At 57.1% G+C, this 57,671-nt stretch carries 47 protein-coding genes, 1 other RNA gene and 2 other annotated features (2 of these 50 running past the window's edge); of the genes, 24 read left to right on the plus strand and 24 right to left on the minus strand.

The window, feature by feature from the left end; translation table 11 throughout:
• Window positions 1–429 (minus strand) — a sequence feature (16S ribosomal RNA rRNA prediction is too short); it reaches 403 nt to the left of the window's first position.
• 230 nt (window positions 430–659) lie between these two features.
• The 3 genes from clpB to rluD all read right to left on the minus strand — a co-directional run bounded on the left by clpB (window position 660) and on the right by rluD (window position 5,071).
• Entirely contained in the window at window positions 660–3,233 is a 2,574-nt protein-coding gene (gene clpB / locus FHC51_RS22105; RefSeq protein WP_220436609.1) for an ATP-dependent chaperone ClpB, read from the minus strand.
• A 129-nt stretch (window positions 3,234–3,362) separates the two neighbouring features.
• Complete coding sequence (yfiH, locus tag FHC51_RS22110; RefSeq protein ID WP_220436610.1) at window positions 3,363–4,094, minus strand: purine nucleoside phosphorylase YfiH; 732 nt, start codon at window positions 4,092–4,094, stop codon at window positions 3,363–3,365.
• The gene (gene rluD / locus FHC51_RS22115) at window positions 4,091–5,071 is read right to left on the minus strand and encodes a 23S rRNA pseudouridine(1911/1915/1917) synthase RluD (RefSeq protein WP_114314193.1); all 981 of its coding nucleotides are present in this window, start codon (window positions 5,069–5,071) and stop codon (window positions 4,091–4,093) included. Before rluD ends, yfiH begins: the two co-directional genes overlap by 4 nt.
• A 130-nt stretch (window positions 5,072–5,201) precedes the next feature.
• Between rluD and bamD the strand changes: the two genes are divergently transcribed.
• From bamD to pheA, 4 genes are all read left to right on the plus strand, one after another.
• Window positions 5,202–5,939 (plus strand): outer membrane protein assembly factor BamD, encoded by a 738-nt coding sequence (gene bamD / locus FHC51_RS22120; protein ID WP_103822524.1) that lies wholly within the window; start codon window positions 5,202–5,204, stop codon window positions 5,937–5,939.
• Window positions 5,940–6,210: 271 nt separating this feature from the next.
• Entirely contained in the window at window positions 6,211–6,552 is a 342-nt protein-coding gene (gene raiA, locus FHC51_RS22125; protein WP_220436611.1) for a ribosome-associated translation inhibitor RaiA, read from the plus strand.
• 103 nt (window positions 6,553–6,655) lie between these two features.
• Window positions 6,656–6,781: a sequence feature (Phe leader region), on the plus strand.
• Window positions 6,657–6,704 carry a hypothetical protein gene (locus tag FHC51_RS22130; protein WP_193767862.1) on the plus strand — a complete coding sequence of 16 codons (48 nt, stop codon included), beginning with the start codon at window positions 6,657–6,659 and terminating at the stop codon, window positions 6,702–6,704. It overlaps the preceding feature by 48 nt.
• A gap of 29 nt (window positions 6,782–6,810) precedes the next feature.
• Window positions 6,811–7,971 carry a bifunctional chorismate mutase/prephenate dehydratase gene (gene pheA / locus FHC51_RS22135; protein WP_103180776.1) on the plus strand — a complete coding sequence of 387 codons (1,161 nt, stop codon included), beginning with the start codon at window positions 6,811–6,813 and terminating at the stop codon, window positions 7,969–7,971.
• On the opposite strand, the gene FHC51_RS22140 is transcribed toward pheA, so the two are convergent.
• The 3 genes from FHC51_RS22140 to aroF are packed head-to-tail and all read right to left on the minus strand — an operon-like array spanning window position 7,968 to window position 11,103.
• Window positions 7,968–8,840, minus strand: coding sequence for an SMP-30/gluconolactonase/LRE family protein (locus tag FHC51_RS22140; protein ID WP_220436612.1), 873 nt, complete (start codon window positions 8,838–8,840; stop codon window positions 7,968–7,970). The genes pheA and FHC51_RS22140 overlap by 4 nt on opposite strands.
• A 60-nt stretch (window positions 8,841–8,900) precedes the next feature.
• Window positions 8,901–10,022: a bifunctional chorismate mutase/prephenate dehydrogenase gene (gene tyrA, locus FHC51_RS22145; protein ID WP_220436613.1), complete on the minus strand. Its 1,122-nt coding sequence runs from the start codon at window positions 10,020–10,022 to the stop codon at window positions 8,901–8,903.
• Window positions 10,023–10,032: 10 nt separating this feature from the next.
• Window positions 10,033–11,103, minus strand: a complete 1,071-nt coding sequence (gene aroF, locus FHC51_RS22150; RefSeq protein WP_220436614.1) for a 3-deoxy-7-phosphoheptulonate synthase AroF — start codon at window positions 11,101–11,103, stop codon at window positions 10,033–10,035.
• Between the two features lie 214 nt (window positions 11,104–11,317).
• Here aroF and FHC51_RS22155 point away from each other — a divergent pair, with 214 nt between their 5' ends.
• From FHC51_RS22155 to dgcN, 3 genes are all read left to right on the plus strand, one after another.
• On the plus strand, window positions 11,318–11,692 hold the full coding sequence (locus tag FHC51_RS22155; protein WP_103822527.1) for a DUF2799 domain-containing protein: 375 nt from the start codon (window positions 11,318–11,320) through the stop codon (window positions 11,690–11,692).
• Window positions 11,693–11,891: 199 nt separating this feature from the next.
• Window positions 11,892–12,377, plus strand: coding sequence for a YfiR family protein (locus tag FHC51_RS22160; protein ID WP_220436745.1), 486 nt, complete (start codon window positions 11,892–11,894; stop codon window positions 12,375–12,377).
• Window positions 12,370–13,590, plus strand: coding sequence for a diguanylate cyclase DgcN (dgcN, locus tag FHC51_RS22165; RefSeq protein WP_220436615.1), 1,221 nt, complete (start codon window positions 12,370–12,372; stop codon window positions 13,588–13,590). The genes FHC51_RS22160 and dgcN overlap by 8 nt, the downstream gene beginning before the upstream one ends.
• Here dgcN and FHC51_RS22170 read toward each other — a convergent pair.
• The 7 genes from FHC51_RS22170 to ffh form a co-directional block, all read right to left on the minus strand.
• A complete protein-coding gene (locus tag FHC51_RS22170; RefSeq protein ID WP_220436616.1) occupies window positions 13,574–14,941 on the minus strand; it encodes a PepSY domain-containing protein in 1,368 nt (455 codons plus the stop codon). The genes dgcN and FHC51_RS22170 overlap by 17 nt on opposite strands.
• A 52-nt stretch (window positions 14,942–14,993) precedes the next feature.
• A complete protein-coding gene (locus FHC51_RS22175; protein ID WP_255410157.1) occupies window positions 14,994–15,389 on the minus strand; it encodes a DUF2946 domain-containing protein in 396 nt (131 codons plus the stop codon).
• Window positions 15,390–15,519: 130 nt separating this feature from the next.
• Window positions 15,520–15,867 (minus strand): 50S ribosomal protein L19, encoded by a 348-nt coding sequence (gene rplS, locus FHC51_RS22180; protein ID WP_002914145.1) that lies wholly within the window; start codon window positions 15,865–15,867, stop codon window positions 15,520–15,522.
• A gap of 41 nt (window positions 15,868–15,908) precedes the next feature.
• Window positions 15,909–16,676: a tRNA (guanosine(37)-N1)-methyltransferase TrmD gene (trmD, locus tag FHC51_RS22185; RefSeq protein WP_103822530.1), complete on the minus strand. Its 768-nt coding sequence runs from the start codon at window positions 16,674–16,676 to the stop codon at window positions 15,909–15,911.
• Between the two features lie 30 nt (window positions 16,677–16,706).
• Window positions 16,707–17,246 (minus strand): ribosome maturation factor RimM, encoded by a 540-nt coding sequence (rimM, locus tag FHC51_RS22190; protein WP_301564410.1) that lies wholly within the window; start codon window positions 17,244–17,246, stop codon window positions 16,707–16,709.
• Between the two features lie 15 nt (window positions 17,247–17,261).
• Complete coding sequence (gene rpsP, locus FHC51_RS22195; protein WP_003863133.1) at window positions 17,262–17,510, minus strand: 30S ribosomal protein S16; 249 nt, start codon at window positions 17,508–17,510, stop codon at window positions 17,262–17,264.
• A gap of 246 nt (window positions 17,511–17,756) precedes the next feature.
• Window positions 17,757–19,118, minus strand: a complete 1,362-nt coding sequence (gene ffh, locus FHC51_RS22200; RefSeq protein WP_103180786.1) for a signal recognition particle protein — start codon at window positions 19,116–19,118, stop codon at window positions 17,757–17,759.
• Between the two features lie 166 nt (window positions 19,119–19,284).
• Here ffh and FHC51_RS22205 point away from each other — a divergent pair, with 166 nt between their 5' ends.
• Together FHC51_RS22205 and FHC51_RS22210 are read left to right on the plus strand one after the other, a co-directional pair.
• A complete protein-coding gene (locus FHC51_RS22205; protein WP_103822531.1) occupies window positions 19,285–20,076 on the plus strand; it encodes an inner membrane protein YpjD in 792 nt (263 codons plus the stop codon).
• An 18-nt stretch (window positions 20,077–20,094) separates the two neighbouring features.
• Entirely contained in the window at window positions 20,095–21,381 is a 1,287-nt protein-coding gene (locus FHC51_RS22210; RefSeq protein WP_114385930.1) for an HlyC/CorC family transporter, read from the plus strand.
• A 53-nt stretch (window positions 21,382–21,434) separates the two neighbouring features.
• On the opposite strand, the gene grpE is transcribed toward FHC51_RS22210, so the two are convergent.
• Complete coding sequence (gene grpE / locus FHC51_RS22215) at window positions 21,435–22,028, minus strand: nucleotide exchange factor GrpE (protein WP_139156362.1); 594 nt, start codon at window positions 22,026–22,028, stop codon at window positions 21,435–21,437.
• A 121-nt stretch (window positions 22,029–22,149) separates the two neighbouring features.
• On the opposite strand from grpE, the gene nadK reads away from it, so the two are divergent.
• The 3 genes from nadK (at window position 22,150) to bamE (ending at window position 25,268) form a co-directional block, all read left to right on the plus strand.
• On the plus strand, window positions 22,150–23,028 hold the full coding sequence (nadK, locus tag FHC51_RS22220; RefSeq protein ID WP_103180790.1) for an NAD(+) kinase: 879 nt from the start codon (window positions 22,150–22,152) through the stop codon (window positions 23,026–23,028).
• An 85-nt stretch (window positions 23,029–23,113) separates the two neighbouring features.
• Window positions 23,114–24,775, plus strand: a complete 1,662-nt coding sequence (gene recN / locus FHC51_RS22225) for a DNA repair protein RecN (protein ID WP_220436617.1) — start codon at window positions 23,114–23,116, stop codon at window positions 24,773–24,775.
• Window positions 24,776–24,926: 151 nt separating this feature from the next.
• The gene (bamE, locus tag FHC51_RS22230) at window positions 24,927–25,268 is read left to right on the plus strand and encodes an outer membrane protein assembly factor BamE (RefSeq protein ID WP_114317035.1); all 342 of its coding nucleotides are present in this window, start codon (window positions 24,927–24,929) and stop codon (window positions 25,266–25,268) included.
• Window positions 25,269–25,362: 94 nt separating this feature from the next.
• On the opposite strand, the gene FHC51_RS22235 is transcribed toward bamE, so the two are convergent.
• Together FHC51_RS22235 and FHC51_RS22240 are read right to left on the minus strand one after the other, a co-directional pair.
• Complete coding sequence (locus FHC51_RS22235; RefSeq protein ID WP_168194457.1) at window positions 25,363–25,650, minus strand: RnfH family protein; 288 nt, start codon at window positions 25,648–25,650, stop codon at window positions 25,363–25,365.
• On the minus strand, window positions 25,640–26,077 hold the full coding sequence (locus FHC51_RS22240; RefSeq protein ID WP_197080107.1) for a type II toxin-antitoxin system RatA family toxin: 438 nt from the start codon (window positions 26,075–26,077) through the stop codon (window positions 25,640–25,642). Before FHC51_RS22240 ends, FHC51_RS22235 begins: the two co-directional genes overlap by 11 nt.
• A 156-nt stretch (window positions 26,078–26,233) precedes the next feature.
• Between FHC51_RS22240 and smpB the strand changes: the two genes are divergently transcribed.
• Together smpB and ssrA are read left to right on the plus strand one after the other, a co-directional pair.
• Entirely contained in the window at window positions 26,234–26,716 is a 483-nt protein-coding gene (gene smpB / locus FHC51_RS22245; protein WP_103180795.1) for an SsrA-binding protein SmpB, read from the plus strand.
• Between the two features lie 90 nt (window positions 26,717–26,806).
• Window positions 26,807–27,170, plus strand: a transfer-messenger RNA (tmRNA) gene (ssrA, locus tag FHC51_RS22250).
• Window positions 27,171–27,296: 126 nt separating this feature from the next.
• Here ssrA and FHC51_RS22255 read toward each other — a convergent pair.
• The 3 genes from FHC51_RS22255 to FHC51_RS22265 form a co-directional block, all read right to left on the minus strand.
• Window positions 27,297–27,587, minus strand: a complete 291-nt coding sequence (locus FHC51_RS22255) for a putative quinol monooxygenase (protein WP_220436746.1) — start codon at window positions 27,585–27,587, stop codon at window positions 27,297–27,299.
• A gap of 16 nt (window positions 27,588–27,603) precedes the next feature.
• The gene (locus FHC51_RS22260) at window positions 27,604–28,605 is read right to left on the minus strand and encodes a zinc-binding alcohol dehydrogenase family protein (protein WP_220436618.1); all 1,002 of its coding nucleotides are present in this window, start codon (window positions 28,603–28,605) and stop codon (window positions 27,604–27,606) included.
• 215 nt (window positions 28,606–28,820) lie between these two features.
• Complete coding sequence (locus tag FHC51_RS22265; protein ID WP_114316980.1) at window positions 28,821–29,510, minus strand: N-acetylmannosamine-6-phosphate 2-epimerase; 690 nt, start codon at window positions 29,508–29,510, stop codon at window positions 28,821–28,823.
• Window positions 29,511–29,720: 210 nt separating this feature from the next.
• Here FHC51_RS22265 and FHC51_RS22270 point away from each other — a divergent pair, with 210 nt between their 5' ends.
• From FHC51_RS22270 to FHC51_RS22295, 6 genes are all read left to right on the plus strand, one after another.
• Window positions 29,721–30,269, plus strand: coding sequence for a YceI family protein (locus FHC51_RS22270; RefSeq protein WP_220436619.1), 549 nt, complete (start codon window positions 29,721–29,723; stop codon window positions 30,267–30,269).
• Between the two features lie 687 nt (window positions 30,270–30,956).
• Window positions 30,957–33,761 (plus strand): Ig-like domain-containing protein, encoded by a 2,805-nt coding sequence (locus FHC51_RS22275; protein WP_220436620.1) that lies wholly within the window; start codon window positions 30,957–30,959, stop codon window positions 33,759–33,761.
• A gap of 1,068 nt (window positions 33,762–34,829) precedes the next feature.
• Entirely contained in the window at window positions 34,830–45,689 is a 10,860-nt protein-coding gene (locus tag FHC51_RS22280) for a BapA/Bap/LapF family large adhesin (protein ID WP_220436621.1), read from the plus strand.
• Between the two features lie 77 nt (window positions 45,690–45,766).
• On the plus strand, window positions 45,767–47,167 hold the full coding sequence (locus tag FHC51_RS22285; RefSeq protein ID WP_114316975.1) for a TolC family outer membrane protein: 1,401 nt from the start codon (window positions 45,767–45,769) through the stop codon (window positions 47,165–47,167).
• The gene (locus FHC51_RS22290) at window positions 47,164–49,356 is read left to right on the plus strand and encodes a type I secretion system permease/ATPase (RefSeq protein ID WP_114316974.1); all 2,193 of its coding nucleotides are present in this window, start codon (window positions 47,164–47,166) and stop codon (window positions 49,354–49,356) included. The genes FHC51_RS22285 and FHC51_RS22290 overlap by 4 nt, the downstream gene beginning before the upstream one ends.
• 10 nt (window positions 49,357–49,366) lie before the next feature.
• Window positions 49,367–50,536 carry an HlyD family efflux transporter periplasmic adaptor subunit gene (locus FHC51_RS22295; RefSeq protein WP_114317191.1) on the plus strand — a complete coding sequence of 390 codons (1,170 nt, stop codon included), beginning with the start codon at window positions 49,367–49,369 and terminating at the stop codon, window positions 50,534–50,536.
• An 88-nt stretch (window positions 50,537–50,624) separates the two neighbouring features.
• Here FHC51_RS22295 and FHC51_RS22300 read toward each other — a convergent pair whose 3' ends face one another.
• Both FHC51_RS22300 and FHC51_RS22305 read right to left on the minus strand, forming a co-directional pair.
• On the minus strand, window positions 50,625–51,413 hold the full coding sequence (locus FHC51_RS22300) for a class II aldolase/adducin family protein (RefSeq protein WP_220436622.1): 789 nt from the start codon (window positions 51,411–51,413) through the stop codon (window positions 50,625–50,627).
• 13 nt (window positions 51,414–51,426) lie between these two features.
• Complete coding sequence (locus FHC51_RS22305; RefSeq protein ID WP_255585116.1) at window positions 51,427–52,728, minus strand: MFS transporter; 1,302 nt, start codon at window positions 52,726–52,728, stop codon at window positions 51,427–51,429.
• Window positions 52,729–52,941: 213 nt separating this feature from the next.
• Between FHC51_RS22305 and FHC51_RS22310 the strand changes: the two genes are divergently transcribed.
• Window positions 52,942–53,724 carry a LysR family transcriptional regulator gene (locus FHC51_RS22310; protein WP_220436624.1) on the plus strand — a complete coding sequence of 261 codons (783 nt, stop codon included), beginning with the start codon at window positions 52,942–52,944 and terminating at the stop codon, window positions 53,722–53,724.
• 421 nt (window positions 53,725–54,145) lie between these two features.
• Here the strand turns inward: FHC51_RS22310 and FHC51_RS22315 are convergent, their stop codons facing one another.
• From FHC51_RS22315 to FHC51_RS22325, 3 genes are all read right to left on the minus strand, one after another.
• Window positions 54,146–54,331 carry a hypothetical protein gene (locus FHC51_RS22315; RefSeq protein ID WP_114316971.1) on the minus strand — a complete coding sequence of 62 codons (186 nt, stop codon included), beginning with the start codon at window positions 54,329–54,331 and terminating at the stop codon, window positions 54,146–54,148.
• Between the two features lie 214 nt (window positions 54,332–54,545).
• Complete coding sequence (locus tag FHC51_RS22320; protein WP_114316970.1) at window positions 54,546–55,130, minus strand: hypothetical protein; 585 nt, start codon at window positions 55,128–55,130, stop codon at window positions 54,546–54,548.
• Window positions 55,130–56,074, minus strand: coding sequence for a LysR family transcriptional regulator (locus tag FHC51_RS22325; RefSeq protein ID WP_220436625.1), 945 nt, complete (start codon window positions 56,072–56,074; stop codon window positions 55,130–55,132). The genes FHC51_RS22320 and FHC51_RS22325 overlap by 1 nt, the downstream gene beginning before the upstream one ends.
• Window positions 56,075–56,172: 98 nt before the next feature.
• Here FHC51_RS22325 and FHC51_RS22330 point away from each other — a divergent pair, with 98 nt between their 5' ends.
• The 3 genes from FHC51_RS22330 to FHC51_RS22340 all read left to right on the plus strand — a co-directional run.
• Window positions 56,173–56,607: a DMT family transporter gene (locus FHC51_RS22330; RefSeq protein WP_103180810.1), complete on the plus strand. Its 435-nt coding sequence runs from the start codon at window positions 56,173–56,175 to the stop codon at window positions 56,605–56,607.
• Window positions 56,608–56,611: 4 nt separating this feature from the next.
• Entirely contained in the window at window positions 56,612–57,091 is a 480-nt protein-coding gene (locus FHC51_RS22335) for a DMT family transporter (protein WP_103822598.1), read from the plus strand.
• Between the two features lie 89 nt (window positions 57,092–57,180).
• A protein-coding gene (locus FHC51_RS22340) for an MFS transporter (RefSeq protein ID WP_220436626.1) crosses the window boundary here: on the plus strand, window positions 57,181–57,671 show its beginning. It continues 745 nt past the right edge of the window; the window shows 491 of its 1,236 coding nt (coding positions 1–491); the start codon lies at window positions 57,181–57,183; the stop codon falls past the right edge of the window.

Below are 57,671 nucleotides of genomic sequence, written 5' to 3' on the forward strand. Positions count from 1 at the left end.
GCGCTTTACGCCCAGTAATTCCGATTAACGCTTGCACCCTCCGTATTACCGCGGCTGCTGGCACGGAGTTAGCCGGTGCTTCTTCTGCGAGTAACGTCAATCACTGCGGTTATTAGCCGCAATGCCTTCCTCCTCGCTGAAAGTACTTTACAACCCGAAGGCCTTCTTCATACACGCGGCATGGCTGCATCAGGCTTGCGCCCATTGTGCAATATTCCCCACTGCTGCCTCCCGTAGTGAATTACGTGTTCACTCAGAGACTTGGTATTCATTTATTGTCCGAGGACATTAAGAATCCATGTCACTTTGAGTGCCCACACAGATTGTCTGATAAATTGTTAAAGAGCAGTGCCGCTTCGCTTTTTCGCTGCGGCGCGGGGTGTGCATATTACGCTTCCCCGCCTCAGAGTCAAGCGATTATTTCGTGCTTTTCTCTGCCGGGTATTCATCGCTGAACCCCGCTGACCCGGCGGCGTGTTTGCCGTTGTTCCGTGTCAGTGGTGGCGCATTATAGGCGCTTATTCCGGGCTGGCAAGTATAAAGTGAAAATTATTTATCAACCGCTCACTTTCCAGGCAACCCCGCTTCAGAAAGCCCATTCTTGCCTGGTTTTTAAACAAAAACGAGCCCCCTAGGGCTCGTTTTCATCGTTTTGTGACTTACTGCACTGCCACGATCTGGTCGTCTTTCTTCACAAGCTGGATGGTTTTACCCGGGAGCAGCTTCCCGGAAAGGATTTGCTGCGCCAGCGGGTTTTCTATCTGCTGCTGGATAGCACGTTTGAGAGGACGTGCACCGTACACCGGATCGTACCCATTTGCGCTCAGCAATTGCAGCGCGTCATCCGCAATCTGCAGTTCATATCCACGCTCTTCCAGACGTTTATACAAACGCTGCAGCTGAATACGGGCAATAGAAGCAATGTGTTTTTCACCCAGTGGATGGAAGACCACGACTTCATCGATACGGTTGATGAACTCAGGACGGAAGCTGTGGCTGACCACGCCCATCACCAGATCCTTCATATGGCTGTAATCCAGTTCACCAAAACGCTCCTGAATCAGATCGGAACCCAGGTTCGAAGTCATGATGACCACCGTATTACGGAAATCGACCGTTCTCCCCTGCCCGTCGGTCAGGCGCCCGTCATCCAGGACCTGCAGCAGAATGTTGAACACATCCGGGTGCGCCTTTTCCACTTCATCCAGCAGGATGACGGAGTACGGACGACGGCGAACCGCTTCTGTCAGATAGCCACCCTCTTCATAACCGACATATCCCGGAGGTGCACCCACCAGACGTGAAACGGAGTGTTTCTCCATAAACTCGGACATGTCGATACGTACCATCGCATCGTCACTGTCGAACATGAAGTTTGCCAGCGACTTACACAGTTCCGTTTTACCGACACCGGTCGGCCCCAGGAACAGGAAGGAGCCAATCGGACGGTTAGGATCGGACAAACCGGCACGGCTACGACGGATCGCGTTCGATACCGCCTCAACCGCTTCATCCTGACCGATGACGCGATGATGAAGATCTTCCTCCATGCGCAATAATTTGTCGCGCTCGCTCTCCATCATTCTGGCTACCGGGATCCCGGTCCAGCGCGCCAGTACCTCGGCAATTTCTGCATCCGTCACTTTATTACGTAACAGACGCATGGTTTTGCCTTCAGCCTGGGTTGCCGCCGCCAGCTGTTTTTCCAGTTCCGGAATTTTGCCGTACTGCAGCTCAGACATTTGCGCCAGATCGCCCACGCGACGTGCCTGCTCGATGGCGATCTTCGCCTGTTCCAGCTCGGCTTTAATCGTCTGGGTGCCGGAAAGGGATGCTTTTTCTGCTTTCCACTCCTCTTCTAAGCCAGAATATTGCCGTTCTTTATCCTGGAGCTCTTCATTAAGCATATCCAGACGCTTTTTACTCGCTTCATCAGACTCTTTTTTCAGCGCCTGCTGCTCGAGCTTGAGCTGAATAATCCGGCGATCGAGTCGGTCCAGCTCTTCTGGCTTGGAGTCAATCTGCATACGAATACTGGAGGCCGCTTCATCGATAAGGTCGATCGCTTTGTCAGGCAGCTGTCGGTCGGCAATATAGCGATGCGACAAGGTTGCAGCCGCCACGATGGCCGGGTCAGTAATCTGCACATGGTGGTGCAGCTCATAACGCTCTTTCAGGCCACGCAGGATTGCGATGGTATCTTCCACTGACGGTTCAGCCACAAATACTTTCTGGAATCGACGTTCCAGGGCAGCATCTTTTTCAATGTACTGACGATATTCATCAAGCGTGGTGGCGCCCACGCAGTGCAGCTCGCCGCGAGCAAGGGCCGGTTTGAGCATGTTCCCGGCATCCATGGCACCATCGGCTTTACCTGCCCCCACCATCGTGTGCAATTCGTCGATAAACAGAATGACGTTGCCTTCCTGTTTTGCCAGATCGTTAAGCACCCCTTTCAGGCGCTCTTCAAATTCACCGCGGTATTTGGCCCCCGCCACCAGCGCGCCCATATCCAGCGCGAGTACACGACGGCCTTTCAGACCTTCCGGCACTTCACCATTGACGATACGCTGGGCCAGCCCTTCTACAATGGCCGTTTTACCAACACCAGGCTCACCGATCAGTACCGGGTTATTTTTGGTGCGGCGTTGCAGAACCTGAATCGTACGGCGGATCTCTTCGTCACGGCCAATGACCGGGTCAAGCTTGCCCTGTTCTGCACGCTCAGTCAGGTCGACCGTATATTTTTTCAATGCCTGACGCTGATCTTCAGCACCCTGATCGTTCACGCTCTCACCTCCGCGCATTTGTGCAATTGCCTGCGTCACGTTGGCGGTGGTTGCGCCGGCCGTTTTCAGCAGGTCGGTCAAGGTGCCACGTGATTCAAGCGCCGCCAGAACAAAGAGTTCTGACGAAATAAAGTTGTCGCCGCGTTTCTGCGCCAGTTTGTCGCACAGGTTTAATACGCGAACCAGATCCTGAGACGGCTGTACATCTCCGCCAGTGCCCTCTACCTGCGGTAAACGGCTCAGCGCCTGATCGATGGCTGTGCGTAACTGGCCCGCATTAATGCCGGCAGATGTCAATAAAGGACGTACCGATCCCCCTTCCTGATTCAGTAAGGCGCTCATTAAATGAAGAGGTTCGATAAACTGATTGTCGTGCCCCAGTGCGAGAGACTGGGCATCGGCGAGAGCAAGCTGGAATTTATTAGTAAGACGATCCAGACGCATAACTCCTCCCATAACAGGTCAAAATTGCTACTGGAGATTAAATGAGGTCATCCCTCAATTATTCAAGGTGAATGACCTGAATTATGCGAAAAGAAAACGACGCGTGCCGGATCGTCTTGATTCTATAGGTTATATCAGCCAAATGAAACTTGCCATACGTCCTGTCGTCTTGTCGCGGCGATAGGAAAAGAAATCACCGTTTTCGGTGAAGGTGCAGCGATCGCCGCCGTAGATCTGGCTGATACCGACGCGGGTCAGGCGCTGGCGGGCAAGCTGATAAATGTCCGCCATGTACTTATCTCCTGCCGGAAGAAAAGCGCTCTGCGCCTGCGCATCGTGCGCCATAAAAGCGTCGCGCACCTCCGGCCCCACTTCAAAAGCCTGTGGGCCAATGGCCGGGCCAAGCCAGGCGATGATGTTATCCGCGCTGTCGGCAAAACAGGCGATGGTCTCTTCCAGTACACCGGCGCATAATCCGCGCCAACCGGCATGGGCGGCGGCCACTTCCGTGCCCGCACGGTTGCAGAAAAGCACCGGCAGACAGTCAGCAGTCATGACGGCACAAACCGTGCCCGGAGTATTGCTGTAAGACGCATCGGCACGTTTCGAGGCGTACGGCTCACCGGTGAGACGAAGCACAGCGGTACCATGTACCTGTTCAAGCCAGACCGGCTTCGACGGCAACTGGCCTGCCGCAAACAACCGCTTACGATTCTCTTCAACGTGATCGAGGTTATCACCACAGTGAGCGCCCAGGTTTAATGATTCCCAGGCCCCCTCACTCACGCCGCCGATACGGGTTGAACTGCAGGCCGCTACGCCTTCAGGCGCAGGCCACTCCGGGACAATCAGTTTGGTCATAACCAGTCCACGTCATCCTTATGTTCTTCAAAATCGGCACGCATCGCGTCGATAAGATCCACCATATCCTGTGGAATTGGCGCATGCCATTCCATCTCAATGCCGGTGATCGGATGGTAGAGACGCAGCATGGTGGCGTGCAGGGCCTGGCGGTCGAATTTACGCAGCATCGCGATAAATTCTTCAGACGCCCCTTTCGGCGGACGCGGACGACCACCGTACAGCTGATCGCCCACCAGCGGATGGGTGATATGGGACATATGCACACGGATCTGGTGCGTACGGCCCGTTTCCAGACGCAGACGCAGACGCGTATGGATGCGGAAATGCTCCATGATGCGGTAGTGCGTGACGGCCGGTTTACCCATCGGGTGAACGGACATATGGGTACGCTTGGTCGGATGGCGACTGATAGGTTGCTCTACCGTACCGCCGGAGGTCATATGCCCAATAGCAACCGCTTCGTATTCACGGGTGATTTCACGCAGCTGCAGGGACTCAACCAGACGCGTCTGCGCCGGAATGGTCTTGGCAACGACCATCAGGCCGGTGGTGTCTTTATCCAGACGGTGAACGATCCCCGCACGCGGTACGTCCACAATAGGAGGATAGTAGTGCAGCAGGGCGTTCAGTACAGTGCCGTCAGGGTTACCTGCGCCAGGGTGTACAACCAGATCGCGCGGCTTGTTAATAACCAGGATGTCATCATCTTCATAGACGATATTCAGCGGGATATCCTGAGGCTCAAAACGGACTTCTTCTTCGATGTCAGCATTGATGGCGACCACTTCCCCACCCAACACTTTCTCTTTTGGCTTGTCCCAGATCTTGCCATTTACCAGCACGCGCTGGTCAAGGATCCATTCTTTTATGCGTGAACGCGAATAATCAGGGAACATTTCGGCCAAAGCCTGATCTAAGCGTTGTCCGAGCTGATTTTCGGAGACTGTCGCGGTGAGTTCTACTCGTTGTGCCATAGACTGCTTCTTCGTTTAACGTTGGGTTTTACGGCTTTGCCGTTTAATATAGTGTGCTATTGTAGCTGGTCTTAATCGGGAGCAGGAAAGAGATTCTCCCGGACAAACATTTGAGGAAAGTCAAAACGTCATGACGCGCATGAAATATCTGGTGGCAGCGGCCACGTTGAGCCTGGCTTTGGTAGGCTGCTCCGGTTCGAATGAACAGGTCCCTGACAATCCGCCGAATGAAATCTATGCGACTGCTCAGCAAAAGCTGCAGGACGGTAACTGGAAACAGGCGATAACGCAACTGGAAGCGCTGGATAATCGCTATCCATTTGGCCCGTACTCCCAGCAGGTACAGTTGGATCTGATCTACGCCTACTATAAAAATGCCGATCTGCCACTGGCCCAGGCGACGATCGATCGCTTCATGCGTCTGAATCCGACCCATCCGAATATTGACTACGTGATGTATATGCGCGGCCTGACCAATATGGCGCTGGATGACAGTGCGCTGCAGGGCTTCTTTGGTGTGGATCGCTCCGACCGCGACCCGCAGCACGCCCGCGATGCGTTTAATGACTTCTCTAAACTGGTTCGCGGCTACCCGAACAGCCAGTACGTAACGGATGCCAGCAAACGTCTGGTGTTCCTGAAAGACCGTCTGGCGAAATACGAATACTCTGTGGCGGAATATTATACCCGTCGTGGTGCGTACGTTGCCGTCGTGAACCGCGTCGAAGGCATGCTGCGCGATTATCCGGATACCCAGGCAACGCGTGATGGTCTGAAGCTGATGGAAAACGCCTATCGCCAGCTGCAGATGACCTCCCAGGCTGACAAAGTGGCGAAGATCATCGCCGCGAACAGCAGCAACTCCTGATTGTACAGTAGAATGCAAAACGGCAGCCTCAGGGCTGCCGTTTTTTTATCCATTTTCGCATCAAGCTGAAGCGGTTTAGCCTGCACGAATCCTATCAACTATGGCCGCAATTTGTCGCTTCGACAAGGTAAATGTTACATGTTCCTGTCCTGCCTCACAAAAAGAATCCGTTGACAAAAAGTGACATAAAAATGTGATTTACATCACACATTTTGACATTAGGAACGGTATGCTGGACTCACCAAGACGGGAAAGACAAGAGGTAAAATTTATGACAATGAACATTACCAGTAAACAAATGGAAATTACTCCGGCAATCCGCCAGCACGTCGCAGACCGTCTCGCCAAACTGGATAAATGGCAAACACACTTGATTAACCCACATATCATTCTCTCTAAGGAGCCACAGGGTTTCATCGCTGACGCAACTATCAATACTCCAAACGGCCATCTGGTCGCCAGCGCGAAACATGAGGATATGTACACCGCCATCAACGATTTGATTAACAAGCTGGAACGGCAGCTCAATAAAGTGCAACACAAAGGTGAAGCCCGTCGCGCCACAACATCGTTGAAAGACGCCAGCTTCGCAGAAGAAGTTGAAGATGAGTAATCCCTTACATTGAGTCTATCGCCAACGCGCCTTCGGGCGCGTTTTTTATTGACAGGGTGAAAACAGTACGGGTACTTTAAGTCTGTCTTCTGAAGGAATCATCCATGACCGTTAAGCCGTTTTTCTTCGCATTCTTTTTTACCTTCCCCTGATTGGGAGGCGTTTCGTCGTGTGATAAAGAATGCGAAGACGAACAATAAGGCCTCCCACACCGGGGGGCCTTTTTTATTGATAACGATAAATGACAAAGGCAACGCTATGACACCGGAAAACCCGTTACTGGATCTGCGAGATAAGATCAGCGCTCTGGATGAAAAATTGCTTTCACTACTGGCCGAACGCCGTGCGCTTGCCGTTGAGGTCGGAAAAGCAAAGCTGGCATCACACCGTCCGGTACGCGATATCGATCGGGAGCGCGACCTGCTGGAACGCCTGATTAACCTTGGCAAAACGCACCATCTGGATGCGCACTACATCACCCGCCTGTTCCAGCTGATTATCGAAGATTCCGTCCTGACGCAGCAGGCATTACTGCAACAGCATCTGAACAAGACCAACCCGCACTCGGCGCGTATTGCCTTCCTGGGACCAAAAGGTTCCTATTCCCACCTCGCCGCACGTCAGTACGCAGCCCGTCACTTCGAAGAGTTTATTGAAAGCGGCTGTGCGAAGTTCGCCGATATTTTCAATCAGGTAGAAACCGGCCAGGCGGATTATGCTGTCGTGCCAATCGAGAACACCAGTTCCGGTGCCATCAACGACGTTTACGATTTACTCCAGCACACTACGCTGTCGCTGGTCGGGGAGATGACGATCCCGATTGACCACTGCGTACTGGTTTCCGGAACGACTGACCTCGACAAAATCGAGACGGTCTATAGCCATCCGCAACCCTTCCAGCAGTGCAGCCAGTTCCTGAACCGCTATCCGGGCTGGAAAATTGAATATACCGAAAGCACGTCAGCCGCGATGGAGAAGGTCGCACAGGCCAACTCCCCCACCGTTGCCGCGCTCGGCAGCGAAGCGGGCGGGGCGCTGTATGGCTTACAGGTGCTGGAGCGCAACCTGGCGAACCAGACGCAAAACATCACCCGTTTCATCGTGCTGGCGCGTAAGGCGATCAACGTATCCGATCAGGTACCGGCCAAAACCACCCTGCTGATGGCGACGGGCCAGCAGGCTGGTGCGCTGGTAGAAGCCCTGCTGGTGCTGCGCAATCACAATCTGATTATGACCAAACTGGAATCGCGCCCTATTCATGGCAACCCGTGGGAAGAGATGTTCTATCTCGATATCCAGGCCAACCTGGAATCTGCATCCCTGCAGAAAGCCCTGCGTGAACTGGGTGAGATCACCCGGTCCATGAAGGTGCTGGGATGCTATCCGAGCGAAAACGTGGTCCCGGTCGATCCGGCTTAACGCGCAATAAATGGGCCTTTCTTCACCCCTGCCACGCTGACGGGCAGGGTGAAAATGGCGCCGGACAGAGGATATGCCGCCACCTCCTGCGCGTCCATGTTCTCACGGGTGGTGGTGATAAACAGCGTCTGCATATCATCGCCACCGAAACAGACCATCGTCGGGCAGCGCACCGGCAACCGGTACTCTTCCAGCTGTTCGCCCTGCGGTGAAAAACGGGCGATCCGCCAGCCGTCAAACAGCGCGCTCCAGTAACAGCCCTCCACATCCACCGCCGCACCATCCGGAATCCCCTCCCCCGGCTGGAACCGGCGAAAGACCTCCCGTTTACCCGGCTCACCCTGCTCATCCAGCGGCGTACGGTAGATCACCGCATTGGGCGTATCTGAGGTGTACATCCAGCGCCTGTCGTCACTAAATGCCAGACCATTATGACCATGGATATCACACTGGATTACCTCCGGCGTCAGGTCGTTATCGATCCGCATCAGCAGGGCGCCGTTATAGTCCCCCGGTGCCCAGAATGTGCCCGCGTAAAAGCGGCCGAAATGATCAGTTCCCCCGTCATTAAAGCGTGCCAGCTGCGGGTTCGACGGATTATCACAAACTTTTCGTTGTGGCAGCCCATGCTTATCCGCCAGCCAGATGCCCGTGCGCATGGCGACAATAAAGCCCCCATCCTTACGCAGCGCGAAGCACCCCACCTCTTCATGGAAGGATAAAACGCTGTGTTCACCCGTCGGCAGATGGTAGCGGTGGATCTCGCCTTCCAGAATATCCGCCCAGTAGAGCGCGCTTTCTGCTGCGCTCCAGGTGGGGCACTCTGGTAAGTGCCCCGTATAGTCAAACAAAACGCGTGGTTCAGCCATGACAGTTCCCCAAAATAAAAAAAGCCAGCAGTGCTGGCTTTCAGTATATACATCATCAGATTACTGGCGACTGTCATTCGCCTGTCTGAGCAAGATGCGGCTCTCGCTCTGGAAACGCTGGGCGTAATCGCCAAACCAGTGCTCGACCTTACGGAAGCTGTCGATAAACGCCTGCTTATCGCCCTGCTCCAGCAGCGTAATCGCCTCACCAAAACGCTGGTAGTAACGCTTGATCAGCGCCAGGTTATTGCCCGAGGACATAATGATATCCGCATAGAGCTGCGGATCCTGGGCAAACAGCCGTCCGACCATCGCCAGTTCAAGGCGATAGATAGGCGATGACAGCGACAGCAGCTGCTCAAGCTGAACGTTCTCTTCCGCCAGATGCAGGCCATACGCGAAGGTTGCGAAGTGGCGCAACGCCTGGATAAAGGCCATGTTCTGGTCATGCTCGACGGCACTGATCCGGTGCAGCCGCGCGCCCCATACCTGAATCTGCTCCAGGAACCACTGGTACGCTTCTGGCTGTCGGCCATCACAATAGACGACTACCTGCTTTGCCAGGCTGCCGCTGTCCGGGCCGAACATCGGGTGCAGCCCCAGCACCGGACCACGGTGCGCGGCAAGCATCGCCTGCAATGGACCATTTTTTACCGAGGCCAGATCGACCAGAATACAGTCATCCGGCAACGGTGGCAGTTGGGCAATAATCTCTTCAGTGATGTGGATCGGTACGCTGACAATGACCATGCCCGCATCGGCCACCATCGCCTGCGCCCGGGCCCAGTCCTCTTTTTCAAGGATACGTACCTGGTAGCCAGAAAGCGTGAGCATCTTTTCGAAGAGACGCCCCATCTGCCCGCCGCCACCGACAATGACCACCGGGCGCAGCGTCGGACAAAGGGTTTTAAATCCCTTGTCGTTTTCGCTGGAATACGACTCGCGCATCACCCGGCGCAGTACATCTTCAATCAGATCCGGCGAGACGCCCAGCGCCTGCGCCTCTTTGCGCCGGGAGGCCAGCATGGAGGCTTCGCGCTCCGGCACGTAAATCGGCAAGCCATATTTACTTTTGACTTCACCTACCTCGGCGACCAGCGCCATGCGGCGCGCCAGCAAATCCAGCAGCGCCTTATCTACCTCATCAATTTGATCGCGCAGGGCGGTCAATTCAGCAACCATAACAAACCTCTTAAGCCAGACGCGTCGCCAGCTGGCCGTTCAAATCTTTGTGGATCTCACGCAGCAGCGCATCGGTGGTTTCCCAGCTGATGCAAGCATCCGTAACAGATACCCCGTATTTCATGGCGCTGCACGGCTGCTCAGATGACTGATTGCCTTCATGGATGTGGCTTTCAATCATCAGGCCAATAATCGAACGGTTGCCATCTTTGATCTGCGCGACGACGGATTCCGCCACCGCAGGCTGACGACGGTAATCTTTGTTGGAATTACCATGACTGCAATCTACCATCAGCGCCGGGCGCAGTCCTGCCTGTTCCATCTCTTTTTCACACTGCGCCACATCTGCCGGGCTGTAGTTCGGCGCTTTGCCGCCGCGCAGGATAACGTGTCCGTCCGGGTTACCCTGGGTCTGCAGCAGGCAAACCTGGCCTGCCTGGTTGATGCCGACAAAACGGTGCGGCATGGCAGCGGCACGCATGGCGTTGATAGCAGTTGCCAGGCTGCCGTCAGTACCATTTTTGAAACCGACCGGCATGGAGAGGCCAGAAGCCATTTCACGGTGCGTCTGAGACTCGGTCGTACGCGCCCCGATTGCCGACCAGCTAAAGAGATCGCCCAGGTATTGCGGGCTGTTCGGATCCAGCGCTTCTGTCGCCAGCGGCAGCCCCATGTTTACCAGCTCCACCAGAAGATTACGCGCAATCTTCAGACCGGCTTCCACATCAAACGAGCCATCCATGTGCGGATCGTTAATCAACCCTTTCCAGCCGACGGTGGTACGAGGTTTTTCAAAATAGACGCGCATGACCAGGTAGAGGCTATCGCTGACCTCCTCGGCCAGAGCTTTAAAACGATGGGCATATTCGATGGCAGCTTCAGGATCATGAATAGAGCACGGACCACATACCACCAGCAGACGCGGATCGCGCCCGGCGATAATGTCGGAAATGGTCTTGCGGGAGTGCGCGATTTGCGCCTCTTGCTCAACGCTCAGCGGGAATTCCGCTTTCAGTTGATCCGGAGTAATCAAAACATGTTCATCAGTAATATGTACGTTATTCAGCGCGTCTTTTTGCATGATTGCGGTCCTGGAAGCTCGTTTGCGATAGTTGTTTCCTCACTGAGGAAGCCCAACGATATCACATAAAGTAAAGATTTCAATCCAAAATACGTAAATAATAGTTTACGACACCCCTTTTGAAGCAAAAAACATCTGATTAAGGTGTAACGTAAAAATTACAGAATAGATTCTTAACGCCAGGCTATGCTCAATGGAAAAAGGAGAATGCCTTATGCGCCTGACCGTGATCCCACTTTTGGGTCTGCTATTAACCGCTTGTCAGATTGATCCTTACACCCATCAGCCTCACTGGACCGGCACCGACTGGTATGATGCGGGAAAAGAAGACGCGATGGACGGCGTGGCCGTAAAATCCCGTGAAACGCTTGCCGCTAATTTTAATGACCCTAAGGTGGACCGCCCGGCCTATCTCAAAGGATATAAAGAGGGACAAAAGAAAATATGCCAGGAAAATTTTGTTTACGCCTGGGGATTAGCCGGTCGAATATTCCCCGCCAGCTGTGATACCGCTGAAAACGCCACTCAGCTCCGCACCGCCTGGCAGCAGGGTATGGATGAAGGTACAAAAGCCAGCCGTTTGAATTAATAACCTCGATAGTTTCTTTTTAAATTTAGGAGCCAGGATTTTACTTAAGTCCCTGAATATCAGCGCGACGTAATGACGATCCGGGTAAAAAATGGTATTATTGCGGCAAAACTAAAGGGCTAATATTTCCAGAGTGGTATGGCGGATTCTGGTGGGTAACTATTTTCTCATATCCGGATGTCGGGTAGCGCTGCTGCTGATGCTGTTAATATCCTGCGGACACGCTATTGGCGGATCATTATCCAGAACGGACAAATCGGTACGTTCAATTGTCTCCGGGATCGTCAGTTATACCCGCTGGCCCACCCTCTCTGGCCAGCCAACCCTGTGCATTTTCGCCTCTTCCCGCTACGTTGAGGCGCTCAGTACCGATGGCCCGGACACGCTGCCCTATATCCCCGTCATTATCCATAGCGATCAAGAGGCACTGAGTGCAGGATGCCATGCGCTCTATTTTGGCAGTGAGCCTCCCCACGCCCAACTTGAATTAAGCACAGCATTTAATGCCAGACCGTTACTCCTCATTGCGGAGCAAAATTCGCAGTGTCTTACAGGCAGCGCTTTTTGCCTGATAATAGACGATAGACAGGTCAGATTTGCCGTCAATATGAATGTGCTGTCGCGCAGCGGAGTCCGGGTTAGTCCTGATGTGTTAATGCTTGCATGGAATACAAAGCATGAATAAGGAATTTACTTCAGCGCCGCGTCCAACTTTCAAAAGAACCCTCAGGCGCATCAGTATAATTAGTGTTCTCATTACCATGACGCTGGTCTGGTTATTATTGTCTATTGCTTCGGTATTCACGCTGAAACAGTACGCGCAACGAAACCTTGAATTAACCAGCGCCACGGTGAGTCGCAGCCTGGAGGCGACGCTGGTATTTAATGATACCGCCGCCGCTCACGAAGCGCTGGCCACACTCGGCAAACAGGGGCAATTCTCGTCAGCAATATTGCTGGACCGCCACGATAACCCTTTTGCGGCGTGGTCAATGGAGCCAGACGTGCAGGCGGATCCCCTGAGTCAGCTGGTCAGCCAGTGGTTATTCCCCCAGCCCATCAGACAGCGCGTCTGGCACAACAACCTGCCGATTGGTGAGTTACGCCTTACCGCACGTGACAGCCTGATTAGTCACTTTCTCTGGACGTCTTTGGCCGTATTAACCGGCTGCATCCTGTTTGCCTCCCTGGTGGCGTTAGCGATCACCCGCACCCTGCACAATGGCGTGGTCACCGCCCTGCAAAACATTACCGAGGTGGTGCATGATGTCCGTACGAACCGGAATTTCTCCCGCCGGGTGCCAGAGGAGCGTATTGATGAATTTCATCGTTTCGGTCAGGACTTCAACAGCCTGCTGGATGAAATGGAGGAGTGGCAGCGCAAGTTACAGGCGAAAAACGCCCAGCTGCTGCGCACTGCCATGCACGACCCGCTCACCGGGCTGGCGAATCGGGCCGCTTTTCGTACCCGCATCTCGGCCCTGATGAGTGACGCCTCCTCGCGGGCTAACACCGCCCTGCTCTTCCTGGATTGCGATGACTTCAAGCTGATTAACGATACCTGGGGGCACGCCGCGGGTGACGATGTGCTGATTGAAGTGGCCCGCCGCATGGTCGAATTCAGCGGCGGGCGTCATCAGCCCTATCGTCTGGGCGGGGATGAATTTGCCATCATTCTGTATGGCGTCCACTCGGAGTACGAGGTTCTGCGCCTTTGCGCTGCACTGACGCAGCAGTTCAGCCCCTCATATGACCTGCAAAACGGACTCAGCACCAGAATGTCGCTCAGCATTGGCTTCGCGCTAAGCTGGGAACACCATTCCGTTGAAGCGTTGCTCGATCAAGCCGACCGGAATATGTATCTGGTGAAGCATCAGCGTCCTAGAAATTCTGCGTAGAAGACAACGCCGCTGATGCCGCGCGCCAGCGCAGCCAGTCAATGATGACAAACAGCGCCAGGCTGCATCCCATTACTGGCATCGCCATCCCCAGTAAAAAGGCGATAGCGAAAGAGAGTATGCGGCCCCACAGCGGCAACGCCAGCCAGCTCTGACACAGCGTCTGTGCCGGATTGGTTGCCGTCTGGCGGGGTCTTCGCATCCACCACATCCGGTATCCCCAGACAATCATCACACACAGCGCGAGGCCAAAGGCGATCAGCACCAGCTGGTTTGGCAGGCCAAACAGCACCCCCATATGGAAATCCACACCCCAGCGGGTCAGTTTGGCCATCAGTGGGAAATCCGCAAAGCGGGTCCTATCGATCACCGTCAGGGTCGCCGGGTCAACAGCCACCGCGTCCACCTGCGTCGGCCAGCCGCGATCGATCTCCGATACCGTCCACGCCGTGGTAGCGCTCTTCGCCGGGCGGATCTCTAGCTTCGTGGCATCAATACCTGCTGCATTAGCCGCTTTCATTACACCGTCATACAATGCCAGGTCGGGCTTCATCTGCGGCATGGGCATCGACATGTGGTGGCCATGATGATCGGCATGGGGATCGGCGACCTCCGCCGGACCGTGCAGCTGCGTGTTCACCTGCGGCGTGAGCCAGTTCATCTGCGCACGCAGTTTATCCACGTTGCCGCCCGCCCACTGGGACCAGGTCAGGCCGGTAGCCGAGAACAACAGCATCCCCAGCAGCAGACACCAGCCGAGGGAGACGTGCAGCCGACGGTGGTTCTGGAAGCGGTTATTGATGCGACGTTTTGGCCGGGTATAGAACCACAGCGCGATCCCTCCCAGCGCAGCAATCCACATCCATGACGCGGCCAGCTCGCTGTAAATACGCCCCACATCGCCCAGCAGTAATGACCGATGCAGATAATCAATCTTCTGGCGTAACGGCAGGATACCGCTGGTGCCATAGACGGTCATATCGCCGCGCACCTCCAGGCTGACCGGATCGATAAAGATGGCCCGGTTCTCCGAAGCGTTCAGCGCTGGGTCGGCATACATTACCCAGGTGGTTTCACCTGCGACCAGGCCCGGACGTACCGCATGCAGAGGTAGCTCTCCGCCGGTGACCTTTTCTGCGACCGCAATCTGTTCAGCAAGGGGACGCGCTTCTCCCTCGGTCTCGCTGAACAGGGCATGATGATAAAGCGCATTTTCCAGCTGCGGCGTAGCGACATAGAGCGTACCCGAGAGCGCAGCGATAAAGATAAACGGCCCGACAAACAGACCAATATAGAAGTGAAGACGACGCAGCAGGTTGCCCCAGGCTGCGCGCGATGTGCAGGTAGTCATGCTTTCCCTTTTTCAGGCAATAGATTATCGGTACACCGGGGTGTACGTTTTTTTACATGGAATAAGCAGACAGGTGCGGCGGTGCGCGGGTATCGGGGCAGAGCCAGGGGAAGAAGTGCCAGTGGCGAACAGAGGGGCGCGGCGGCGTCAGGCGCTGCCTGAGTAATACCGCGCACAGCAGCATCACCAGCGCCAGAATCACACCCGGCACGTGAGCCAGCAGCACGCAGTAACCGCAGGCTTCGGCATGGTCGACAGGCATGCTTTCAGGCGGGGCATGGTGCTCCGCCATCATGCTCATGTCATGGTGCATGCCGGGCATCGCGCTCATAGGATCTTTTTGCAACGAGACAGAAACCAGCGGCGCAAAGACGATCATCAGGATCGCAAATAACGCGAGACCTGCCGCGATACGTTGCCATTTTGTCTGATGCTGTTGAGTCGTCACTTACCCTCCGTTAGAGCAGGGGCATTGTAAACGATTTATGTCGAAGAAGTTAATGCGCAGGGCACAGAGAGATAAAAAAAGGGCCGGCCATTCGGCCAGCCCTTTTTACAGGATGTCGCTTAAGCGAATCTTAGTTCAGACGCTCTTTAATACGAGCAGACTTACCAGTACGCTCACGCAGGTAGTACAGTTTAGCTTTACGTACAGCACCACGACGTTTAACAGCAATGCTGTCAACTACCGGAGAGTGAGTCTGGAAGACACGCTCAACGCCTTCGCCGTTGGAAATTTTACGAACAGTGAATGCAGAGTGCAGACCGCGGTTACGGATAGCGATAACCACGCCCTCAAATGCCTGCAGACGTTTTTTGGAACCTTCAACAACCCATACTTTCACTTCCACGGTATCACCCGGACGGAAGGAAGGTACGTCCTGCTTCATCTGCTCTTGTTCAAGTTGCTTAATAATGTTGCTCATAATTTAATCTCTTATCCTGGGTAAACTGATATTTGGGGGCCTCAGGCCATCCCATCATGTTTCTGCTGCTGGTGCGCATGTTCAGTTTTGAACTCGCCCAGCAACTTTGCTTGCTCTTCAGTCAGAGCCAGGTTTTCCAGAAGTTCAGGTCTTCTAAGCCAGGTACGGCCCAGCGACTGCTTCAGGCGCCAGCGACGAATCTCGGCATGGTTTCCCGACAGTAATACTGGCGGTACCTCCATCCCTTCTAACACTTCAGGACGGGTATAGTGTGGACAGTCCAGCAATCCATCAGCAAAAGAGTCTTCTGTTGCTGAAGCTTCATGGCCCAGAACCCCCGGAATAAACCGGGAAACCGAGTCAATCAGCGTCATTGCCGGTAACTCACCACCGCTGAGAACGTAATCGCCGATAGACCATTCTTCGTCAATCTCGGTTTGAATTACGCGCTCATCTATCCCTTCGTAGCGACCACACACCAGAATCAGTTTCTGATTCGTTGCCAGTTCGCTGACGCCCGCTTGATCAAGCTTGCGTCCCTGAGGTGACAGATAAATCACCTTTGCGCCTTCACCTGCCGCGGCTTTTGCTGCTGCGATGGCATCCCGCAAGGGTTGAACCATCATGAGCATCCCCGGTCCGCCGCCGTAAGGACGATCGTCCACGGTACGGTGCCGGTCATGCGTGAAGTCACGTGGACTCCAGCTCTCGATGCTCAGCAGGCCATTTTTTACTGCCCGGCCAGTTACCCCGTAATCAGTAATCGCGCGGAACATTTCAGGAAACAGGCTAATAATGCCAATCCACATAGCGCCGTCTTTTACCGTTTTCAGGAGAATTTAAAAACCAGGATCCCAATCTACTTCGATAGTACGAGTAGCGAGATCGACTTTCTTGATAACCTGCCCATCGAGGAACGGAACCAGCCGCTCCTTGATACCAAACGCATCTTTCAGGTTTGCCTTAATGACGAGAACGTCATTGGATCCGGTTTCCATCATATCGATGACTTTCCCCAGACCGTAACCTTCAGTCGTGACTACCTGGCAACCCATAAGGTCTTTCCAGTAGTAGTCACCCTCTTCCAGCTGTGGCAACTGCGACGAATCGACGACAATTTCACAATTAGTCAGCGCATTCGCGGCATCACGATCGTCAACGCCTTTCAGCTTGATGATGATGTCCTGATTGTGGTGACGCCAGCTTTCCAGCTCGACCTCTTCCCACTTACCGGCCTTCTGGATAAACCAGGGCTGATAGTCAAAAATGCTTTCGGCGTCTTCGGTGGAGGAAAACACTCTGAGCCAACCACGGATACCGTAGCAAGAACCCATTTTGCCCAATACAATCGGTTCAACAGGTGCTTTTTTGCTCATCATGACCACCGTGACAGATTAAGCTGCTTTGTTTGCTGCTTTGATCAGCGTAGCAACGCGATCGGAAACAGTAGCGCCCTGGCCAACCCAGTGAGCGATACGATCCAGATCCAGACGGGTTTCTTCTTCTGCGCCAGCGGCCAGTGGGTTGAAGAAACCAACGCGCTCGATGAAGCGACCGTTGCGTGCATTACGGCTGTCGGTGACAACAACCTGGTAGAACGGACGCTTTTTCGCGCCGTGACGTGCTAAACGAATAGTTACCATAACATCCTCTTGTGTGAATAAAACACCGGGCCCCATCGAGGGAAGGAGCCCGGTGTCATATTAAAAGCCCGAAAATTTTACTGATTTCTGGGGAAAATGCAATCAACAGTTGCTAATCCGCCGTAAAAGGTCGTCGGCGGTGCAGTCAGTTCGGTGCCGGCGTGCGCGCAGCCACCGGAGCGTACACATAGTACGTAAGGATGGCGAGCACACCCCGGTGCCGAAATGGCAAACAAGCCAGGCCTTTTAGCGGCCAGGGAATCCTGGGGGCATCATGCCCTTCATCCCGCGCATCATCTTGGCCATACCGCCCTTCTTCATCTTCTTCATCATGCGCTGCATGTCGTCGAACTGCTTCAGAAGACGGTTAACGTCCTGAACCTGCATCCCACAACCCGCCGCGATACGGCGTTTACGGGAGCCTTTGATGATTTCCGGCTTCGCGCGCTCTTTCAGCGTCATGGAGTTGATAATCGCCTCCATACGCACCAGGACCTTGTCGTCCATCTGCGCTTTTACGTTATCCGGAATTTGTCCCATGCCCGGCAGCTTGCCCATCAGGCTCGCCATACCGCCCATGTTTTTCATCTGACGCAGCTGCTCCAGGAAGTCGGTCAGATCGAAGCCGTCGCCTTTTTTCAGCTTGGAGGCCAGTTTCTCGGCCTGGGCACGGTCAACCTTGCTCTCAATATCTTCGATCAGCGACAGCACGTCGCCCATGCCGAGGATACGGGAGGCAATACGGTCCGGGTGGAACGGCTCCAGCGCTTCGGTCTTTTCGCCGACGCCGAGGAATTTAATTGGCTTGCCGGTGATATGACGAATAGAGAGCGCCGCACCGCCGCGGGCGTCGCCGTCCACTTTGGTCAGCACCACGCCGGTTAACGGCAGCGCTTCGTTAAAGGCTTTTGCGGTATTGGCCGCATCCTGACCGGTCATGGCATCGACGACAAACAGGGTTTCTACCGGATTGATCGCGGCATGCACCTGTTTAATCTCGTCCATCATCGCTTCGTCAACGTGCAGACGACCGGCGGTATCCACCAGCAGCACGTCAAAGAACTTCAGCTTCGCCTCTTTCAGCGCCGCGTTCACGATATCGATCGGTTTCTGTCCGACATCGGACGGGAAGAACTCCACGCCAACCTGTTCGGCCAGGGTTTCCAGCTGTTTGATCGCCGCCGGGCGATAAACGTCGGCAGAGACGACCAGCACTTTCTTCTTGTGCTTCTCGCGCAGGAACTTACCCAGCTTACCAACGCTGGTGGTTTTACCCGCACCCTGCAGACCTGCCATCAGCACCACTGCGGGGGGTTGCGCTGCCAGGTTCAGGCTCTGGTTCTCTTCGCCCATCGCCGCAACCAGTTCGTTACGCACGATTTTGACGAACTCCTGACCCGGGGTCAGGCTCTTATTCACTTCATGACCAACCGCTTTTTCTTTTACACGGTTGATGAAATCACGGACGACAGGCAGCGCGACGTCTGCTTCGAGCAGCGCCATACGCACTTCGCGCAGCGTCTCTTTAATATTGTCTTCGGTAAGGCGTCCACGGCCGCTGATGTTGCGCAGCGTGCGCGACAAACGATCGGTTAAATTATCAAACATTGTCTCTCGCCTGGGGTAGAAACGTTAGGTCGCTGGCGCGACACGTACACAGAATTTTGCCGTAGTATAACATGAAGGCGCCTTTGTTGTTATGCAACGGTTGGAGCACGCCTCACGTAACGTTATACTGCATCTCTTTCTTATCAGGACAACTGTCGACACCTATATGCCTGTTTTCGCTTTGATCGCCCTCGTCGCGTACTCTGTCAGCCTTGCGCTGATCATTCCTGGCCTGTTACAAAAAAACAGCGGCTGGCGGCGAATGGCTATTTTGTCGGCGGTCATCGCGTTGATAAGCCACGCTTTTGCGCTCGAAGCGCGCATTTTGCCGGGCGACGGTAGCGGGCAGAACCTGAGCCTGCTTAACGTCGGCTCGCTGGTCAGCCTGATGATCTGTACGGTGATGACTATCGTGGCGTCGAAAAACCGCGGCTGGCTGCTGCTGCCCATTGTCTACGCCTTTGCGCTGATCAATCTGGCCTTTGCCACCTTCATGCCAAACGAGTTTATTACTCACCTTGAGACCACCCCGGGCATGATGGTGCATATTGGCCTGTCGCTGTTCTCTTATGCCACGCTGATTATTGCCGCGCTGTACGCGCTGCAGCTGGCCTGGATTGACTACCAGCTCAAAAATAAAAAGCTGGTCTTCAGCAACGAGATGCCGCCGCTGATGACCATTGAGCGTAAGATGTTCCACATCACCCAGGTTGGCGTAGTATTGCTGACGCTCACGCTGAGCACTGGCCTGTTTTATATGCACAATCTCTTCAGCATGGAGAATATCGACAAGGCCGTGCTCTCCATCATCGCGTGGTTTGTCTATATTGTCCTGTTATGGGGCCATTATCATGAAGGCTGGCGCGGTCGCCGCGTGGTCTGGTTCAACGTGGCGGGTGCAGGCCTCCTGACCCTTGCCTATTTTGGTAGCCGCGTCATCCAGCAATTTGCCAGCTAAGTAACAAAGGAGTTCCCCCTGGAACACATCTCCACTACCACGCTGATCGTTACCCTGATCGTCATGGTGGTTATCTCCGCCTATTTCTCCGGCTCGGAGACCGGCATGATGACGCTCAACCGTTACCGGTTACGTCATCGCGCCAAACAGGGTAACCGTGCCGCTCGACGTGTAGAAAAACTGCTGCGTAAGCCAGATCGCCTGATAAGCCTGGTGCTTATCGGCAATAACCTGGTCAACATTCTCGCCTCCGCGCTGGGCACCATTGTCGGCATGCGTCTCTACGGCAACGCCGGGGTCGCTATCGCCACCGGGGTGCTGACCTTTGTGGTGCTGGTCTTTGCTGAAGTGTTACCGAAGACCATCGCAGCCCTCTATCCCGAGAAGGTCGCCTATCCCAGCAGCTTCCTGCTGTCGCCTATGCTCGTTCTGATGATGCCGCTGGTCTGGCTGTTAAATGGTGTGACCCGGATCCTGATGCGCCTGATTGGTATCAAAGCGGATGTGGTGGTTAGCAGCGCGCTGAGCAAGGAAGAACTGCGCACCATCGTGCATGAGTCACGCTCGCAAATCTCCCGCCGTAATCAGGATATGCTGCTGTCAGTGCTGGATCTGGAGAAGGTGAGCGTGGACGACATCATGGTGCCGCGCAATGAGATCGTCGGTATCGACATTAACGACGACTGGAAAGCGATTGTCCGTCAGCTGACCCACTCCCCGCACGGCCGCATCGTGCTATACCGTGATTCGCTGGACGACACCATCAGCATGCTGCGCGTGCGTGAAGCATATCGTCTGATGACCGAGAAAAAAGAGTTCACCAAAGAGGTGATGCTGCGCGCGGCAGATGAGATTTACTACATCCCGGAAGGGACTCCCCTCAGCACCCAGCTGATTAAATTCCAGCGCAATAAAAAGAAAGTGGGTCTGGTGGTCGATGAGTATGGCGACATTCAGGGCCTGGTGACGGTAGAAGATATTCTGGAAGAGATTGTTGGCGACTTCACCACCTCCATGTCCCCTACCCTTGCCGAAGAGGTCACACCGCAAAATGACGGATCGGTGCTGATTGACGGTAGCGCGAACGTCCGTGAACTCAATAAAGCCTTTAACTGGCAGATGCCGGAAGAGGAAGCCCGAACCATCAACGGTATGATTCTGGAAGCGCTGGAGGAGATCCCGGCTGCAGGTACGCGGGTGCGGATTGGTCAGTACGATATTGATATCCTGGACGTGCAGGACAATATGATTAAGCAGGTCAAGGTCGTGCCGGTTAAACCGCTGAGGGAGAGCGTCGCGGAGTAAGATGTTGTAGGCCGGGTGAGGCGACGCCGCCACCCGGCACTACGGGAGGCGCATTACGCCTTTGCTTTCGCCACGGAGACCATCGCCGCGCGAATGGTACGACCGTTCAGGGTATAGCCTTTCTGCATCACCATCAGCACGTTGCCGGCAGCCACGTCCTCAGATTCCACCATCGCAATGGCCTGATGCACGTTCGGATCCATCGGTACGTTGGTATCGGCAACCACTTCCACACCGAACTTCCTCACTACGTCGAGCATGGATTTCAGCGTCAGCTCAATCCCTTCAACCATCGGTGCCATATCCGGGTTCGCTTTATCCGCTACTTCCAGCGCGCGATCCAGGCTGTCGATAACCGGTAGCAGTTCGTTGACGAATTTTTCCAGCGCAAATTTATGCGCTTTTTCAACGTCCAGCTCGGTACGGCGACGCAGGTTTTCCATTTCTGCTTTGATACGCAGGATGCCATCGCGCTCGCGGTTCTGGGCTTCAGCTAACTGCGCTTCCAGATTCGCAATTTTTTCATCGCGCGGATCCACCTGCTCAGCACCAGCCTCAGCCTCTACAGCCTCAACCTCTTCGTGCTGCTCCGTGATAATTTCTTCCGGGGCTTGCCCCTCAGGCGTTTTCTGTTCTTTACTACTCATGAATTTCTCCGCGTTTTTCTGCATTCAACTCGCTAACTTCGCTTATTATGGGGATCAGTTTCCGGGATTCAAGGGAACAAGCCACATTGTCATCATTCATTCGCACAAGGACCTTCAGAAAATGAGCAACCATTTCAAGTGTATTGGAATTGTCGGTCATCCACGTCACCCTACTGCGTTGACGACACATGAAATGCTCTATCGCTGGCTGTGCGCCAAAAATTATGACGTGATTGTAGAACAGCAAATTGCTCAGGAGCTGCAGTTAAAAAACGTTAAAACCGGCACGCTGGCGGAAATTGGACAGCAGGCCGACCTGGCCGTGGTGGTCGGTGGCGACGGCAATATGCTGGGCGCCGCCCGTACCCTCGCCCGCTACGATATTAAAGTCATTGGCATCAACCGTGGCAACCTGGGCTTTTTGACCGACCTCGACCCGGATAATGCCCAGCAGCAGCTCGCCGACGTGCTGGAAGGTCACTACATCACAGAAAAACGCTTTTTACTGGAGGCGCAGGTCTGCCAGCAGGATTGCCAGAAGCGGATCAGTACCGCTATCAACGAAGTGGTGCTGCACCCGGGCAAAGTGGCCCATATGATTGAGTTTGAAGTCTATATCGACGAAATCTTTGCCTTCTCGCAGCGCTCCGATGGGCTGATCATATCGACGCCGACCGGCTCGACAGCCTACTCGCTCTCGGCGGGCGGCCCGATCCTGACGCCTTCGCTGGATGCCATCACCCTGGTGCCGATGTTCCCGCATACCCTTTCAGCCCGCCCGCTGGTGATTAACAGCAGCAGCACCATTCGTCTGCGCTTTTCCCACCGCCGCAACGACCTGGAGATCAGCTGCGACAGCCAAATCGCGCTGCCTATTCAGGAAGGTGAAGATGTGCTGATCCGCCGCTGCGATTATCACCTGAATCTTATTCACCCTAAAGACTACAGCTATTTCAACACATTAAGCTCCAAGCTCGGCTGGTCGAAAAAATTGTTCTGAAATAGCATCCAGCACTTTACTGTATAAAAAACCAGATTATACTGTACACAAACACAGTTATGGTTTTTCATACAGGAAAACGTTTATGCTGGCACAACTGACCATCAGCAACTTCGCCATCGTTCGTGAGCTCGAAATTGATTTCAACAGCGGTATGACGGCTATCACCGGGGAGACCGGGGCCGGAAAATCTATTGCGATTGACGCGCTGGGGCTTTGCCTTGGTGGTCGTGCTGATGGCAGCATGGTACGCGCCGGTGCCAGCCGCGCCGATCTGTGCGCCCGTTTTTCCCTCAAGGACACTCCCGCCGCACTGCGCTGGCTTGAAGAAAACCAGCTTGAAGACGGACGTGAGTGCTTACTTCGCCGTGTTCTCAACAGTGATGGCCGCTCCCGTGGCTTTATTAACGGTACCGCGGTGCCACTCTCCCAACTGCGCGAGCTCGGCCAGCTGTTAATCCAGATCCACGGCCAGCATGCCCATCAGCAGCTTATCAAACCAGAACAGCAGAAATCGCTGCTCGACGGCTACGCCGGTGAGTCTGCGCTGATGCAGCTGATGGCTGCTCACTATCGTCAGTGGCATCAAAGCTGCCGCGAACTGGCGCTGAATCAACAGCAGAGCCAGGAACGCGCGGCCCGCGCCGAACTGCTGGCTTATCAGCTGAAAGAGTTAAACGAATTCAGCCCGCAGGCGGGAGAGTTTGAGCAGATTGACGAAGAGTACAAGCGCCTGGCCAACAGCGGCCAGCTGCTCTCCACCAGCCAGCAGGCGCTGAATTTGCTGGCCGATGGCGAAGATGTGAATCTGCAAAGCCAGCTGTATGCCGTACGCCAGCTTGTGACCGAACTGGCCGGTATGGACAGCAAAGTCTCTGGCATGCTCGATATGCTGGAAGAGGCGGCGATTCAGATCTCCGAAGCCAGCGACGAGCTGCGCCACTACTGCGAGCGACTGGATCTGGATCCTAACCGCCTGTTCGAGCTGGAACAGCGTATTTCGCGTCAGATCTCCCTTGCGCGCAAGCACCACGTTTCACCTGAAGAGTTGCCCAATTTTCACCAGTCCCTGCTTGATGAGCAGAATCAGCTCGACGATCAGGCCGACTCGCTGGAGACCCTCTCTCTGGCCGTCAGCGTCCATCATAAGCAGGCTCTGGAAACAGCGACGCAGCTGCACAACGTGCGTCAGCGCTATGCTCAGGAGCTGAGCCAGCACATCACCGAGAGCATGCATCTGCTGTCGATGCCTCACGGCGTCTTCACCATTGATGTCAAGTTCGAAGCCAACCACCTGACGGCTGAAGGCGCAGACCGCATTGAATTCCGGGTCACCACCAACCCGGGGCAACCGCTGCAGCCTATCTCCCGGGTCGCATCGGGCGGTGAGCTGTCGCGTATTGCCCTGGCGATTCAGGTGATCACCGCGAAGAAAATGGAAACCCCAGCGCTGATCTTCGATGAAGTGGACGTTGGTATCAGCGGCCCGACCGCGGCGGTAGTCGGTAAACTGCTGCGTCAGCTTGGCGAGTCCACCCAGGTAATGTGTGTGACCCACCTGCCGCAGGTAGCCGGTTGCGGCCACCATCACTTCTTTGTCAGCAAAGAGACCGATGGCGAGATGACCGAAACGCACATGCAGCCGCTGGACAAGCGCGCCCGTCTGCAGGAGCTGGCGCGTCTGCTGGGCGGCAGCGAAGTCACCCGCAATACGCTGGCGAATGCGAAAGAACTGCTGGCTGCGTAAACTTTTTCGGTATCTCAGGGTCATACAGAACAATAAAAACGCCGACAGACCGGCCGCCAGAGGTTTTAATGTGGTGAAAGGTCTATTATCATCGGCATATTACATATGAGCCGTCGCGTATTGCCCGGGCCCGAAAAGGAATCAAATCACTATGCGCTGTAAAACGCTGACCGCTGCCGCAGCGGTTCTTCTGATGATGACCGCAGGCTGCTCCACGCTGGAAAAAGTGGTTTACCGCCCTGACATCAACCAGGGGAACTATCTCGCACCTAACGATGTGTCTAAAATTCGCGTCGGTATGACGCAACAGCAGGTCGCTTATGCCCTGGGCACACCGATGATGTCCGATCCATTCGGCACCAACACCTGGTTCTACGTCTTCCGTCAGCAACCGGGCCACGAAAACGTGTCGCAGCAGACCCTGACGCTGACTTTCAACAGCAGCGGCGTTCTGACCAATATCGACAACAAACCAGCGCTCACCGACGAGTAAGGTTTCAGAAATGCAAAAGGTGCTCAATGAGCACCTTTTTTGTTTTATCTCGCTGCCTGTAGCCCCGGTAAGCGTAGCGCCGCTGGAAACCCGCTTATTTAGCCGCTTTCTCCGCACGCTGACGACGCAGCTCTTTTGGATCGGCAATCAGCGGACGGTAAATCTCGACTCGATCGCCATCTTTCAGGGTATCGGTTAGCTTCACCGGACGGCTGTAAATGCCGACTTTGTTTTTCGCCAGATCGATATCGCTTCGCAAGGTCAGCAGGCCAGAAGCATGGATCGCCTCTTCAACGGTCGCCCCCTCTTCCAGCGTAACGCGCTGCAGATACTGCTTTTCCGGCAGCGCGTAAGCCACTTCCACCACGATCTCAGGCTGCACTGTAGACCTCTTTGGCGCGCACGGTGAACGCCTGAACCATATTGGCCGCCAGCTCTTTGAAGATGCGGCCAAACGCCAGCTCAATCAGGGCGTTGGTAAACTCGAAGTCGAGATGGAATTCGATCCGGCAGGCATCGGCACTCAGCGGAACGAACTTCCATCCACCCATCAGTTTTTTGAAAGGACCGTCCACCAGATGCATCAGAATACTCTGGTTATTGGTCAGCGTGTTACGGGTAGTGAACGTTTTGCTGATCCCGGCCTTGGAGACATCCACTGCCGCCGTCATTTGCGTCGGGCCTGACTCCAGCACGCGGCTCCCGGTGCACCCCGGGATAAACTGCGGATATGACTGTACGTCATTCACTAACTGGTACATCTGTTCCACACTGTAAGGGACAAGCGCAGTACGACTAATCTGAGGCATAACATTTTTCCTGATCAAACAACCAACAAATAATAACATTTATCACCTGTTAAAAAAACGCTGAGCCTTATCTCATGCTAATATAGCGCGTTAGACCTCACAGGACGCAATGAGGTGACTTTTTGACATCAGATTACCTACGGCTTTACGACACTTATGACGAAGAAAAAAGCACATAAACCTGGCTCGGCAACCATTGCGCTCAACAAGCGTGCCCGCCACGAGTATTTCATCGAAGAAGAATTCGAAGCTGGCCTTGCACTGCAAGGCTGGGAAGTTAAATCGCTGCGCGCGGGTAAAGCCAACATCGGTGACAGCTACGTGATCTTTAAAGATGGCGAAGCCTTTCTGTTTGGCGCAAACTTTCAGCCGCTGACGGTCGCCTCTTCTCACTACGTCTGCGATCCGACCCGCACCCGTAAGCTGCTGCTGAACAAACGTGAGCTGGATTCGCTTTTCGGGCGTATCAACCGCGAAGGTTACACCGTGCTCGCCCTGTCGCTGTACTGGAAGAACGCCTGGTGCAAAGTGAAAATCGGCGTAGCAAAAGGTAAGAAGCAGCACGACAAGCGTAACGATGTGAAAGATCGCGAGTGGCAGGTCGATAAAGCGCGCATCATGAAGCACGCAGGCCGTTAATTTCCGGATACTTATTGAGCGATTCAATAAGTTAGCGTTCCGGGGTGGCAACCGGTCTGCAAATTCTGGTATACTTGCTGTAACACTATTGGGGCTGATTCTGGATTCGACGGGATTTGCGAAACCCAAGGTGCATGCCGAGGGGCGGTTTGCCTCGTAAAAAGCCGCAAAAAAATAGTCGCAAACGACGAAAACTACGCTTTAGCAGCTTAATAACCTGCTAAGAGCCCTCTCTCCCTAGCTTCCGCTCTTAAGACGGGGATCAAAGAGAGGTCAAACCCAAAAGAGATCGCGTGGAGGCCCTGCCTGGGGTTGAAGCGTTAAAACTAATCAGGCTAGTTTGTCAGTGGCGTGTCCGTCCGCAGCTGGCCAGCGAATGTAAAGACTGACTAAGCATGTAGTACCGAGGATGTAGAAATTTCGGACGCGGGTTCAACTCCCGCCAGCTCCACCAAAATTCTTTGTTAACGGTCACCAGAGCCTGATACAAAGTCCTGAAAGCCCGCAATGCGGGCTTTTTTGTTTCTACCGTCCCTCTATTTCAGTACTCCAACCTTCCCTACGTCCCTTAACGGAACCCTTAAGGCTCTACCGCCGTCAGGTAATCCAGCCGCAACGGCTCCGCCAGCAACTCATCCATCTGCAAGATAAAGGCCTGGAAATGGGGCAGCGCAATGTGAGCCTCTAATGCCTCCTGGCCTCGCCAGGCTTCCCGGACGTAAAAACAGTCCGGTGTGTCGCGCAGCTGAAACAGCTGATACTCAACGTTGCCCGGCTCCTGACGGGTCGGCAGCAGCAGCGCCTGTAAGGCCGCCTTCAGCGCGTCACGTTTGCCGGGCTTCGCTTTCAGAACCGCTATAAGCGAGATGATGTCAGAGGAGGCCATCTCAGAACCCCTCCAGTACAATCTTCCCGACCGCACGCCCGGTCTCGAGCTGCGCATGGGCCTTCTGCACATTCGCCGCCGTAATCGCCCCGTAATGCTCACCCAGCGTCGTGGTAAGCACCTGCTCGTCAATGAGATTTGCCACGCGGGTCAGCAGCTGGTGCTGGGCAATCATATCGGCGGTTTCAAACATGGACCGTGTGAACATAAACTCCCAGTGCAGGGAGATGCTCTTCGCCTTCAGCGGACGGGCGTCCAGCGTATCGGGATCGTCGATCAGCGCCAGTTTGCCCTGCGGCGCTAGCGCCTTAATAATCTCATCATAGTGCGCTGCGGTATGGGTCAGGCTGGCGACATGAGTGACCTCTTTGATGCCCGCGGCGGCTAATTCTTCCAACAGCGGTTTGCTGTGATCGATAACGTGATGCGCCCCCGCTTCCCGCACCCACTGCTGGCTTTCCGGGCGTGACGCCGTACCTACCACAGTCATTTTCGTCAGCTTGCGCGCCAACTGCACCAGGATGGACCCCACCCCGCCCGCCGCGCCGACAACCAGCAGCGTGTCGCCTTCATTACCCTGCTCCTGAATGCCCAGGCGATCGAACAGCATCTCCCATGCGGTGATAGCCGTTAATGGCATCGCGGCAGCGGAGGCGTTATCCAGGGTTTTTGGCTTCAGGGCGACAATGCGCTCGTCCACCAGCTGAAACTCGCTGTTGCTGCCAGGCCGTCCCAGCGCACCGGCATACCAGACTTCATCCCCGGGCGCGAAAAGCGTTACCGCCTCGCCCACCGCGGCCACCACGCCAACAGCATCCCAGCCGAGAACGCGCGGCGTATCGCCGGTAAAACCGGCGCGGACCTTGGTATCTACCGGGTTTACGGAGATGGCTTTCACTTCAATCAGCAGATCGTGTCCTGTCGCTTGCGGCTGCGGCAATTCGATATCCTGCAGGAACGCGATGTTGTCAGGGGCAGAACGGGTAATGGCAATGGCTTTCATAATCTCTCCGTCGTTTATCGTGTGTGTCGCAATAATGTGATGGTAAAGCGTAGCTGTGGCGGGAAAAATAGCCTCGCGACGATAAGACTTGTACTCGGGAGATGAAAATGGCCCAGCTTGAAGATGGGATACTGTCCGCGCGGGGCACGCCTGACAAGTCATGAAGATGACGCGTGATGTGAAGATCAGTCAGCGCGCGATAATGCCGTTTGGGCTCATTCTGACGCCCTCTGTAATGCGTCCCGATACCACTGACAGATATGCTCCAGCCGGGTGATGGCGGAACCGACCGTCACGGCCCATGCCCCATGTTCAATGGCCTGCGCCGCCAGTTCCGGTGAATTGTAACGCCCCTCGGCCACCACCCGGCACCCGGCCTGACTCAGGCTCGATACCAGCGCCAGATCCGGGGCAGTGGGCGTCACCTCTGAGGTGTAGCCCGACAGCGTGGTGCCGATCAGCTCAACCCCAAGCTGGTAGCAATACAGCCCGTCCTCCTGCGAGGAGCAGTCTGCCATTGCCGTCAGCTGATGGTGACGGATGCGGGCAAGCAGAGCGTCAATCGGTACCGGGCGCGGGCGCTGCGTACCGTCAAAAGCAATAATGCTGGCCCCTGCTTCTGCCAGAACATCCACATCCTCCAGCCAGGGCGTAATGCGTACCGGAGAGTCCGGCAGATCGCGTTTCACAATGCCAATTATCGGCACGCTCACCACGGCACGCACCGCCCGCAGGTTTTTAATACCTTCAATGCGCAGCGCTACGGCTCCCGCCTGCTCCGCCGCCAGCGCCATGGCCGCAACAATCTCCGGCTTATCCAGCGGGCTGTGCGGCACCGGCTGACACGAGACGATAAGCCCGCTCTGGGCTTTGACTTTTGCATCCAGTTCTTCAAGGAACGACATAACCCCTCCGTTAAGATATTCAGATTGCCCCGGGTATCTGGCAAGCCGGTTCGCTCTTTTACCCGCGATGCGGGGAAGGATCCTGCTAACCCTTGCTGATGCGCTTCCCTGTTTCTACGCTTATTCTCACGCAGGGCAACACCCCTCTTACACCAAACAAGCCTGCGCGCTGATGCGTTAACTTGCAACCTGTGAAAGGGAGAGCCCCCAATGCTGCGCCGCATTCTTCTGCTGGTCTTCACGCTCGTTTGTCCGTCGCTTTACGCCGCCCCCGTCGTCTATGCCATCGACACGCAGAAGACCGCCATCAAGCTGTCGTGGCGCGCCTTCGGCGGCATACCTTCCTGGGCGCATCTCCAGGGGGTGACGGGGACGGTCACGCTGAACCCGGACAATGAATTTGACGATCGCATCCGGGTGTCGGTGCCGGTCGCCACGCTTCAGGCCTCCAACAATCTGCTCACCTGGCAGTTGAAAAGCGATATGTTTTTTGACGCCGCCCGCTATCCCACGATCACCTTTACCAGCACCCGGGTGGTGAAGGTTAAGGACGATCATTACCGCGCGTTCGGCACTCTCACCGTCCGGGATCTCAGCCGCCCGGTGATCCTCGAAGCCACGCTCGATCGTCTGCCTGGCGAGGCGATCGCGCTGCATGCCACCACCGCCATCTCCCGTTCCGCGTACAAGATGGATCGCTTTGCGCTGGTGGTGGACGATCGCATCGCCATTGAGATCCAGGCGATGCGGCGTCAGTAAATTTTTGACCTGGTGCAATAATATTTATTAATAATTGCCCCGGTAAAAAATCCCGCCTGTTCTATACTGCCTTACTGAAAATAATACACACGTAAAAAATAGTGCGAATGTCGTAGGGCATTTCCTGAAAGGCGTTATCCGATACAGAAAAAATCATGCCTTTGTATTATTCAAAAATTCAGCAACGCTTCTATTACCCAGTTGCGAAAATAGCATGAACAGAGTGTTACCGCGCCCTCACATTTAATAAATAAAAAAGCTAATCGAGCACTGGAATTTGTGATCTCTCGCATTCTCCGATTCATTACCTGCACTAACACAAGTCAACAAAACATAATAAAACCGCAATAAAACAGCAAGTTAAGCAATGAACCTGCCAATTACTCACTTGTTAATTGGATTTCAGCGCAGTTTAGCAATCGGCTATGCTTTATTTCACCGCTTCGTCATTTGCGCTTTTGGTTCTTTCTGACTATATCCTTTAATGCACTTATAAAAAGCCAGCAATATAAATGACAGGGATGGCAATCATCACGCCTGCGCAAAAAACAACAAAGTCGCAGAAAAACTATTACAGCAGGACATTATTTCTGACAAATAGTGTCTCCTTCGGGACGCTTAAAATCTGCTGAAAGAAAAACGATTTTTACACACAGCATTCATTACACTCTGTTGGGAGTCATACAAATGAGTAAATTCACTGTTATCTCCAGACTGACGCATCAACAAACAGTCGCAGAAGGTAACCAGATCATTCTGGGCGAGGATTCCGTTGTTAAGCTCGATGCAGGCAGGGGCGATATTGCCAGTTATTCCCGCAGCAATAACGATTTGCTGGTCAGGATGACCAACGGTGAAACCGTGACGCTGAAGAACTACTACGTCAACGATCATCAGCTGGTACTGAATGAAAACGGCGCGCTGTGGTGGATTGAAGATCCGCTGGCGGTTGAGCGTTACCAGTCGATCCCGTCAACCGACGCGTTGATTGCCGGTAACGTCAGCAGCTCATCGGGTGATACTCCTATCTGGCCGTGGGTGCTGGGTGGCGTGGCCGCAGCGGGGGGCATTGCGCTGGCAGCAGGCGGTGGGGGCGGCGGCGGTGGGGGCGGTGACGATCGCATCGATCCGGGTCCGGTAGCGCAGGATACCACGCCGCCCGACGCGCCCACTAACCTGCATTTCGCCAACGGTAACACCCAGCTGCTCGGCAGCGCCGAAGCCAACAGCATGGTAACCATCACCGATGCCAGCGGTAACGTGGTGGGCAAAGCCAAAGCCAACGGCAATGGTGAGTTTACCGTCGAGCTGGGGGTGCCCTACACCAACGGCGAAACGCTGACGGCCACAGCCGCCGACAGCTCCGGCAACGTCAGCCCGCCCACCAGCCTTACCGCTGCGGATACCACCCCGCCAGATGCGCCCATGATTATTATCGCTGACGACAACGCCGGCAGCCTGACCGGGGCGCTGAACAGCGATCAGACCACCGACGATCCGCGCCCGGTCTTTAGCGGCAGCGGCGAGGCCGGTTCGACCATCACGGTGTATGATAACGGGAAGAACATCGGCAGCACGGTAGTGAACAGCGACGGTAGCTGGACGTTTACCCCAACCGCCGATCTCGCTAACGGCTTGCATCAGATCACCGCCAGCGCTACCGACCCGGCAGGCAATACCAGCCCGGACTCTCCCGCATTTAATCTCACCATTGATACCGTCGCTCCGAATGCGCCGGTGCTGCAGGTGATGGATGAGGTGGGCAACATCCAGGGGTTCATCACCTCCGGGGGGTTTACCGATGACAACCAGCCGGTGCTGAGCGGCACGGGCGATCCCGGCAGCACCATTACCCTCTACCACAACGATCTGCTGGTGGCGGAGATCATCGTTCCGGACAACGGCTCCTGGAGCTACCAGCTTGCCGAGCCGCTGACGGAAGGGCTACAGACCTTTACCCTGACGGAGACGGATGTTGCGGGCAATCTGAGCCCCTCTTCCACGCCGTTTGAATTTACCGTCGACCGCACACCGCCTGCCGCGCCGAGTGGCCTCGCCATCAATGCCACTGGCACCATCGTCACCGGTAGCGCCGAGCCCAACTCGACGGTTACGGTCACCAACGACGTGGGTGACAGCCTGGGTGAGGCCATCGCGGACGTCAACGGGGCATTTTCGCTGACCCTGACCACCCCGCAGACCAATGGCGAAACCCTGAGCGCCGTGGCTACTGACCGGGCGGGTAACGAAGGTCCGGCCTCTTCGCTGCCTGTGCCGGACATTACCCCGCCAGCGGCACCGACAGCCCTCACCGTCGCCGCGACGGGTGACAGCGTGAGCGGTGAAGCGGAAGTGGATGCCCGCATCTCGGTACGCGACGCCACGGGCCAGGAGATAGGTACCGGCACCGTGGGTGCCGACGGCAAATTCACCGTCAATATCGCCCCGAACCAGCTCAACGGCGAAGTGCTGACGGTCTACGCCTTCGATGCCGCCCAAAACCAGAGCCAGCCGGCGCAGGCCACCGCCCTTGACTCCACGCCACCGGCGCCACCTGCAGAGCTGGATGTCTCCGACAATGGTCTGGCGCTCACCGGCACGGCGGAAGTGGGCAGCACCGTGGTCATCATGGAAGGGACCACTAAACTCGGCGAGCTGACTGTCGGCGAATCGGGTAGCTTCTCCTTCACGCTGCCCACCGCCAAGCTGAACGGGGAGATCATGAGTCTTACCGCCACCGATAAGGCGGGCAACACCAGCGCCCCCAGTACGGTTGAAGCCGACGACACGACCCCACCGGCCACACCGCTCATCACCAACGTGGTGGATAACGTACCGGATACCATCGGCACCATCGAGAGCGGATCGTTAAGCGACGACCGCACGCCGCTCATCTCCGGCACCGGTGAGATCGGCACCAAAATTTATGTCTACAGCGAGCAGATGCAGATCGGCTTTACGGAGGTCGATTCAGCGGGTAACTGGTCGTTCCAGGTGCCCGCCAGTCTGACCGATGGGCTCCACTCCCTGACCGCCGATGCGGTTGACCGCCGCGGCAATCACAGCCTGATCTCTGAAACCTGGACGATTAACGTCGACCCGCTGGCCCCGAACCCACCGACGACATCAGTGGCAACCGCGGCGTTTGCCCAGAGCGAGGAGCCGATGGTGAGCACCCTGAGCGCCAGCACCACCGGCGAGACGCTGATTTACAACGTGCTCAGCGATAATGGCGGAGAACACGTCAGCAACTTCTCGCTGGCGCAGGGCGATAAAATCGACATCAGCCAGCTGCTGGTGGGCTGGAATGGCGATGGCAACACGCTGGGTGATTATCTCCATGTCACCAGCAACAGCGATGGCGGCACGACAATCACGCTCGACCGGGATGGTGCAGGTACCAGCTTTGCCCCGGCCACGCTGGTGACGCTGGATAACGTGCAGACCACCTACGAGGAGCTGGTGAACCAGAATCATATTATCACCGGTTAACTCAACCCCGCCGGGTGGCGGCTACGCCTAACCCGGCCTACAAAACCAAAAACCCAAAAACGACAACAGCAATGAAAAAGTCAAATAAAATAAATAGCTTACAGCGACTACCGTGTCCGGCTGAAAATCGCTGAGGCGTTGACCGCAGGCCGGGGCGAGGCGCAAGGATGCGCCGAGAGGGCGTGACCTACATGGATGTAGGATCACGCCCGACCCGATAGCCGAAGGGAATAAGCCGAAGGCACCGCGAAGCGGCGATTTTCTTGCTGGGAGCCGGGATTGTTAAGGGGCGGCGATAGCCCCTTAACACGTTCACTGGTGACGTGGTTTACAGAAAAGCAGAGAAAGTAAGGTGAACGTAACCCCTACCTTCGCCACATATACTCCCCAAAAAGAAAATAATGTGACCTCCCCCACCCTAATAACATTTCTACCAAATAACCTGGTTGCCTTAACTTATACGCTCATCTAAATAGCACAACTCTTTATTAATTCAACCCACATCCGGCAATATTAAAAATCCTTTCAAATATATCATATTCAATATCACCTTTACTCCCACTTAATTATTTACACAGCCACGCTAAAATACCCACATAAAAAAACACCCCTTCACCAAATACCCCTATCTTATTAAATTAAAAACAAAAACCCGTACTTGCGTCTCGTTTAACTACCGCCCGCAAGCCGCGCCACGCCTGATCCCAATATTTTCACCCCGCGGAGAGCGACATTTTAAATAAGGCTAACCAACTATTAACTCACGCTTAACTTGCACTTCTGGTACTTTCTGGCTATATCAAATTCAGTCAATCACAAATTCTTACCATTATTAAAGACAAGGATTTTACCACCCAAAATATATTCCCAACCGCATTATCTCTTGAGTAACAAAGGCTAAATGTCGCTGCCACCATCGCTATATCGGCAGCTTTTAATCACTTTTAAATAATTACCCAGGGTCATTGTTTGAAATAAACAGTTTCCCTTAGGGTGGCGCTTAATCTGCTGAAAAGAAATGGTAAAAACTGCACGCCATTTCTCTGCACTCTGCCAGGAGTAATACACATGAGTAAAATCACTGTCATCTCCAAACTGACGCACGTTGAATCGGTAACAGACGGGTCTCAGGTGACGCTGAATGATTCCTCCATTGTAAAAATCAACGCTGATCGGGCCGACATTCTCGAGTACAACCGCAGCGGGAATGACCTGATCGTTAAGCTGACCGACGGCGAAACCATTACCGTTAAAAACTTCTTCGTCAGCGGCGATAACGGTATAAGCCAACTGGTGCTGGAAGAGGACAACGGTGCGCTGTGGTGGATTGCTGACCCGATGGCAGCAGAGCAATACCAGTCGATAGCCTCCATTGATGCCCTGCTGGCAGGAACCACAACCGCCTCCGCAGGCGAAGCGGCGATCTGGCCGTGGGCACTGGGCGGAGTGGCGGTCGCAGGGGGCATTGCGCTGGCCGCTGGTGGCGGTGGCGGCGGTGGTGGTGGTGGAAGTAATGGCGACGGTGACGGCGGCATTGATAACGGCGGGGGCAGTGATAACGGCGGAGGGAGCAACAATGGCGGTGGGAGCAACAACGGCGGTGGCAGCGACAACGGCGGTGGCAGCGACAACGGCGGGAATCCTACCCTGCCGGGCAGCCCGAACGACACCACCCCGCCGGGCGCACCCGCCAACCTCCGATTCTCAGCAGATGGCACCCAGCTTAGCGGGAGCGCCGAACCCAACAGCACCCTCACCGTTACCGATGCCAACGGCAACGTCATCGGTCGGGGCCAGGCCAACGGCAACGGCGAGTTCACCGTCGATCTCGGCAAGCCTTACACCAACGGGGAAACCCTGACCGTCACGCCAACCGACGGCGCAGGCAACGTCGGCCCGGGCACCCCGGTGACCGCCGCAGATACCACCCCACCTGCTGCGCCAGTTGTCGCCAGCGTGGTCGATGACGTGGGCAACGTAACGGGGTCACTCACCAGCGGCCAGACCACCAATGACGCCCGCCCTACCTTTAACGGCAGCGGTGAACCCGGCACCACCATCACAATTTACGACAACGGCAACGCCATCGGCACCGCGCCGGTCAACAGCGACGGTAGCTGGACCTTCACCCCGGCCAGCGCGCTGGGCGAAGGGGCGCATCAGATCACCACCCGGGCCACCGACGGCGCGGGCAACACCGGACCGGCCTCCCCGGCCTTCAGCTTTACCGTGGATACCATCGCGCCGAATGCGCCATCCGGCGTGACGGTGAATGACACCACCGGCACGATACAGGGGGTCATTGCCGCCGGGCAGACCACCGACGCCAACCGTCCTTCCCTGAACGGTAGCGGTGAAGCGGGCAGCACCATCCGGATTTATGATAACGGCCAGCTCGTGGGCGAGACCGTTGTCGGCACAGACGGCACCTGGAGCTTTACTCCGGAGACGCCCCTTGCCGACGGGCCACACTCCCTCACCCTGACGGAAACGGATCTCACCGGCAACACCAGCGCCCCCTCAGAGCCGTTTGCTTTTACTGTCGATAGTACGCCTCCGGACCAGCCGACCATCGACCAGATCCCTTACGGCACCCAGGTCATAGGCACCGCCGAGCCAGGCAGCACCGTCACCATCTACAACGCGTCCGGGGAGCCGATTGGCAGCGCCACAGCCAACGCTCGCGGCCAGTTCAGCATTACCCTCACTGAAGGGCAGGCCGTGGGGGATGGCATCCGCGCGGTAGCTTCCGATGCCGCCGGAAACCAGAGCCAGCCAGCGACCGCCGTAATCAGCGATATCACCCCGCCTGACGCGCCAACCGATCTTCAAATCTCCCTGGACGGAGCCACCGTTACCGGTAAGGCGGAAGCGGGCAGCACCGTGACCATCCGCGATGGCGACGACGTGATCGGCGCAGGCCCGGCGGACGCTGACGGCAACTTCACCATTATTCTCACCACCCCGCGGCTGAACGGTGAGAACCTGGCGGTTACCGCCACCGATGCCGCGGGCAATACCGGGCCGGAAAGCAGCGTTACCGCCCCGGACGTCACCCCGCCGGAGGCGCCGGTTATCGTAAGCGTGGTGGATGGCATGGACGACATCACCGGCGTGGTCAATGACGGGCAGGTCACCAATGACCGCCAACCGCTCATCACTGGCACCGGTGAGCCGGGCTCCACCATTTACATCTATAACGGCGACGAGGAGGTCGGTTCTGCCAACGTCAACGCAGACGGCACCTGGTCTACCAACGTCACGCTGGGCGCAGACGGCGGCTACGTCCTGCGGGCGGAAGCGGTGGACAGTGAAGGCAACCGCAGCGTCCCGTCCAACACCTGGAGCATTATTCTCGATGCCACCGCGCCGGGTACGCCTGCCATCGTCCAGGTGATCAACGATCTGCCTGACTCTGCTGGCGTGATTAATAACAACAGCGCCACCAACGACAACCGCCCTACCCTCTACGGCACCGGTGAAGCCGGGTCGACCATCACTATTCTGGTGGATGGCGTGGAGGTGGGCACCGCGCTGGTGGGCGGAGGCGGCGAGTGGAACTTCACCCCGGCGACAGCGCTTGAGGATGGGGAGCACGCCATCACGGTGGTGGCGAAAGATGCCGCCGGGAATAACAGCGCCGCCTCCGACGCCTTTACGCTGACCGTTGACACCACCGCGCCCGCCGCCCCGGTCATTACCCGGGTGGCAGATAACACCGGCAGCGTGCAGGGTGATGTGGGCAACAACGTCCCCACCGACGAAACCCGTCCGGTGTTCTACGGCACCGGCCCGGCGAACGCGCAGATCGCCCTCTATGAAGGCACCACGCTGCTGGGCACTACCATCACCAATGCGCAGGGCGAATGGAGCCTGCAAGTGACCGCCCCGCTGGGGAATGGCACTCACACCATTACCGCCACCGTCAGCGATGCGCTGGGCAACACCGCCACCTCTGAGAGCTTTAACCTGGTGGTGGATACCCTCGCGCCAGACACCCCGGCGTTACCGGAGATCACCGTCAATCCTGAAGGCGGCGAGGAAGCGATCCTCACCTCCGGCGGCAGCACCCGCGACACCACCCCAACCCTGAGCGGTACCGGTACGGAAGGCGACATCGTCACCATCTACGACGGCACCACCAAAATCGGCGAAACTACCGTCCAGCCAGACGGGAGCTGGAGCTGGACCCCGCCAGAAGGACTGCCTAACGGCACCTACGATCTGAGCCTGACCGTGACCAACAAAGATGGCGCGGGCAACGAGAGCGCCCCGTCGCAGCCGGTGAGCATTACCATCGATACCGACGCGCCGGATCAGCCCGCCGCCCCGGTTATTACCGATAACGTCAGTGAAATTACCGGCCCGGTTGGCAACAACGGCGCCACTAATGATACCCGTCCGGTACTGAGCGGCACGGGCACGCCAGATGACACCATCAGCATCTACGACAAGACCGCCACGGGCAACGTCAAGGTGGGCGAAGCGGTGGTCGACATCAACGGCAACTGGAGCTGGCGACCTGATGACGAGCTGGCCCAGGGGCAGCACAGCTTCACCGTGACCGCCACCGACGAGGCGGGTAACGTCTCGGCGATCTCAAACACCATCACCGTGACCGTTGACAGCGAGGTACCGGCGATCCCGGTTATCAGCAGCGTGGATGACAACCTCCCGGCGGGCGGCAGCAGCAACGACAATACCCCGACCGTCACCGGCACCGGCGAAAACGGCACCACCGTGATCCTTTACAGCAACGGCGTGGAGGTGGGACGCAGCCTGGTCACTGACGGTAGCTGGAGCATCACCACTCCGGAACTGCGAGATGGCCCGACTACCCTGACCGTGGCGGCGGTGGATGCTGCCGGGAACGTCAGCGGCGCGGGCAACGATTTTGCCTTCACCATCGACACCCAGCCGCCAGGTAACCCACAGCTGCTTGACATCTCTGACAGCACCCTGGCGGGCGGCCAGCTCTACGCCAACAGCAGCACCCCAACCCTGAGCGGCAGCGGGGAACCGCTCAGCACCATCACCGTCGTTATCGACGGCAACGCCGTGGGCGAGGTGCAGACCGATGCCGAAGGCCAGTGGACGCTGCCGCTGCCGGAAGGCACCACGCTGAGCGATGCCAGCCATACCATCACCGTGGTGGCGCGCGACGCGGCGGGTAACACCAGCGAAAGCACGCCGGTTAACCTGATCGTTGATACCCAGGCACCGGGCGTGCCGGTGGTGAACGGGATTGTTTCCGGCGGTACGCCGCTGACCGGTACCGCCGAGGCGGGCGCTACCGTGACGGTACGTGGCCCGGATGAAGTGGTGCTGGGCACCGGCGTCGCCAACGCCCAGGGGCAGTTCTCCATCGCCCTGACCCCGCCGCAAAGCGACGCGGTCACCCTGAGCCTGACCGCCAGCGACGTGGCGGGCAACACCAGCCAGCCGGGATCGTACGACGTTCCGGCTACGCCAGCGCTGCCAGACGTGCCGGCCATCAACGAGATTGTTGATGACAACGGCACCGGCGGCAACGTTAAAGGCGGCAGCTCTAACGACACCACGCCAACCCTCACCGGCACCGCCATCCCGGGCAGCGAGGTGACAATCTATCTCGACGGCAGCACCACGCCGCTGGGCACCGTCACCGCCGACGCCACCACCGGCGCCTGGTCGTTCCCGATCGAAACCGCCCTGGATGAGGGCAGCCATAGCTTCAGCGTCACCGCCACCGTTAACGACCAGACCAGCGGTCTGTCGCCGGAAGCGACGGTCAATATCGATATCACCCCGCCATCCGCCCCGGCGTTCGGTAGCGTCGTGGACGACGTGGGCCCGGTTTCGGGCGCCATCGTCAGCGGCAGACCGACCAACGATGACCTGCCGACCTTTAACGGCACGGCGACGCCCGGCGATGTCATTACCCTCTATGCAGGCGACACTGTGCTCGGTACGGCAACGGTGGGCAACACCGGGGCCTGGAGCATTACCCTTGCCCAGCCGCTGGATGATGACACCTACAGCCTGACCCTCAGCGCCACCGATCCGGCGGGCAACGAAAGCCCGCGCTCGGCACCGTTCACGCTGGTGGTAGATACCAGCGCGGGCGAAGTGCTTATCACCGGCGCTAACGACAATATCGATCCGGTCAGCGGCAACGTGGCTAACGGCGGCAGCACCAACGACAACACCCCTACCCTCTCGGGCACAGCACAGGCGGGCAGCAGCGTGGCGATCTACGATGGCATTACGCTGCTGGGTACCGTCACCACCAGCGCCACGGGCGCCTGGAGCTTTACCCCCACCCGCGTGCTGGCGGAAGGTCAGCACAGCTTTACCGCAGTCGCTATCGACAGCGCGGGTAACGTCAGCCCGGTATCTGGTACTTACACGCTGTTCGTGGACATGACCCCACCGGCCACCCCGGTGATTGTCAGCTTCACTCCGACGGTGGTGCTGGCGGAGGGCCAACACAGCTTTACCGCCATCGCCACCGACCTGGCGGGCAACGTCAGCGCGGCGTCCGGGGCCTATACCCTGACCGTGGACATAACGCCGCCAGCGACGCCAGTCCTGGTGAGCGTTAACGACGACGTAGCGGGCAACACCGGCGTGCTGGTAAGCGGCCAGATCACCAACGACGCGCGTCCGGAACTGACCGGAACCGGCGTGGCGGGCAGCACCGTACGCATTCTGGATAACGGCCAGCAGATCGGCACCGCGCTGGTGGACGACAGCGGCAACTGGCGCTTTACCCCTGAGACCGATCTGGCCCAGGGGCCGCACGAGCTGCGCGTCAGCGCCACCGATGCCGCAGGTAACGTCTCGGGCACCTCTCCGGCCTTCTCCCTGAATGTCGACACCGTCGCGCCGCTGGCACCGGTGCTGGCAAACGTGGTGGATGACGTCGGGACCCTTACCGGCACGGTAAACAACGGCGGCATCACCAACGATACCCGCCCAACCTTTAACGGCACCGGTGAAGCGGGCTCGATTGTCAGTATCCTTGTGGATGGAGAAGCGGTCGGCACCGCGGTGGTTAACGCCGCCGGGAACTGGACCTTCACCCCTGACACCGACCTCGCCGAGGGGCTGCGCAGCGTCACCTTCACCGCCACCGATCCGGCGGGGAACACCGGTCCTGCAAGCGCAGCCTTTACCCTGACGGTAGACACCACCGCCCCGGCAGCACCGACCATCGTGGCCGCCGCCGATAACGTGGGCAGCATCCAGACGCCGCTCACCGTTTCGGGCCAGGTGACTGACGATCCGACCCCAACCCTGTCCGGCCAGGCGGCCGCCAGCGCCACGGTGACGATCTATGACAACGGCGTGGCCCTTGGCAGCGTGCAGGCCAGCGCCGCCGGGGAGTGGAGCTTTACCCCGGCCACGGCGCTCGGTAACGGCAGCCACACCTTCACCGCCAGCGCCACCGACGTGGCAGGCAACCTCAGCGAAGCCTCGGCGGGCTTTACGGTGATTGTCGATACCGTCAAACCGCTCGCACCGGTGATCGCCCTGGCCCAGGATGATGTCGGCAGCATAACCGGGGCACTCCCCAGCGGGCAGCGCACCGATGACACCCTGCCGGTGCTCACCGGGACCAGCGAAGCGAACGCCCGGGTGCAGGTGTTTGAAGGCGATATCCTGCTGGGCACCGCCACCGCGGATGCCAGCGGCAACTGGTCGATTGCCCTGACCACGCCGCTCACCAACGACACGCACAACTTCACGGCGGTGGCAACGGATGCGGCGGGTAACGTCAGCGATCCGTCCAACACCTTCAGCCTGACGGTAGATACCCTGCCGCCAGCGGTGCCGGTGCTGGTCTCAGTGGTGGATGATGTCGGCACGGTGACGACCCTCACCAGCGGCCAGCTGACCAACGACGCGAGACCGACCCTCAGCGGCACCGCGGAAGCGGGCGCGACGGTGAGCATCTACGACGGCACCCTGCTGCTCGGCAGCGTGGTGGCCGATGCCAACAGCGCCTGGAGCTTTACTCCGACTACCCCGCTGGCGGATGGCCTGCACACCCTGACGGTGACCGCCACCGACGCGGTGGGCAACGTCAGCCTGCCGACCGCGGGCTTTACTGTGAATGTCGATGCCACCGCCCCGGCTGCACCTGTCATCACCTCGGTGGTGGATGACGTCGGCTCGATCCAGGGCCCGGTGATCAACGGTAATCCGACCAACGACAACCGTCCAACCCTCAACGGCACCGCCGAAGCGGGCGCAATAGTGCGCATCTACGACGGCACCACGCTGGTAGGCGAGGTAACGGCCAACGCCCAGGGCCAGTGGACGCTGGCGCAAACCACCACCGCCCTCACCAACGGGGTGCATAACTTAACCGCCACCGCCACCGATGCGGCGGGCAACCTCAGCGCAGCGTCGCCGGTCACCGCCATCACCGTCGACACCATCGCTCCGGGGGCACCGGGCGGCTTGACTGTACTGGAGAGCGGGGGCCGGATTAACGGCACCGCCGAGGCGGGCAGCACCGTCACCATTCTCGGCACCGACAACGTGACCGTGCTGGGCACCGGCATAGCCGACGCGTCCGGGCGCTTCAGCATCGCGCTCTCCACGCCGCAGGTGAATGCCGAACTGCTGCACCTCTTCGCCACTGACCGGGCCGGCAACGTGGGGCAGACAGTGGAGCTGCGGGTGCCGTACTCGGTGATCCCGAATCCGCCGGTCATCACCAGCGTCAACGACAACGTGGGCAGCATCATTGGCAATCTGATCAACGGACAGAGCACCGACGATACCACCCCAACGCTGACCGGGACCGCGCAGCCGCTCTCCACCATCACCCTGTATGACAACAATGTGTTGTTAGCCACGGTGACCACCAACAGCGCCGGGGTCTGGACATACACCCCAACCGTGCCGCTGGGTAATGGCCCTCACGCCTTTACCGCCACCGCAGGCAATGCGGCTGGCACCAGCGCGGTGACGCCGCTGAGCTCGATTGTCGTGGATACCGTCGCCCCGGGCACGCCGCAGGGGACCTTTAACGCCGACGGCAGCGTCCTGAGCGGAACCGCCGAAGCGGGGAGCACCATCACCCTGCTGCTGAGCGATAATAGCGTGGTGACCACCACCGCTAACGCCCAGGGCAACTGGAGCTATACCTTCCTCGACAGACAGTCCGAAGGGGAGCGGATCACGCTTTCCGCCACCGATGCGGCGGGTAATACCTCCGCCACCGGCACGGTGATTGCGCCAAACCTGCCGCTGTCCGCGAGCGACAACGTGGTAGGGCTGGCCCTGACCACCAATGCCACCACCAGCACCGCCCAGTACAGCGACTATGGCGTGCAGCTGGTGGGCGGCGTCGGCAACGTGCTGTCGCTGCTGGGAGAGAACTCCGCCCAGGTGACCTTCACCGTACCGACTGGCGGTAGCGCAGATATGGAGATCAACGCCAGCGCCACGGGCATCGTGCTCTCCCTGCTCAACACCCTGGAGATCATTGTGCAGCGCTGGAACGGCAGCTCCTGGACCACCGAAGTGGATACCGGCCTGCCGCAGTTCGCCAACCTGCTGACCCTGGGCGCCAGCGGCGTGACCCTGAACCTGGCCGGTCTGCCGGGCGGGCAGTATCGCGTGGTGAGCTACAACACCAACCTGCTGGCGACCGGGTCGTACACCAGCCTGGACGTGGACGTCACCCAGACCACGGCAGGTACGCTGTCCGGCACGCTGGTGCAAAACGGTAACGTCATCACCGATATCGATCCGGTGAGCGGCAGCGACAGCGCGCCAAACGGCACGGTGGTGACCAGCGTGACCAACGCCAACGGCGTCACCGTCAACGTGGCGGCGGGTGCGGCGGGCACCACCATCAACGGGCTGTACGGCACCCTGACCCTACACACCGACGGGAGCTACACCTACACCCTGACCAATACCAGCGCCTCGGTGCTGGGCCGGACCGACACCTTCACCTATAACATCGCCGGAAAAGGGGCCACGGACGACGCCCGCCTGGTGATCACCCTGGGTGAGAACACGGTGCGCAACAGCGTGACGGCGGTGGACGACACCGCCTCCCTGACCTTCGGCACGCAGGTACAGGCCATCGACTACGGCCCGTCAAGCCAGGGCGGCTTTACCGTAGTGGGGGTTAACCTCGGCAACGTGCTGAACCTTAACCTGCTGGACGATCGTAGCGAGACCATGAAGTACAGCGTGGCGGAGGGCACCACCCGCACTATGACCATCCAGAGTAGCGTCGGCGGGGTGGCCCTGGCCTCGGTGTTTGACCTCTATATCTACAAGTTCAACCCGGCAACCCAGAGCTACGAGCGGGTACGCACCGAGGCAGGCTGGCTGCGCGCGCCGCTGCTGGGTGGCACCTCGGCACCGCTGACCCTGACCCTGCCGGCAGGGGATTACATCTTCCTGATGAACACCGTCTCGGGGATCACCGCCCTGACCGGCTACCGTCTGAACGTGCTTGAGGACCACGTTTATGCCGTCACCAGTACCACCGCCAGCACCACCGGCGACGTGCTGCAAAGTGACATCGCGCCTGCGGGCACGCTCGTCACCCAGGTGAACGGCGTTAACGTGAACGCCACCGGCACCACCCGCATCGAGGGAGAGTACGGCACGCTGCTGATCGACGCTCAGGGCAAATATACCTATACCCTGCGCGCCGGGGTGGGCGCCGACCAAATCAGCACCCCGGACAGCTTCATCTACACCGTGACGGCACCGAATGGCGATAAGGACACCGCCTCGCTGAACATCACCCCGACACCGGTGGCGCTGGATGCGGTGAACGACGTCAGCCGCGAGCTGGTGGTGGATACTACCCCGCAGGTGGCCGCCTACCGCGATGACACGGTGGGTAACGCGACGTGGAACGCCGCCCTGCTGGCATCCACCACCGGCCGTGGCAGCGGCACGTTTGTGGTGGACGCCAACACCGCCCTGCATGACATTGTGCTCCACTTTAACGTCGCCTCCCTGCTGTCGCTGGGCGGACTGAACGTAAACTGGACCATTACCGGGGGAGGGGTTACCCGAAGCGGTTCATTCAATGGCGGCCTGCTGCTGGGTGGCGTGGCGACCATTAACGTCACCGGTCTGGATCTGGACGCCGGAACCTACACCCTGAGCTATACCGGCTCCATGGGGCCGCTGGGGTTAGGCCAGATCTCCATCACGCCTTATGTCACCGGTACCACCGTCTACCTGAACAATGAGCTCACCACTGCGGGCCACACCGTCACAGGCAATATCTTCGACGGGACGGATTCCGGCGGCGTGCTGGATCAGCTGCACTCGGTGGACAGCCGTCTGAGCATCACCGGCTATAACGGCACCACCACTATCCTTGATCCGTACACCACGGCCAACGCCACCGCCAACATTCAGGGGCATTACGGCGTGCTGAACATCGGAGTGGATGGTCACTACACCTACACCCTGAACAGCGGCGTCTCGCTGGCCTCAATGACCACGAAGGAGACCTTTACCTACAAACTGACCGGCGATAACGGCACGACCGACACCGCCACCCTCACCATCAACATGGCACCGAAGTTCGTCAGCACGGAGCATAACGATACCTTCACCGGTAGCGCCTATGGCGACACGCTGATTTACGAAGTGCTGAACAACACGGCGGGGAACGGGACGGCAGGCAACGGCGGTAACGACCACTGGACCAACTTCTCACTGGCGCAGGGAGACAAGATCGATATCAGCGATCTGCTGGTGGGCTGGAACGGAAGTAGCGCGACGCTCGGTAACTATTTGCACGTCACAAATAGCAATGGCAATACCGTGATCTCCGTCGACCGAGACGGAGCGGCAAATATTTACACGAATACTACACTGGTAACACTGGATAACGTTCAGACAACTTATGAGGAGCTGGTTAACCAAAATCACATCATCACCGGTTAGCGCTAATAACAAGACCCGGGCGCTCGTCGCCCGGGCTTAACATTATAAAGTTGTTCAGTTTTTTTAGGGATAATGCCATGAACAAAGTACCTTGCTGGTGGCTTGGGTGCTGCCTGTTGTCTGCACAGGTCCTTGCCGCCGATTCGCCTGCGGTAATCAGTTTTGGACAATTAAATGAAAATCAGGCGCTGCCCGCTCTGGATGGACGGGTCGCCCTGCCCACCCGTCAGGCCGCCCCCGGTACCTTAACCCTCGGCGATGCGGTGACCCGCGCCGTCAACTGGCATCCCACCATTCGCGAAGCGGTGGGCAAACTTTACGAACAGATCCAGCAGGTCGATGTCGCTAAATCGAAATACTATCCGCAGATCAGCGCCGGGATAGACAACGGCTACAGCAATAACTCCAGCGATACCGGCTTCACCCCCTCGGTGGTGGTCTCCCTCTCCCAGATGCTCTATGACTTTGGCAAGGTGGCAAGCCAGGTGCGCGCCGAAGACGCGGGCGTGGTGCAACAGCAGGCCAACGTGCTGCTGAGCATCGATACCATCGCCCGGGATACCGCCATTGCGCTGGTGCAGGTGCAGATGTGGCAGCAGATGGTGGAGACCGCCGAAGAGCAGCTTGAGGCGCTCGGCGCCATCGGCAAGCTGACGCGCCAGCGTAACGACGAAGGGGCCACTTCGCTCTCGGACGTGGTGCAGACCGACGCCCGTATCGAAGGGGCGCGTTCGCAGCTGATGCAGTATCAGGCCAACCTCGACAGCGCCCGCGCCACGCTGATGAGCAACCTCGGCTGGAGCAACCTGAATGCGGTCAGCAACGCCTTCCCGGAAAAACTCGCCCGCAGCTGCGACATCAACGAGCCGGATGACCGGCTGGTGCCCGCGGTGCTGGCTTCCTGGGCGCAGGCTAACGTGGCGCAGGCGAACCTCGATTACGCCAATGCGCAGATGACCCCAACCGTCTCGCTGGAGCCGCAGGTGCGTCACTACATGAACAACCGCTACCCCGGCCACGATACGCTGGACAAGACCCAGTACAACGTCTCGGTGAACGTCGAGATGCCCATCTACCAGGGCGGCGGGCTGAGCGCCCGGCGCAACGCCGCCAGCCACGCGGTGGAAGCGGCGCAGTCCAATATTCAGCGCACCCGGCTGGACGTGCGGCAAAAGCTGCTGGAGTCCAAAAGCCAGGTGATGAGCCTGATGAGCACCCTGCAGATCCAGTCCCGCCAGGAGACGCTCAGCCAGCGTACCCGCGAACTCTATCAGCAGCAGTATCTCGATCTGGGCTCCCGCCCCCTGCTGGACGTGCTGAACGCCGAGCAGGAGGTCTTCCAGACCCGCTTTACCCAGTGGCAAACCGCCGGGCAGCTTCGCCAGTTGCAAATCAACTGCCTCTATAACACGGGGCGGATGCGCAATGCCTTCGGCCTTGAAAACCACACCATTCAGTCAGTGGAGATCCAACCATGATCCGAGACGATATCCTTTATGAGGAGACACTGACGCAAGAGGCGCTGGAGCACTGGGCGCAGGCGTTTGGCTACGTCGCCACCCGCTACCGGGTGGCCTGCTCCCCCGGCGCGCTGGTGGCGGGCGCGCCCTGGCTACAGGGCAAAAGCAAAATCCCGGCGCTGACCGGGCTTGCCCGCGAGGCGGGCCTCTCCTTTCAGCTGCTCACCAACGGCCAGGAGTCCATCAATAGCTGGCGCCTGCCGGTGGTGGTGGAGCTTAATGACGGCAAGATTGGGGTGATTGAGCACTTTGACGGCGAGGATCTGCTGGATGTCTGCTTCTTTGACGGCAAGGCGCAGACCAATCGCATCTCGCTGGCGAAGATGCTCCCGGCCATTCGCCAGGTGGTGGCCCTGCGCCCGCTGGCGGCGCTGAAAGACAGCCGGGTGGATGCCTATATCTCCAAATACCGCCCGGACTGGCTCTACCGGCTGGTGATGCGCGACCTGCGGCCTTATACCTACGTCATGCTGGCGGCGCTGTTCATCAACCTGCTGTCGCTGGCGGGCATTCTCTTTTCAATGCAGGTCTATGACCGGGTGATCCCCGCTCAGTCCTACCCCACCCTCTATGTGCTGACCATCGGGGTGCTGATTGCCACCCTGTTCGGCTTTATCCTGCGTATCGCCCGGTCTCACATTATGGATCTGCTGGGCAAACGCGCCGACATGCGCGTCTCGGACCGGGTGTTCGGCCACGCCCTGCGCCTGCGCAACAGCGCGGTGCCCCGCTCCACCGGCAGCTTTATCTCCCAGCTGCGCGAGCTGGAGCAGATCCGCGAGATGGTCACCTCCTCCACCATCTCTACCATCGTCGATCTGCCCTTCTTCTTCCTGTTTGTGGTGGTGCTGGCGATTATTGCCCCGTCACTCGCCTGGATCGCCCCGGTCGCGGCGGTGGTGATGGTGCTGCCGGGCCTGCTGCTGCAGAAAAAGCTGGCGGCGCTGGCGAAGCAGTCGGCCCACGAGGCGACCCTGCGTAACGCTGTGCTGGTGGAGAGTGTGCAGGGGCTGGAAGACATCAAGCTGATGCAGGCGGAGAACCGCTTCCTGCAACAGTGGAACAGCTACATTCAGATCACCGCCGAGTCGGGCCTTAAGACCCGGGAGCTGACCCAGGGCCTGATCAGCTGGGGGATGACCATTCAGAGCCTGGTCTACACCGCGGTGATTGTGGTGGGTGCCCCGATGGTGATCGAAGGCGAAATGACCACCGGTGCGGTGGTGGCCGCTTCAATGCTGGCCTCGCGGATGATCGCCCCGATGGCGACCCTGTGCGGCGTGCTGGCCCGCTGGCAGCAGGTGAAGGCCGCCAAAGAGGGGCTGGACAACATTATGCAGCTGCCCACCGAGAATCAGCGTGAAGAGACGCCTATCCGCCAGGATGTGCTGCGTGGACACTACCTGTTCGAGCAGGCGCAGTTCGCCTACGGGGGCGACGCGCAGAACCCGGCGCTGCGCATCAACCGGCTGGAGATCAAACCCGGCGAGCATGTGGCGGTGCTGGGGCGTAACGGCGCGGGCAAATCGACCCTGCTGCAGGCGATGGTGGGCAGCATGGATCTGGTGGGCGGCGAGCTGCGGCTCGACAACCTCAGCCTGCCCCATCTCGACATGGCGGATGTGCGCCGCAACGTCGGTCTGATGAGCCAGAACGCGCGGCTGTTTTACGGCACCCTGCGAGAGAACATCACCCTCGGGATGCCGCGGGCTACCGACGAAGAGATCTTTGCCGTGCTGGAGATGTGCGGCGCGGCCAGCTTTGTGCAGAAGCTGGCGAAGGGGCTGGATCACCCGATTATGGAGAACGGCGTCGGGCTCTCCGGCGGCCAGCGCCAGTCGATTTTGCTGGCGCGGATGTTCCTGCGCGATCCCAACGTCGTGCTGCTGGATGAACCCACCGCCTCGCTGGATGAACACACCGAGCGCGAATTTATCCAGCGTCTGGGCCAGTGGCTCGGCCACCGCACGCTGATTGTCGCCACCCACCGCGTACCGATGCTGGAGCTGGTGGAGCGCGTGGTGGTGCTGAAAGAGGGCATGCTGGTGATGGACGCGCCAAAAGCGCAGGCGCTGAGCAACAGCCGGATGCAGCAACCGCAGCAGGCAAATGGCAGGGAGTGGAAAAATGAAAATCAATCAGCGTGATGTTGCGGCGATGGATGACCTGGATAACGCCCTCGGCTCCGAGAGCGGCTATACCGGGGCGAGAAGCATTGTGTTATTCAGCCTGCTGCTGTTTGTCGCTGCCGGGGTGTGGGCATGGTTCAGCATTCTCGATGAGGTCTCCACCGGCACCGGGAAAGTGATCCCCAGCTCCCGGGAGCAGGTGTTGCAGTCTCTCGACGGCGGGATCCTCGCCGAGCTGAAAGTTCACGAAGGGGATCAGGTGCAGGCCGGCCAGGTGCTGGCGCGCCTCGACCCGACCCGCTCTGAATCCAACGTCGGTGAAAGTGCCGCCCGCTACCGCGCGTCGCTGGCCTCCAGCGCCCGTTTGCGTGCAGAGGTGAACGATCTGCCCCTCACCTTCCCGCCGGAGCTGGCGAAATGGACCGACCTGATCGCCGCCGAAACCCGGCTCTACAACTCCCGCCGCGAGCAGCTGGAAGACTCCCGGCGCGAGCTGCGCCAGGCGCTGGATCTGGTGAATAAAGAGCTTGCGATCACCCAGCGGCTGGTGAAAACCGGCGCCGCCAGCCACGTCGAGGCGCTGCGCCTGCAACGCCAGAAGAGCGACCTTGAGCTGAAGCTCACCGACCTGCGCTCGCAGTACTATGTTCAGGCCCGGGAGGCGCTCTCTAAATCGAACGCCGAAGTGGATATGCTCTCGGCGGTGCTGAAAGGACGTGAAGACTCGGTGACCCGCCTGACGATGACCTCGCCGGTGCGCGGCATTGTGAAGAACATCAAGGTGACCACCATCGGCGGCGTTATTCCCCCGAACGGCGAAGTGATGGAGATTGTGCCGGTGGACGATCACCTGCTGATTGAAACCCGCCTGTCGCCACGGGATATCGCCTTTATCCACCCCGGCCAGAAGGCGCTGGTGAAGATCACCGCCTACGATTACGCCATCTACGGCGGGCTGGATGGCGTGGTGGAGACCATCTCCCCGGACACCATTCAGGATGAAGCCAAACCGGAGGTCTTCTACTACCGGGTGTTTATCCGCACCAGCCAGGATTACCTGGTGAACAAAGCGGGCAGGCACTTCTCGATTGTGCCGGGGATGATTGCCACGGTGGATATCAAGACCGGCGAGAAATCGGTGATGGATTATATGATCAAGCCGTTTAACCGGGCGAAAGAGGCGCTAAGGGAGCGATAGCAAGAGCGCCGGGTGGCGGCTGCGCCTTACCCGGCTTAAAACGGCTCTCCAGCAGAGGTTCGGCGAGCCGCTGTAAATTACGGTTCGGCTATGTTCGCCAGGATGGATCTGTCTGCTCGATCAGTCGCGTAAGCGCTTTGAAAACATCTTGTCCTGCGCCAAATCGAGGAGCGAACTGTAGCGAATCCTGGGTGCATTTGCGTTGGATATCTTCAGGTATCTCCAGTACCGGCCCCATCGACATTGAGGCGACCTGGATTTCACATGCCCGATTCAGGAGCCATAAATTCGCGAAAGCCTGAGGTAAATTGTGTCCCCAGGCCAGCAGACCGTGGTTTCGCAGGATAATACAGGGACGGTCGCCAATACTTCTGAGCAAGCGGGGCCCTTCGTCAGCATGTACCGTAATGCCTTCAAAATCATGATATGCCACTTTTTCATAAAGCTGTGCCGAGTAAAAGTTGCTCATTGAAAGACCTCCTGCGGAACATGCCACTGCCATGCCTGCGGTGGTATGGGTGTGCATAACGCAGTGAGCTTCCGGGATACTGTCATGTATGGCGCCATGAATGGTAAAGCCGGCTGGATTGATGGGCCAGTCGCTGTGTCCGATGATGTTGCCTTTATTATCAATTTTCACCAACGACGAAGCCGTCACCTCTGAATACATCAGACCAAAGGGGTTAATAAGAAAATGTTTTTCAGGCCCCGGCAAGCGTAAGGTGATGTGGTTGTAAATCAGCTCGTTCCAGCCAAGGTGAGCAAAGATACGATAACAGGCTGCAAGATCGACCCTTGCCGCCCACTCTTCCGGACTGTAGCCAGCGGGAATGTCATTACGGGAATCAGGATAAGAATGGGTTAATGTTATGGTCATGATGACTCTCCTTTTAAGATGAACAGGCAGGTTTTTTGTCTGCAGCGGGCTTCATTGGAATGGCAGCGATAAACAGCGTCCCTAATAACAGAACGACCACCGCGTAAAGCAGGCCAGAGGAAAAGCTGTTGGTCGCATCTCTCAGATAACCCACGACAAAAGCGCTCAGGGCCGATCCGATATTGCCAACCGCATTTATCAGGGCTATACCCACAGGTTTACTACGACTTGAAAGGACTTTATCTGGCGCGGTCCAGAATATCGCCATGGCGCAGAAACCACCGGTAGAGGCCATTGCGATGCCAGCAAGACGAATAATGGGGTTTTCAGCGTAGGCCGTTAGCAACCAGCCGACCGCTGCGAACAGCATGGGGATCGCAATATGCCATTTTCGTTCACGACGGCGATCGGAGCGTGCGCTCCACCAAATCATGCCGATGATGGTGCATATCTGAGGAATAGCAGCGAGTAAACCAATAGTGATGTTGCTGCTGGCAGCATTAAAGCTTTTTACAATCTGAGGGATCCATATCCCAATCAGGCTAAGCGTATTAACAAGGCACAAATAGGCCAGGGCAAATTTTATTATGACCGGCTGACAAAGTTCGCTTATCAGACTTCCCTTTCGCTCTTTCGGTACGTCCGCCTGGCTTTGTTCAGCAGCCAGCATTGCTGTCAGTCGTGCTTTTTCCTCACGGGTCAGCCAGTTTGCTTTCATCGGGTTATCATCGAGATAAAACAGGACGGCGATGCCCAGGACGACCGAAGGGAGGCCTTCAAGGAGAAACAACCATTGCCACCCTTTCAGGCCTAAAAAACCATTCATTTCAAGGATGTAACCGGATAGCACTGACCCCAGGGCAGTGGTAACGGGTGTGGCTATCATAAATAAAGCGTTGGTTCGTCCGCGGCAGGCCTGAGGGAACCAGAATGTCAGATAAAGCAATATTCCCGGAATAAAGCCCGCTTCAGCAATCCCCACAAGCGTGCGCAATATATACAGACTTTGCGCGTCGTGGGCAAAAAGCGTCGCCGTAGAAGCAACCCCCCAGACGATCATAATAATCGACAGCCAGCGTCGGGCGCCGAAGCGTCCGAGGGCAATATTGCTGGGAATACTGAAGGCAATATAAGCGATATAAAAGAAGGTTGTTGCGAGGCCAAACATTGTCGCAGTCAATCCAAGGTCCTGCGACATGGTAAGACCCGCAAAACCAATATTAATGCGATCGAGGAAAGCAAATACGTAAAGCAGAAACAGAAACCAGACCAGTCTGCCGGACACTTTTTTAATAAGTTCATTATCCGTTTGCATAGAGCCCACAGAACTGAACTCTGTTTCGCCGCGGGCGGGGCTCACAAAAGAACCAGATTTTTCCAAAGTCATTGCAGGGTAGCTCCTCTGCTGTAGGGTGTGGGTAGAGGTTTTATATTTATTTGAAACCATTAATATGTTAATGACTTGTTGTGTACAATTTAATTAATCTGGTTTATTTGTTAGAAAACATCGTTAATCGGAACTGCCACCATGCCGTTTTTACGCTTTACCCTGCGTCAGCTGGAAACCTTTCTTACGGTCGCTGAAACCCATAGTTTCACGGATGCCGGTGAGCGTCTGGGGCTGACACCCTCTGCGGTCAGCCAGCTTGTACAAGAACTTGAGTCCGTGCTGGGTTTCCGCCTTTTTGATCGCAGTACCCGTCGCGTTTCGTTGTCTGTCACTGGCAAGGAGTTTCTCAATTCTGCGGGGGCGGTACTTAAACGTGCCAGGCAAGCTGAAACCATTGCCACAGCGATTAATGCCCGGGCGACAGGTGTGGTTCGTATTGCGGCACCGATGATTATTGCCAGCGCGATGCTGCCAAAAATCATCAAAGAATACAGAGTGCTTCAGCCAGAGGTAGCTGTTCGGATTATTGATTGCCCGGTGGAACGCCTTATCGATATCGTTATTGACGGTGATGCCGATATGTCGGTAGGTCCTAATGCGTTCTGTGGCGAAGAGATTATTTCCACCGTGTTATTTGAAAGTCCGTGGGTATTGTGGTGCACGCCGGATCACGCGCTGGCGCAGTTTGAGGAGGTAAGCTGGGAAAACCTGAAAATGTATCCGCTGGTCGCGGCAGGACGAGATCATGAACAGAATGTCGCTAAAATGGGAAGAGCTTTACCCAGTGCCGAAAGGATAAGTCCTGTCGATGTGGTAGATAATATTTCTACCGCTCTGGGTATAGCCTCTTCTGGCCTGGCCGTAACCCTGTCCCCTGCTTACGTTAAGCTACTGGCAATATTTCTACCGCTCTGGGTATAGCCTCTTCTGGCCTGGCCGTAACCCTGTCCCCTGCTTACGTTAAGCTACTGGCTAAACCTTTCGGTTTGGTTATGCGCCGTATTGTTGCGCCGGACGTGGTTCGCCAGGTTTGTTTATACCAGTCTTCAAAATTTTTTAACTCACCGGCCGCTGAAGGTTTTGCAGAACATCTTATTGAATGGATTGCTGAAAATGTTGAGTAAGAACTTGCCGGTTTTGCGAAGTCACTCTGTTTCACTGTACACCAGGCATTTCTGTAAAGGGGACTTGTTCATCCCCGCTGTCACTAATGCTGGCGCTAAGCGATATGCAATAACATGAGCGTGACTAATAACATTATGTGTGGACAGATTTAGCGCACAGTGTATTTCCAACAGCTGGCTTGTTGTTTAGAGTCGCAGTAACGCGGCAAGCCGGGTCGTTAACCCTTACGCAGATTCGCCTGTTTGAACGTCTCTGTGTGATGCCCAAGGAACTTCAGCCTTCCCCGGCTCTCTTCTAACGCCGTTTCAAGCTTATCGACCTCATTAGAGAGACGGGAAACCATAACGAAGAGTATGGCAACCGCGATAACGACAGGAACAATTAACCACCATGACACAAACATATGCATTACCCTGGAAGATAATTAACGTAGTTACAGTCTTATGGTTAGCGATTTAAAAACAATAATAACAATTTATGAGTTTGTCTTAGGGCGAGTGCGGTTTGCTCACCCTTTTCCTCAAGTTTTGTCGGCCGGGTAAGGCGGAGCCGCTATCCGGCAATGCAGTGCGGCCTGATGCCCTCTCCCACCGGGAAAGGGCGCATCTTGCATTTACCTAAGCGCCCGGTGCTCTGGGGAAAATCTCCAGATACTTCTCCGAGCCATAAAATGGGATCACCAGAAACGCCATGCCCGCCGTTCCGCTGGCTAACTGCACCGCCATATCGCCGTTGCGGGTAATAAACAGCGTCCGGTCCTGCCAGCGGCAACCGACGCTCATATCCGGGGTGCAATTTTTAAACTTCGTTAACAGCAGGCCCTCTTTGCTCAGGAAAAAATACCGGCTTTCGACATCGGACGGTTTTGCCGCCGACTCATCCAGCAGCGTGAAAGTCTCCTCCCGCAGCGTTCTGTTTTGTGCATCCAGCGATTTCACCTGTAGCGATCGGCCAGGATAGTTGAAGCGTAACTCCACCATCGCCGCATTGTCGGCTCTGACATATAACGTCTCGGCCAGATCGTTTGCGCCGTAGTATTTCCCCCCGCCCGGCTTGAGCGGTTTATTCATAAAGCGGTACACCGTATGGCTGCGAATATCCTGGCGGTTGGGATACTCCGCATTAAATTGCGCTTTCTGTGGCGAGCTGACGACGCAACCGGTGAGTAATAACAGACAGAGCAGGACAGAGAGGTGACGCATTACATTCCCCTTTGGGATTGCCAGTACAGCGGCGTACCAAACGCCTCAACGTAGTAATCAATCACCGCCCGCACGTTCAGCGGCGGGTGGCGCGTATGGGGGTAGATCGCCGCAATGTTGTAGGGCTCGGTATTGATGGAGGTCTCCCAGGCCGGCAGCAGTTTCACCAGCTCCCCGCTCTGGAACCGGTCGCCAATCAGCCAGTCCGGGAACAGTACCATCCCCATCCCGCCCAGCGCGGCGATAAGCAGCGTTTCCGCGTTATTGGAAGAGATCAGCGGCGTGACGGGATAATGAGTCCACGCCTCGCCGGGCCGGCGCAGCAGCCAGCGGTTGGGGCCGGACGAGCCGCGATAGACCAGGCATTTGTGACGCATTATGTCGTCCGACGTTTCCGGCGTGCCGTATTTGCGCAGATAAGCCGGAGAAGCAGCCAGATGATAAAACTGCTGGCCCAGCACCCGGGCGTGAAATGAGGAGTCGGTCAGCGCGCCGATGCGAAAGATCACGTCGGCGGCATCCCGGTGGGGATCGATATAGTCGTCCGTCAGCGTCAGCTCGATGCTAAGACGGGGGTAGCGTTCCGTCAGGCCGGGAAGCCCCGGCGCGATATGCCGCTGGCCGAAAAAGACCGGGGCGTTGATGCGCAGCAGACCGGAGGGCTCCTGCTTGCGCGCATCCAGTTCCCGGCGCGCCTCCTCAAGATTACCGAGCATCAGGCGGGCATAGCGGATAAAAAGGTGACCACTTTCCGTGGGAATAATTGCCCGCGTGTTGCGGTAAAAAAGCTGCTGGCCGAGCGCATCCTCAAGCTGATGGATGACCCGCGAAACCTGCGAAGCGGAAATCCCTTCCCGGCGTGCCACCACCGAAAAATTCTGGGACTCATAGACCTCTTTGAAGGTTTGCAGCCAGCGAAGGCTGATTGTGGCGGGGTCGCGCATTAATGCATTTCCTGCACAGGTGTTTCTTACATTATGGCATTTTTCTCACGGATGTTCAGGCGTACGCTTCCCCGCCTTGAAAACGGAGAAGAGTAACTATGCAGCTGATATTGATTTTACTGGTTATTGCCGGAGGGATGGGACTGTCCGTCGAGGCAGGGTTACTGGGGCCGCTCGGCGGTGAGGTAGGTGATTTATGGGCCACGTTCAGCGTGTTTGGCGTCGGTGCCGCCCTGACCTTTTTGCTGATGCTCTTTTTCAGCCCACGCAACAGCCCGTCGTTTTTTTCACAGCCTTCATGGCAGCTGCTGGGCGGCGTTCTCGGCCCGGTCTACGTCATTATTCTCACCGTAGTGACGCCCGCCATCGGTATCGCCATGACGATGATTGGCATCCTTGCCGGTCAGGTCTTTAAAAGCCTGATCATCGATCACTACGGCCTGCTGGGCACGCCGCACCGCAAAATTGACACTAAACGCATCATCGCGCTGATTTTTATCATTGCCGCGCTGGTTCTGGTTGCACAAGGGTAACACGATGACATTGATTATGATTATTCTGGCGGTGATTGGCGGTGCGACGCTGAGCATTCAGGCCGCCATCAACGGCCAACTGGGCAGCAAGGTGGGCGTATTCAAAAGCGCGTTCCTGACCTTTTCCGTCGGCGCGCTGATCACCGCCCTGCTGATCTTCTTCTTTGAACCGCGCCATGCCGTCAGCCTGCTGGATGTGCCTAAATGGCAGCTGCTGGGGGCGATGTTTGGCGTACCGTACATCGTCATTATGGTGCTGGCCGTACAGCGTATCGGTACGGCGGTGGCCACGGTGGCGGTGATTTTCGGCCAGCTGACCATGAGCATGCTGATCGACAATTTTGGCTGGCTGGGGAACGACGCTATACCCTTTTCGATGACGCGCCTGGGCGCAGTCCTCTGCCTCGGGATCGCACTCTGGTTCATCTACTCCAGCAGCACGCAAAAGTCAGATGAGAAGGCGCCTGCAGAAACGCGGAGTTAAGCCAGCTTCGGTGAGGGGAGGCGCAGGCAGGTGTTTTTGCCTTTCAGGTCATTTATAGTACTTCCCCTCATCCCGTAGCCATTAACACCATGAAAACCGATAATAAACGCGTTCATGCTTATCATTTTTCCCCGTTTCGCCATCTTTTTGCCGCACGTTTTCTCACCGTGCTGGGCAACGGTATCGCCCCTATCGCGCTGGCATTTGCAGTGCTGGATATTGGCGGCTCGGCCTCTGATTTAGGTATCGTCGTGGCCTCCCGCTCGATTTTTAACGTGCTGTTTCTGCTGCTGGGCGGAGTATTAGCGGACCGCTACTCCCGCAGCCGGGTGCTCGTCTCCTCGTCGGTGGTGGCCGCCATCTCGCAGGCTATCGTGGCGTGGTCGGTGCTGGACGGGTCCGCCACGGTGCTCAGCCTGACCCTGCTTGGCGCGGTAAACGGTGCCGCCGCGGGCATCACCCTTCCCGCCTCTTCTGCCCTCGTTCCCCAGACGGTTCCCGGTAAAAGCCTGCGCGAAGCCAACGCCTTCATTCAGCTGGGGGTGTACAGCGGGACGGTTATCGGCGCGTCGCTGGGCGG

Source organism: Leclercia sp. EC_58 (genome assembly GCF_019584355.1).
GTDB lineage: Bacteria > Pseudomonadota > Gammaproteobacteria > Enterobacterales > Enterobacteriaceae > Enterobacter.

Excerpts from the sequence above, each read along its gene's own strand:
- rimM (WP_301564410.1), bottom strand. The coding sequence starts at position 17,246 with ATGATGAGCAAAAAAGCACCTGTTGAACCGATTGTATTGGGCAAAATG.
- FHC51_RS22310 (WP_220436624.1), top strand. The coding sequence starts at position 52,942 with ATGCCGTTTTTACGCTTTACCCTGCGTCAGCTGGAAACCTTTCTTACG.
- FHC51_RS22155 (WP_103822527.1), top strand. The coding sequence starts at position 11,318 with ATGCGCCTGACCGTGATCCCACTTTTGGGTCTGCTATTAACCGCTTGT.
- FHC51_RS22315 (WP_114316971.1), bottom strand. The coding sequence starts at position 54,331 with ATGTTTGTGTCATGGTGGTTAATTGTTCCTGTCGTTATCGCGGTTGCC.
- pheA (WP_103180776.1), top strand. The coding sequence starts at position 6,811 with ATGACACCGGAAAACCCGTTACTGGATCTGCGAGATAAGATCAGCGCT.
- dgcN (WP_220436615.1), top strand. The coding sequence starts at position 12,370 with ATGAATAAGGAATTTACTTCAGCGCCGCGTCCAACTTTCAAAAGAACC.
- FHC51_RS22265 (WP_114316980.1), bottom strand. The coding sequence starts at position 29,510 with ATGTCGTTCCTTGAAGAACTGGATGCAAAAGTCAAAGCCCAGAGCGGG.
- FHC51_RS22290 (WP_114316974.1), top strand. The coding sequence starts at position 47,164 with ATGATCCGAGACGATATCCTTTATGAGGAGACACTGACGCAAGAGGCG.
- ffh (WP_103180786.1), bottom strand. The coding sequence starts at position 19,118 with ATGTTTGATAATTTAACCGATCGTTTGTCGCGCACGCTGCGCAACATC.
- FHC51_RS22330 (WP_103180810.1), top strand. The coding sequence starts at position 56,173 with ATGCAGCTGATATTGATTTTACTGGTTATTGCCGGAGGGATGGGACTG.
- FHC51_RS22270 (WP_220436619.1), top strand. The coding sequence starts at position 29,721 with ATGCTGCGCCGCATTCTTCTGCTGGTCTTCACGCTCGTTTGTCCGTCG.
- FHC51_RS22335 (WP_103822598.1), top strand. The coding sequence starts at position 56,612 with ATGACATTGATTATGATTATTCTGGCGGTGATTGGCGGTGCGACGCTG.
- FHC51_RS22325 (WP_220436625.1), bottom strand. The coding sequence starts at position 56,074 with ATGCGCGACCCCGCCACAATCAGCCTTCGCTGGCTGCAAACCTTCAAA.
- grpE (WP_139156362.1), bottom strand. The coding sequence starts at position 22,028 with ATGAGTAGTAAAGAACAGAAAACGCCTGAGGGGCAAGCCCCGGAAGAA.
- FHC51_RS22295 (WP_114317191.1), top strand. The coding sequence starts at position 49,367 with ATGGATGACCTGGATAACGCCCTCGGCTCCGAGAGCGGCTATACCGGG.
- FHC51_RS22305 (WP_255585116.1), bottom strand. The coding sequence starts at position 52,728 with ATGCAAACGGATAATGAACTTATTAAAAAAGTGTCCGGCAGACTGGTC.
- raiA (WP_220436611.1), top strand. The coding sequence starts at position 6,211 with ATGACAATGAACATTACCAGTAAACAAATGGAAATTACTCCGGCAATC.
- bamD (WP_103822524.1), top strand. The coding sequence starts at position 5,202 with ATGACGCGCATGAAATATCTGGTGGCAGCGGCCACGTTGAGCCTGGCT.
- trmD (WP_103822530.1), bottom strand. The coding sequence starts at position 16,676 with ATGTGGATTGGCATTATTAGCCTGTTTCCTGAAATGTTCCGCGCGATT.
- FHC51_RS22205 (WP_103822531.1), top strand. The coding sequence starts at position 19,285 with ATGCCTGTTTTCGCTTTGATCGCCCTCGTCGCGTACTCTGTCAGCCTT.
- FHC51_RS22240 (WP_197080107.1), bottom strand. The coding sequence starts at position 26,077 with ATGCCTCAGATTAGTCGTACTGCGCTTGTCCCTTACAGTGTGGAACAG.
- smpB (WP_103180795.1), top strand. The coding sequence starts at position 26,234 with ATGACGAAGAAAAAAGCACATAAACCTGGCTCGGCAACCATTGCGCTC.
- FHC51_RS22160 (WP_220436745.1), top strand. The coding sequence starts at position 11,892 with ATGCTGTTAATATCCTGCGGACACGCTATTGGCGGATCATTATCCAGA.
- clpB (WP_220436609.1), bottom strand. The coding sequence starts at position 3,233 with ATGCGTCTGGATCGTCTTACTAATAAATTCCAGCTTGCTCTCGCCGAT.
- nadK (WP_103180790.1), top strand. The coding sequence starts at position 22,150 with ATGAGCAACCATTTCAAGTGTATTGGAATTGTCGGTCATCCACGTCAC.
- rpsP (WP_003863133.1), bottom strand. The coding sequence starts at position 17,510 with ATGGTAACTATTCGTTTAGCACGTCACGGCGCGAAAAAGCGTCCGTTC.
- tyrA (WP_220436613.1), bottom strand. The coding sequence starts at position 10,022 with ATGGTTGCTGAATTGACCGCCCTGCGCGATCAAATTGATGAGGTAGAT.
- FHC51_RS22285 (WP_114316975.1), top strand. The coding sequence starts at position 45,767 with ATGAACAAAGTACCTTGCTGGTGGCTTGGGTGCTGCCTGTTGTCTGCA.
- rluD (WP_114314193.1), bottom strand. The coding sequence starts at position 5,071 with ATGGCACAACGAGTAGAACTCACCGCGACAGTCTCCGAAAATCAGCTC.
- yfiH (WP_220436610.1), bottom strand. The coding sequence starts at position 4,094 with ATGACCAAACTGATTGTCCCGGAGTGGCCTGCGCCTGAAGGCGTAGCG.
- bamE (WP_114317035.1), top strand. The coding sequence starts at position 24,927 with ATGCGCTGTAAAACGCTGACCGCTGCCGCAGCGGTTCTTCTGATGATG.
- FHC51_RS22140 (WP_220436612.1), bottom strand. The coding sequence starts at position 8,840 with ATGGCTGAACCACGCGTTTTGTTTGACTATACGGGGCACTTACCAGAG.
- FHC51_RS22275 (WP_220436620.1), top strand. The coding sequence starts at position 30,957 with ATGAGTAAATTCACTGTTATCTCCAGACTGACGCATCAACAAACAGTC.
- FHC51_RS22320 (WP_114316970.1), bottom strand. The coding sequence starts at position 55,130 with ATGCGTCACCTCTCTGTCCTGCTCTGTCTGTTATTACTCACCGGTTGC.
- FHC51_RS22170 (WP_220436616.1), bottom strand. The coding sequence starts at position 14,941 with ATGACTACCTGCACATCGCGCGCAGCCTGGGGCAACCTGCTGCGTCGT.
- FHC51_RS22300 (WP_220436622.1), bottom strand. The coding sequence starts at position 51,413 with ATGACCATAACATTAACCCATTCTTATCCTGATTCCCGTAATGACATT.
- FHC51_RS22260 (WP_220436618.1), bottom strand. The coding sequence starts at position 28,605 with ATGAAAGCCATTGCCATTACCCGTTCTGCCCCTGACAACATCGCGTTC.
- FHC51_RS22280 (WP_220436621.1), top strand. The coding sequence starts at position 34,830 with ATGAGTAAAATCACTGTCATCTCCAAACTGACGCACGTTGAATCGGTA.
- recN (WP_220436617.1), top strand. The coding sequence starts at position 23,114 with ATGCTGGCACAACTGACCATCAGCAACTTCGCCATCGTTCGTGAGCTC.
- aroF (WP_220436614.1), bottom strand. The coding sequence starts at position 11,103 with ATGCAAAAAGACGCGCTGAATAACGTACATATTACTGATGAACATGTT.
- rplS (WP_002914145.1), bottom strand. The coding sequence starts at position 15,867 with ATGAGCAACATTATTAAGCAACTTGAACAAGAGCAGATGAAGCAGGAC.